The sequence below is a fragment of the Microcoleus sp. K1-B1 genome (assembly GCF_036704705.1).
GTDB lineage: Bacteria > Cyanobacteriota > Cyanobacteriia > Cyanobacteriales > Microcoleaceae > Microcoleus.
The window spans coordinates 1-40,840 of the sequence record NZ_JAUBSH010000048.1; the positions used below are offsets into that span (position 1 = coordinate 1).

At 46.1% G+C, this 40,840-nt stretch carries 35 protein-coding genes; 11 read left to right on the top strand and 24 right to left on the bottom strand.

The features are described 5' to 3' along the window. Nucleotides 1-156 precede the first annotated feature (156 nt). A complete protein-coding gene (locus QUA83_RS17880) occupies nucleotides 157-549 on the top strand; it encodes a hypothetical protein (protein WP_333294838.1) in 393 nt (130 codons plus the stop codon). A 4-nt stretch (nucleotides 550-553) separates the two neighbouring features. Here QUA83_RS17880 and QUA83_RS17885 read toward each other — a convergent pair whose 3' ends face one another. From QUA83_RS17885 to nfi, 12 genes are all read right to left on the bottom strand, one after another. Beyond that, nucleotides 554-1,426, bottom strand: a complete 873-nt coding sequence (locus QUA83_RS17885; RefSeq protein ID WP_333294839.1) for an MBL fold metallo-hydrolase — start codon at nucleotides 1,424-1,426, stop codon at nucleotides 554-556. Nucleotides 1,427-1,789: 363 nt separating this feature from the next. Continuing rightward, a complete protein-coding gene (locus tag QUA83_RS17890) occupies nucleotides 1,790-3,079 on the bottom strand; it encodes an HhoA/HhoB/HtrA family serine endopeptidase (protein WP_333294840.1) in 1,290 nt (429 codons plus the stop codon). A gap of 91 nt (nucleotides 3,080-3,170) precedes the next feature. Then, a complete protein-coding gene (locus QUA83_RS17895) occupies nucleotides 3,171-3,356 on the bottom strand; it encodes a hypothetical protein (protein WP_333294842.1) in 186 nt (61 codons plus the stop codon). A gap of 530 nt (nucleotides 3,357-3,886) precedes the next feature. Further along, nucleotides 3,887-4,969, bottom strand: a complete 1,083-nt coding sequence (locus tag QUA83_RS17900) for an AI-2E family transporter (RefSeq protein ID WP_333294844.1) — start codon at nucleotides 4,967-4,969, stop codon at nucleotides 3,887-3,889. 260 nt (nucleotides 4,970-5,229) lie between these two features. Beyond that, nucleotides 5,230-6,300 carry a D-alanine--D-alanine ligase family protein gene (locus tag QUA83_RS17905; protein WP_333294846.1) on the bottom strand — a complete coding sequence of 357 codons (1,071 nt, stop codon included), beginning with the start codon at nucleotides 6,298-6,300 and terminating at the stop codon, nucleotides 5,230-5,232. 197 nt (nucleotides 6,301-6,497) lie between these two features. Next, complete coding sequence (gene miaB / locus QUA83_RS17910) at nucleotides 6,498-7,838, bottom strand: tRNA (N6-isopentenyl adenosine(37)-C2)-methylthiotransferase MiaB (protein WP_333294848.1); 1,341 nt, start codon at nucleotides 7,836-7,838, stop codon at nucleotides 6,498-6,500. 196 nt (nucleotides 7,839-8,034) lie between these two features. Continuing rightward, the gene (locus tag QUA83_RS17915) at nucleotides 8,035-9,186 is read right to left on the bottom strand and encodes a DNA cytosine methyltransferase (RefSeq protein ID WP_333294849.1); all 1,152 of its coding nucleotides are present in this window, start codon (nucleotides 9,184-9,186) and stop codon (nucleotides 8,035-8,037) included. 101 nt (nucleotides 9,187-9,287) lie between these two features. Continuing rightward, nucleotides 9,288-9,716, bottom strand: a complete 429-nt coding sequence (locus QUA83_RS17920) for a hypothetical protein (protein WP_333294851.1) — start codon at nucleotides 9,714-9,716, stop codon at nucleotides 9,288-9,290. A gap of 306 nt (nucleotides 9,717-10,022) precedes the next feature. After that, entirely contained in the window at nucleotides 10,023-12,026 is a 2,004-nt protein-coding gene (locus tag QUA83_RS17925) for an FHA domain-containing protein (protein ID WP_333294853.1), read from the bottom strand. Between the two features lie 234 nt (nucleotides 12,027-12,260). Continuing rightward, nucleotides 12,261-12,791, bottom strand: coding sequence for an FHA domain-containing protein (locus QUA83_RS17930; protein ID WP_333294855.1), 531 nt, complete (start codon nucleotides 12,789-12,791; stop codon nucleotides 12,261-12,263). 713 nt (nucleotides 12,792-13,504) lie between these two features. After that, complete coding sequence (locus QUA83_RS17935) at nucleotides 13,505-13,735, bottom strand: KGG domain-containing protein (RefSeq protein ID WP_006631632.1); 231 nt, start codon at nucleotides 13,733-13,735, stop codon at nucleotides 13,505-13,507. A 459-nt stretch (nucleotides 13,736-14,194) separates the two neighbouring features. Continuing rightward, a complete protein-coding gene (gene nfi / locus QUA83_RS17940) occupies nucleotides 14,195-14,842 on the bottom strand; it encodes a deoxyribonuclease V (RefSeq protein WP_333294856.1) in 648 nt (215 codons plus the stop codon). Nucleotides 14,843-15,472: 630 nt separating this feature from the next. Between nfi and QUA83_RS17945 the strand changes: the two genes are divergently transcribed. The 3 genes from QUA83_RS17945 to QUA83_RS17955 all read left to right on the top strand — a co-directional run bounded on the left by QUA83_RS17945 (nucleotide 15,473) and on the right by QUA83_RS17955 (nucleotide 20,381). Next, nucleotides 15,473-16,306, top strand: coding sequence for a prohibitin family protein (locus tag QUA83_RS17945; protein ID WP_333294857.1), 834 nt, complete (start codon nucleotides 15,473-15,475; stop codon nucleotides 16,304-16,306). A 277-nt stretch (nucleotides 16,307-16,583) separates the two neighbouring features. After that, nucleotides 16,584-19,595, top strand: a complete 3,012-nt coding sequence (locus tag QUA83_RS17950) for an EAL domain-containing protein (RefSeq protein WP_333294858.1) — start codon at nucleotides 16,584-16,586, stop codon at nucleotides 19,593-19,595. Between the two features lie 48 nt (nucleotides 19,596-19,643). Continuing rightward, a complete protein-coding gene (locus QUA83_RS17955) occupies nucleotides 19,644-20,381 on the top strand; it encodes a Uma2 family endonuclease (protein ID WP_333294859.1) in 738 nt (245 codons plus the stop codon). A 60-nt stretch (nucleotides 20,382-20,441) separates the two neighbouring features. On the opposite strand, the gene QUA83_RS17960 is transcribed toward QUA83_RS17955, so the two are convergent. Genes QUA83_RS17960 through QUA83_RS17970 form a run of 3 tightly spaced genes read right to left on the bottom strand, consistent with a single transcriptional unit; the run spans nucleotide 20,442 to nucleotide 24,639 of the window. Continuing rightward, complete coding sequence (locus tag QUA83_RS17960; protein ID WP_333294860.1) at nucleotides 20,442-21,896, bottom strand: DUF1802 family protein; 1,455 nt, start codon at nucleotides 21,894-21,896, stop codon at nucleotides 20,442-20,444. Nucleotides 21,897-21,938: 42 nt separating this feature from the next. After that, on the bottom strand, nucleotides 21,939-23,870 hold the full coding sequence (locus QUA83_RS17965; RefSeq protein WP_333294862.1) for an ATP-binding protein: 1,932 nt from the start codon (nucleotides 23,868-23,870) through the stop codon (nucleotides 21,939-21,941). 40 nt (nucleotides 23,871-23,910) lie between these two features. Beyond that, the gene (locus tag QUA83_RS17970) at nucleotides 23,911-24,639 is read right to left on the bottom strand and encodes a hypothetical protein (RefSeq protein ID WP_333294863.1); all 729 of its coding nucleotides are present in this window, start codon (nucleotides 24,637-24,639) and stop codon (nucleotides 23,911-23,913) included. A 412-nt stretch (nucleotides 24,640-25,051) separates the two neighbouring features. Here QUA83_RS17970 and QUA83_RS17975 point away from each other — a divergent pair, with 412 nt between their 5' ends. Further along, nucleotides 25,052-25,531: a rhodanese-like domain-containing protein gene (locus tag QUA83_RS17975; protein WP_333294864.1), complete on the top strand. Its 480-nt coding sequence runs from the start codon at nucleotides 25,052-25,054 to the stop codon at nucleotides 25,529-25,531. A 260-nt stretch (nucleotides 25,532-25,791) separates the two neighbouring features. On the opposite strand, the gene QUA83_RS17980 is transcribed toward QUA83_RS17975, so the two are convergent. From QUA83_RS17980 to QUA83_RS18000, 5 genes are all read right to left on the bottom strand, one after another. Continuing rightward, a complete protein-coding gene (locus tag QUA83_RS17980; RefSeq protein WP_333294865.1) occupies nucleotides 25,792-26,259 on the bottom strand; it encodes an NUDIX domain-containing protein in 468 nt (155 codons plus the stop codon). 37 nt (nucleotides 26,260-26,296) lie between these two features. Beyond that, entirely contained in the window at nucleotides 26,297-27,148 is an 852-nt protein-coding gene (locus QUA83_RS17985) for a peptidase (RefSeq protein WP_445301787.1), read from the bottom strand. Nucleotides 27,149-27,354: 206 nt separating this feature from the next. Continuing rightward, complete coding sequence (secG, locus tag QUA83_RS17990; RefSeq protein ID WP_333156560.1) at nucleotides 27,355-27,594, bottom strand: preprotein translocase subunit SecG; 240 nt, start codon at nucleotides 27,592-27,594, stop codon at nucleotides 27,355-27,357. 475 nt (nucleotides 27,595-28,069) lie between these two features. Beyond that, a complete protein-coding gene (gpmI, locus tag QUA83_RS17995) occupies nucleotides 28,070-29,668 on the bottom strand; it encodes a 2,3-bisphosphoglycerate-independent phosphoglycerate mutase (RefSeq protein WP_333294868.1) in 1,599 nt (532 codons plus the stop codon). A gap of 426 nt (nucleotides 29,669-30,094) precedes the next feature. Continuing rightward, complete coding sequence (locus tag QUA83_RS18000; protein WP_333294869.1) at nucleotides 30,095-30,790, bottom strand: retropepsin-like aspartic protease; 696 nt, start codon at nucleotides 30,788-30,790, stop codon at nucleotides 30,095-30,097. A 200-nt stretch (nucleotides 30,791-30,990) separates the two neighbouring features. On the opposite strand from QUA83_RS18000, the gene QUA83_RS18005 reads away from it, so the two are divergent. The 4 genes from QUA83_RS18005 (at nucleotide 30,991) to QUA83_RS18020 (ending at nucleotide 34,986) form a co-directional block, all read left to right on the top strand. After that, the gene (locus QUA83_RS18005; RefSeq protein ID WP_333294871.1) at nucleotides 30,991-32,433 is read left to right on the top strand and encodes a hypothetical protein; all 1,443 of its coding nucleotides are present in this window, start codon (nucleotides 30,991-30,993) and stop codon (nucleotides 32,431-32,433) included. Nucleotides 32,434-32,616: 183 nt separating this feature from the next. Further along, nucleotides 32,617-33,369 (top strand): MORN motif-containing protein, encoded by a 753-nt coding sequence (locus tag QUA83_RS18010; RefSeq protein ID WP_333294873.1) that lies wholly within the window; start codon nucleotides 32,617-32,619, stop codon nucleotides 33,367-33,369. Between the two features lie 105 nt (nucleotides 33,370-33,474). After that, a complete protein-coding gene (locus QUA83_RS18015; protein ID WP_333294875.1) occupies nucleotides 33,475-34,188 on the top strand; it encodes an MORN motif-containing protein in 714 nt (237 codons plus the stop codon). A gap of 177 nt (nucleotides 34,189-34,365) precedes the next feature. Beyond that, nucleotides 34,366-34,986, top strand: a complete 621-nt coding sequence (locus QUA83_RS18020; RefSeq protein ID WP_333294876.1) for a DUF6391 domain-containing protein — start codon at nucleotides 34,366-34,368, stop codon at nucleotides 34,984-34,986. 224 nt (nucleotides 34,987-35,210) lie between these two features. Here QUA83_RS18020 and QUA83_RS18025 read toward each other — a convergent pair whose 3' ends face one another. Continuing rightward, nucleotides 35,211-35,981 carry a Uma2 family endonuclease gene (locus tag QUA83_RS18025; protein ID WP_333294878.1) on the bottom strand — a complete coding sequence of 257 codons (771 nt, stop codon included), beginning with the start codon at nucleotides 35,979-35,981 and terminating at the stop codon, nucleotides 35,211-35,213. A gap of 35 nt (nucleotides 35,982-36,016) precedes the next feature. After that, entirely contained in the window at nucleotides 36,017-36,187 is a 171-nt protein-coding gene (locus tag QUA83_RS18030; RefSeq protein ID WP_333294879.1) for a hypothetical protein, read from the bottom strand. Between QUA83_RS18030 and cax the strand changes: the two genes are divergently transcribed. Next, nucleotides 36,177-37,277, top strand: coding sequence for a calcium/proton exchanger (gene cax, locus QUA83_RS18035; RefSeq protein WP_333041818.1), 1,101 nt, complete (start codon nucleotides 36,177-36,179; stop codon nucleotides 37,275-37,277). The genes QUA83_RS18030 and cax overlap by 11 nt on opposite strands. 229 nt (nucleotides 37,278-37,506) lie before the next feature. Here cax and QUA83_RS18040 read toward each other — a convergent pair whose 3' ends face one another. Next, nucleotides 37,507-38,151, bottom strand: a complete 645-nt coding sequence (locus QUA83_RS18040) for a hypothetical protein (RefSeq protein WP_333294880.1) — start codon at nucleotides 38,149-38,151, stop codon at nucleotides 37,507-37,509. Nucleotides 38,152-38,477: 326 nt separating this feature from the next. Further along, nucleotides 38,478-40,142, bottom strand: a complete 1,665-nt coding sequence (locus QUA83_RS18045; RefSeq protein WP_333294881.1) for a DUF655 domain-containing protein — start codon at nucleotides 40,140-40,142, stop codon at nucleotides 38,478-38,480. Nucleotides 40,143-40,333: 191 nt separating this feature from the next. Between QUA83_RS18045 and QUA83_RS18050 the strand changes: the two genes are divergently transcribed. Then, nucleotides 40,334-40,735, top strand: coding sequence for a DUF7682 family zinc-binding protein (locus QUA83_RS18050; protein WP_333072821.1), 402 nt, complete (start codon nucleotides 40,334-40,336; stop codon nucleotides 40,733-40,735). The last annotated feature ends 105 nt before the right edge of the window (nucleotides 40,736-40,840 follow it).

The following is a 40,840-nucleotide window of genomic DNA, read 5'->3' on the forward strand; positions in this document are numbered from 1 at the left end:
GTCATATTCTACCATGCTGTGCCTAGATTGTTAACCTTCTTTTTTTACTGTTACCCCGATTTATTGAGCGGATACCTTTAATCGACAATCCTGAAATTTATTATAAAAGTGCAGTATATTTTAAACAAGCCTTACTAAACACTATATCATAAATTAATGAATCCACGATTTTTATTGCAGTCTCCCGAAAATAAACCTCGTTGGCTTATCCTATTCTTGTTAGGTTTAATCGCCGCTTTGGCAATTGGCGTAACAACAGTTTACTTCAAAATGGCGATCGCCCAAACAGCCAATCCCACCTTATCTGTAGACGTTAAAGCCGATCGACATCCGATAAGTCCCGACATCTACGGTATGAATGATTATGCACTAGAACCCGCCCTCGCCAAAAAGTTACGAATTCCGCTAGAACGCTGGGGGGCTAAGCACACCAGCCGCTACAACTGGTTAGTCGATTCTTCCAACAGTGGCGATGACTTCTTTTTCGTGGTTGGCGGCGAAAGTGTGTGTAGGATTAGTTTCAACCGCCTAGTAGAAAATGGGTTTTAAACTATTAAGCATCTACCATCCAAGCAATACACTTTTGCATTTGCACGCGCATTGTTTCTCGATCGGCATTATACCTCCGGCCGTGTCCCGGCAACACCCATTCAAACGAGTAATTAGCCAAATTCTTCATAGATTTGATTTGTTCTGGCCAAGAATACCAACAGACATCATGAAAGCCAACTAGCTGCTGCAAACTTTCCGACCAAGCAAGATGATCGCCGGTGAACAAAAACTTGTTATTGTAAAGCAAAACTGTATGACCTTTCGTGTGACCGGGTACAGAAATAATCAACAAATCATCTGCTAGTTGATACGGTTTGCTGGGCGACAATTGAATTTCTACACGGCAAGTATCAGCGTTAATTTCGTCATAATGAATGATGCGATCGCACCCAAAATAGTCGTGGTATAGTTGATGATCTGCCACATCATCGCCGTGAGTCAAGTACATATAGCGAATGCCACCCATTGCTTCTATATTTTTGACTAGCGGCGGCACAAAACGGGGAGAATCAACTAAAATATTGCCATCGGGACGGACAATTAAATAGCTAGCTGCGGCGTAGGATTCCTCTGAGTGGTAGCCGCAGTGATAGACATTTTCTGCTATGAGTGCGGGCAACAGTTGCTGAGCTTCTTTGATCCTTTTGGGTTTTTCTACAGTGCCGATCGAACTTGTGGGACAAGACAAAAGAGCCGCGAGCGATCGCATTTCTTCAGTTTCATTACTTGGCTGGTGGTAAACCGCAGACTGTTCTCCTGCTTGAGTAAATACTTCAGGTGCCATCCACCGACAAGTATCACAGTCAATGCAGGTATTGTCTACATAAAAGTTACCCTTAATATTCTCAGTACGCCTCCGATTAATATTAGCCATTTTTCTACCTCTTAATAACCCATATAAATTATGGTAACTTAATATAACGAGTACCCCCGACATCCCGACGGGTTTAAACCCCCGTCTCACAGCACAATTCGGTTAAAACTCACATCTTGCACCATTCTCAAGAACAGGCAAGATGCCCGTTCCACAAGAGATTAATTTTCTTGTGGAACAGGCATCTTGCCTGTTCCTAAAAGGATGATTGACAGCCGATTAAAACTCACCTCTTGTACCATTCTCAATAACGGGCAAGATGCCCGTTCCACAAGAGATTAATTTTCTTGTGGAACAGGCATCTTGCCTGTTCCTAAAAGGATTATTGACAATGGTGCAACATATGAGTTGCTATCAACAATTCTATCGCTGCTGATCCGCTGGAAAAGCACCCGCTTTCACCGCCACAGTAACAGGTTGTCCGCCACGGCTCAATTCAAGCTGCAGATCGCTGCCCACGGTACTTTTCTCGACAATTTGCTGTACGCTGCCAGCATCAGTTACTTCTGTACCGTTGATTTTCTTGATCACATCCGCAAGGCGAACTCCAGCTTGTGCCGCCGGAGAATTTCTAGCAACTCCCAAAACTAACACGCCTTTATCTTCAGTCAGCCTCAATTTGGTGTTGGGATTTTGATTAAATTCTCTCTTGATTTCGGGAGTAATGCTCAACATCCGAACGCCGAGATAAGGATGTTCGGCTTTTCCTGCTGTTACTAATTGGTCGGCAATTTGTTGTGCTCGATCGATCGGAATAGCAAAACCCAATCCTTGAGCGCCTTGAATAATCGCCGTATTCATGCCGATAACTTGACCGCGCTGGTTCAGCAGCGGGCCACCTGAATTGCCGGGATTGATTGCAGCGTCGGTTTGAATAAAGCTGACGCGCTTGTCGGGAACACCGACATCGGCGCTAGAACGGCCTGTAGCGCTAATAATGCCCACAGTCACAGTATTGTCCAAACCGAGGGGATTGCCGATCGCGATCGCCCATTCTCCCGGCTGTAATTCTTCAGATTTGCCCAAACTCACCACAGGCAAATTGTTAGCTTCTATTTTAACAACAGCCACATCAGTAACTGTATCTACGCCTAAAACTTTGCCGACAAATTCGCGGCCATCCTTCAGTTTTACCGTCACCGTATCCGCCCCGTTAACGACGTGAGCGTTAGTCAAAATGCGGCCATCAGAACCAAAAACAAAACCCGAACCGGAGCCCCGTTCTACTCGATTTCCCGGTTGAATGGGAGATTCTGAACCGAAGAAGCGGCGGAATTGCTCCGGTATCTCATCTGGAACTTGGTTCGTCACCGTGCGAGACGAATTGATCCGCACCACTGCCGGGCCGACTTCCTGCACAACTTTAGTAACAAAATTAGAGTCTTGAGAGGGCAGTATATTTGCAGGCAATGCTGAGATTGGCGCTGTAGTTGAAGGTTGAGCTTGAATGGCGTTAGAACTTCCAGGAACTTGAGAAGTTAGGGCGTTGCACCCAACAGTTGCGGTGGAGCCCAGCAAAATGAGGGATAAAAAAGCCAGTTTTTTCGGCAAATAAAAACGGCGAGAAAGCACAGTTGTAGCAGGCATATTTTTAGGTGACATAGTATTGAGTTGGTGGGAGTTAGAGCGAGAGTTATAATTAGGATTTTGCATTTTTAGCACCTACTGTAATTAAATTACAACTAAAGGTTCTTTAATTTTAATTCAAGCATTGATGAACTCTGCTTGACTGGTGGGGTTTACCCTACAAGCTGGGGTAGAAACCGGACAGTCGCAGGCAAATTGTGTGTGGATTCGAGCTTTTGAGTGCGATCGAACTGGGTAGGCACTGGCGAATTGCTGTCTGAGTGCGATAATACAAACTACGGTAGCCAGCTCGCATATTCCGCATTTCCCGCGAAATTTTCACAGGATTGATATCCGAAGTCATGCGATTTTAGATTTTAGATTTTAGATTTTGGATTGACTTGCGCGAGATAAATTCGGGGGCTTGAGGATTTGAGATTTGAGATTTTGGATTGATTCCACGGATCAATCACGTGGCGAGTACCATCAAGAATTTCTTGGTCAACAACTATCTTGCACTCAAAAAAACCAGGTTTCTACGCAAAATCTTCGTTGTGAGCGATCGACGTTAACGTAGAAACGGGATTTTTGACCCCGCCTGCATCCACGAAGGATAGAAGCTAAAGCATCCGAAAGCCTCACCCGAAAGCAGGAAGTAAAAAACCACTAAAGCCTCAAGCTAAAGTACCAACTATACCCCAGTCAAAATAGCCTGCCAAAACTCTCTTCATATCGTTTCCGGTTGCATCGGAATAATAAAATCGAGTCAACCGTTAACACTCAACCATTCAGTTTTTTGACCCGCCCGTCAACAGTCAACAGTCAACAGTCAACAATAATTCCGGTGCAACCGGAATTGATATCAAATCTAAAATTTGAACCTATGGAGTAATTTTATTCCTCCATAGGTTCAATGGAACTAACCGAATCGATTTCCCTCGACCTGTTCCTCGAACTTTCCAAAATATCAACAGTATTCTTAATAAAACCAGCCATCGGCACAGCCACTAACAAACCGGCTACTCCTGCCACCTTAACCCCCACCAGCAGCGCCACTAAAATCCACACAGGATTGAGACCGATAAAACCACCTAATAACCGAGGAGCAACCCCGCTTTCAATTATTTGCTCAATTACTGTAGCGACAGCTAAAACTGTGACGCCGAGCCAAAAGTTGTTTAATGTGATCAGCAAACTGACAATGCAAATACTGAAAGGTGCCCCGAAGGGAATCATAGTCATTACACCCACACCCAAACCGAACAGAAGTCCGAAGGGAACTCGCATAATTAAAAAAGCAACAGTGATAGACAGTCCCATCAAACCCGCCAAAGTTGCTTGCCCGACGAAGTAGTTGTGGAAGCTTCGCGCCAGCAACTCTCGCAATTGAAGGCTCTGCTTGGAAGGAAACCATTTAAACAATCCTTCCCAGACGCGATCGCCGTGCAAGAGCAAGTAGAATGTCACGACTATTGTGAGGAGGAAATTCAACAGACTGTCTGCAGCACCCAAACCAAATTTGAGAATTTCGCCAGTGAGAGACTGCAATTGAGATGAAAGTCGATCGCTCAATTGGGTAGTCAAACCGCTAACATCAATGCGGAGATTGCGATTCTCCGCCCAATTGTGGAATGCTTCAATTTGTTCTGTGCCAGAAACTATCCAAGTCGGGAGTCGGGTGGCAAGTTCAGTGATTTGGTTTAGCAGAATCGGGGCCAGAGTGACACCTAAAACCACCAATACCAGTAAAGTCAAAAACAATACCGACAAAACTGCTCGATCGCGCTTCAAGCCGTATCTGTGCAGAAAGCGCACTGGATAATCTAGCAAAAAAGACAGCACTGTAGCCACTACCAAAACTGTAATCAGGGCGCGAAAATATTCAAAGACTAGGAGGGCTAACCAGCAGTTGAGTACCGCTAGGGGAAATACCAGTCCGTAAGTCCACCACTGCGGCAGTTGAGTGAAACGTCTCATCTAAGTTAACCGAGTTAAAATTCGAGATGCAAGATCTGAGATTGGCGCTGCTATTCGCCCTTCTCTGTTAACCATTTTATAGTGTATTTATTTATACCCGACTGCTGAAAATTTCCAGTTGCTCGACCCGCAGCGGAAATTGGGTTGCTGGCAGGCAGAGCCTGCCACAACTATGTTATATCGTTTCCGCTAGTATGGATATATTACCTGCGAAAATAATTTATTTTCGGTTGACCGGGCAGCGGTTTGCAACTCGTGATTCAACCTTTTTCCCCGTGCCGTTCGAGAGCTAATTGAATTAAACGGTCTACTAATTCAGGGAAAGAAATGCCATCGGCTGCCCACATTTGCGGATACATACTGGTAGCTGTAAAGCCAGGAAAAGTGTTGATTTCATTAATCAAAACTTCTCCGGTTGATTCAATGTAGAAAAAGTCTACTCGCGCTAAACCTGCTGCGTCTATAGCCAAAAATGCTTGCACTGCCATTTCTTGGATTTGCGAGACGATCGCACCGCTGACTTTTGCCGGGATTGAGCAGTCGGCTTGTCCCTGGGTATATTTAGTTTCGTAATCGTAGAAATCGCTTTGAAAAGAAATTTCTCCCACCGTTGAAGCTTGGGGATGATCGTTACCCAAAACTGCACATTCTAATTCTCTAGCAACCACACCCGCTTCGACAATTATCCGCCTATCGTAGCTAGCGGCGCTGTCGAGTGCTGCTTCTAATTCAGCGCGCGTTCGAGCTTTAGAAATTCCCACAGACGAACCCAAATTGGCTGGTTTTACAAAGCAAGGATAGCCCAACTCTGCTTCAATTTTATCGCACAATTTGGGGAAAACGCAAGGATTAGACCAGATTTCGGAACGGTTGACAGCGATGTATTTTACCTGCGGCAAACCAGCCTGAGCAAAAGCCATTTTCATCGCAATTTTATCCATTCCCACCGCCGAACCTAAAACCCCCGAACCGACAAAAGGAACTTGCATTAATTTCAGCAACCCTTGCACCGTACCGTCTTCGCCATTTGGCCCGTGCAAAACAGGGAACCAAACATCTACAGCATTAAAATTAGGAAACTGTCCAGCGGGAGAATCATCTTCTGCTGTTTGTTCCTCTATTTCCAGAGGTTTTCCGGTGGCTAAGATTTGTTGAGGTAATGTTCCCGACAGCCAGCAGCCGTTTTTTTGGATATAAAAGGGCAGAACTTCGTATTTAGAGGCATTTTCGTCAGCAGCGAGGGCACGGGCGATCGCCCGCGCCGAACTAATAGAGACTTCGTGTTCACCCGATCGCCCCCCGAACAATAGCCCGATCCGCATCATTGTCATTTTTCAATACTCCCGCTACTTTTTGACAAATATACACGCAGAGAGCGCAACGAAGGCACATACGAACCGCTTTAAAACTACTTATCTCCTCCCTTCCACTCTTCCTCTGTGTCCTCTGCGCTCTCTGCGGTAAAAAAAATTACATCTTCTTAGAAAAGTTCACCAGTAAGCCGTCCCCTATCTCATTCCGGTGCTATTTAAAGCATTTCCCCTGTCAAACTAAAAGCGCGAATATCTGTAATTTTAACCCGCACAATTTTACCCGCCAATTCAGCAATATCGCCCTTAAAAAATGTGAGACGATTGCCGCGAGTGCGTCCCATCACCTGAGTTGGATCTTTGAGATTTTGAACTTCCACCAAAACCTCTTCAGTACGTCCGAAATAGCGCTGCGATCGTTCCATCGCCGTTGTTGTCACCACATGATTGATCCGTTGCAGGCGATCGGCTTTCGCCTCCTCACTCAACTGATTTTCCCACAAAGCGGCAGGCGTCCCAGGGCGAGGCGAATAAGCCGCAGTATTCACCAAATCGAAACCAACGTCTTCGATTAACTTCAAAGTCTTCTCAAACTGCGCTTCCGTCTCCCCTGGAAAACCGACAATCGCATCCGCCGTAATCGAAGCATCCGGCATATAACGGCGAATTGTATCAATAATCCGGCGGTATTTTTCCTGAGTATAACCCCGCGACATTGCCTTCAAAATATCATTATCTCCCGACTGAAAAGGAATGTGAAAATGTTCGCAAACCTGCGGTAATTCAGCACAAGCCTTAATCAATCTTTCCGTAAAATAGCGCGGGTGGCTAGTAGCAAATCTGAGGCGATCGACACCAGGCACATCCTGCAAAAAATAAAGCAAATCCGTCAAAGTATGCTGGTTGCTGCCGCCCGGTTTTGTCCCCGGCAAATCGCGTCCGTAAGCATCAATATTTTGCCCCAACAAAGTCACCTCCTTGTAACCTTGACGGCCCAAATCCTCCATTTCCGCGCGAATTGCCTCCGGCATTCGCGACTGTTCAACCCCGCGAACATTCGGGACAACACAATAAGTGCAGCGTTCATTGCAGCCATAAATTACATTCACCCAAGCAGTCACCTTACTATCGCGGCGCGGCTTAGTAATATCCTCCATAATCTCAACAGCTTCTGTCGCCACCACTTGATTGCCCTCAAAAACTTGTTCCAGCAAATCTTCAAGTCGGTTAGCGTGTTGCGGCCCCATTACTAAGTCTAATTCCGGTACTCTCCGCAGCAGCGCTTCACCTTCCTGCTGCGCCACGCATCCAGCTACAATTAAAGTTAAACCCGGTTCTTGGCGCTTGCGATGAGCTTGCCTTCCTAGGTTAGAATAAACCCTTTGTTCGGCATTATCGCGAATGGTGCAAGTATTGTAGAGAATCAAGCTAGCTTCGTTCGGGTCTTCCGAGAACTCAAAGCCCATATTTTCCAGAATGCCGGCCATCCGTTCCGAGTCGGCTTTATTCATCTGGCATCCGAAAGTAGTGATGTGATAGCGGCGGGGTTTAACGGTCATGGCGAATTGCAGGCAAATAAAAAATATAGGTTTTCAACCTTAACACTTTATTATAACACTTCTGTGTTAAACGAGATACGTCTGGTTATTGGGAATTTTAGTAATTGTAGGGTACGCAATGCGCCCCTTAGCACTACAAAAAGTTTTAGATACCCGAAAAATTCGGCGAAGTTGGGTATCGGGCTATTCGTTTTTTTTAGTTAGATAAAAACTGTAAAATTGTTTTGGCAATACCTTGTGCAGCCAAATAAGGAACTCCATTGCCAACAGTTTTAAACATATTAGTCAACGTCATCTTTTCCGGCAGTGCAAAATCTTTTGGCAGTGACTGAATAGCCAGTGTTTCTGCAACAGAAAGCCGACGAAGTTTGTAAGGGTGCAAGTGAACTTCGTTATTGCCGTAACAAGCTGTTGGCGAATAACGCCACCGATGCAAGCGCTTGAAAGATTTTTTTGAATCATCTCCTTCATCAACGGAAGCAAATCGCTTAATTCCAGCTTTTGGTTGAAAATAATGTTGGGCATTGGGATGGTTGAGAACGTCATTTTTTTGGAACCAAAATTCTACCGTTAAATTTTGGGGCAGGTCATCAGGACAAGGCAAGAAGTTATCGGCTGCAAAGGCATTTCTCTCAGGCCAAGGATGAGAAAAAACTTCTGATTTGGGATATAATATCTGACTTTCCCAAGGAAATAAATTTTCGGATAACATTTGGCTTTTTTCTTCTAGGGAAATGCCCAGATTTTTGACAAAGTTTTTTCTAATCCCAATCAAAATAATTCTATCCCTATCTTGCGGGACACCGTATTCTATCGCATTAATTAAACGTTCGGCAAAAACGTATCCCGAATCAGCCAACTGATTTTTGAGTGCGTCGTAAAAAGATTTATGTTTTTTTGTTCTCCACAAACCTTTGACATTTTCAAATAAAAATAAATCTGGCTGCTGCTGACAAATCAATTCAATGTATGAAGCTGAAAGTTGACCTTTATCTCCTTCCCCGCCCCGGTTTTTGCCACCAATAGAAAAGTCAGGACAAGGTGGCCCCGCGATAAATCCCACAATATCGTGATGCTTGCGGGCATCCTGCATCAATTCCCGCAAATGAAGTGCTGGTTTTCCCTCTACAAGTCTAGTGACATCTGCTTCCTCTCCTTCGCAATATCCGTATTCTGGTAGGGGCAAATTCAGGCACTGCCGAGAATAGCGGTATGCTTGCATGAAAGGTGGGAAAATTTCATTGACATACGCTACATTAAAGCCGATCGACTCAAAACCCAGATCGAGCAAGCCAGAACCTGAAAAAAATGAGAATATACAGGGGATGGGGAATTGGGAATTGGGCATGGGGAATTGGGAATTGGTAATTGGTAATTGACCGGGGCGGGTTTATGAGATTATTAATTTGAGACGATTATTGTTGGTAAAAACCGCCCCTACAGGTATTATTAAAACCATTGCCCGCCTCGGAAACGCCAGTATGGAAACAAAATCCGCATTAGTGTTTGCGATGCCAGATAAATAGCTAGCCACACTAAACTATAATGCAAAGCAAAAGATCCCAAGTCAAAATCTTGTGGAGGTATCCCCGGCAAACCGATAACTTTGATTAAAAATAACACAAAAAGTGCTTCCCAAATCCCAGCGAGTAATTGAAATGCGCCAGGCCAATCTCGATCCCAGCGAAACTGCTGGATGTAAATATATAACGCATCCCAGCCGATGCCAAAAATCGCTACATACCCTAAAATCCAGAAAAAAATTGCTCCTGAGTGGGAGGTAATTAAACCCATAAAAAAGGGCAGCGTTACTAAAACGCCTACGGTTGCAAATAACAGTAACCGAGTTTGCCAGCGGCCGAATAAGGTGGGAGTCATGCGATTTTAGATTTTAGATTTTAGATTTTAGATTGAATGGGAAGGTTGTTCGATTTTAGATTTTAGATTTTAGATTTTAGATTGAAGGCGAAGTTCGTTTAAATCAGTTAAATCTGACATCTTTTACCAGTTTCAAGAACAGGCAAGATGCCTGTTCCACAAAGAGTGAGTTTTATTGTGGGGTGGGCATCCTGCCCGCCCGTACAAAACCTGCCCGCCCGTAAAAAACCTATTGAAATACTGCAATATCTCCGTTAAATCCATTAAATCCTGTACATTGCTTGTTGCCGAACTTCCTCCTTCAATTTAGTCTGGAGATTTATTTAAAATCCATTTCAACCACTGCACGAACGATCGCCAAACGCTCAATTTCCGCACACCCGGAACTCGGTTGGCGGCCAGACTTTCAACCGAACGCAAGGCGGCGTATTGCAAGCCCAAAAAACTGTCTACGGGCGCGTAAGGCCCTCCCAAAGTAATCGCGCCGGCTGCGTATACCCGGCCTTCTCCGTTGCTAGCAGAAAAATTCCGCAATTCGGGTACTTCAAAATCGTTGTTAACACTCAGCCGGCCCAAACCGTTGAGGGGAAGATTATATTGAGCTACCAAATCGTTTAACAAGGGACTGGTTTTTACCTTAGCGTCCAAACCCGTAGCATCAATAATAAAATCAGCTTCTAACTTAATTTGCCCCTTGAGTTCCTTCTCCTGAATGTACGTCACCGTGCGGTTTTGACTGTCGCGCTCGACTCGCTCGACTTCCCCGAAGGTAATTTGATACCATCCTTGACTTAAACCTTCTTTGACAATCCGTCGCCAGTCGCTGCGCTGGGCTGTGGTAGTGCCGCCCCAGTCGGTGAGCAACTGTGGCCGCAATTCAGGCGCGGCTTGTTCCAAAAGTACGCGGAGTTCCCCGCCCCAGCAAGCTTTTGGCCAGTTGAAAGGTTGAAATTCGTAGTGATTTTCGACGCTGCGCTGAGCGAGTTTAAATTTGTTACCTTGAGGTTTGGGCGATCGCATCAAATGCAATACTTGAATGTTGCGGTTCCGCTGCCGCGCTTCGTAAATCCGCTGCACCACGCGCGAAGCGACTATTCCCCGGCCTCTAATTAACACGCTGCCGCCGCTGGCCTCCAATTTTTCGTAAACGCCGTCGTGCTTTTCGTAAGCGTTGACAACCGACTCAAAATCCTGGGTTTTTTCGCGGTAAGCTTGCAAGTCGGGCAGAAATTGAATGGCGGGATAGCCGGTGGCTAAGTGTACGTATTTGGCGATTAAAAAAGCGTGATCGCGGTGATCCGCATTCGATCGAGAATAAGCGATCGCGTACCTGCCGTCATCTGTTTTGCGAATTCCCCGCACTCTACCGTAGCGAAACATCTGATTCCACCCAATTCGATCGACTTCCCTGTCAATAGAATCAAACACATTCCCCGCGCGAGGCGTATAAGTTTCGGCAAAAGTCGGTTCAGCAAACACCTGCCACATCAACTTCAACGACATCCCCAAATGCCCTTTAAGCAATTCCTGCCAAGCTTCCCGCAAAGCATAGGGAGGCCACCCCCAAATGTTGTCTGGACAAGAGTCAGAATTCGATCTTAGGCGTTCCCGCAGCGGAATTTGGGAATTCAGGCACAAACGCAGATAGCGGGCGTAAGGCTGGCTTTCCATGCCCAAAACCGCAATTCGATCGATTTTCACACCGCAAATTCTGAGCAAATCCACCCAAATAAAGCTGCCTAAACCGCCACCAACGGCAGCCCAATCAACTTCTGTTACAGGGAGTCCCCTAGATTCGAGCGATCGCATTGACACTTGAGAAGCGTGCAAAAATTCGATCGGCGGAAATTCTTCCCTACTAGCTGTTTGAGGAAGGTGCAACATTATATGCTGGCCCAATGCCGGGTCTGGCCCATTGGTCTGCGGGCTAAAGAAAATGTGAGAATTGACAGACGGCGTTTCTGGGGAATTAACAGCAAAAGAAATGCCGATCGCGTAGGGCCCCACTTGCAGCATATCGCCGTTTGCCAGCACGCAGCGGGTTTGACGAATGCCGTTAACAAAACTACCGTTGCGGCTACCCGTGTCAGTAAGTAAAATACTGTTACCTTCGGTGCCAATCACTGCGTGAAAGCGAGAAACTTGACTGCTGCTGAGGGCAATTCGAGAAACTCGTTTCCCGTTGATAGTTGCCGGCATAGCTTCAAAAATTCGTCCCAAAGCGATGGGTAAGTCGAGTATGGGGGATCGACAATCCCCCGTAGCTGTATCTGTCCAAGTCAGTCGCAGGCGCAAGGGTTGAGAATTCATGATTATTTTTTAAACATCAGCCGTCGGCTTTGAGCTTTCTGCAAAAAAAGATTTTTGAAGTTGAGAGTGTTTAGCGGATAGCCAGATTTTCCCTTTTTCTCCTATCTTGCACCATTGTCAATTAGCCTTTTATGAACAGGCAAGATGCCTGTTCCACAAGAAAATTCACTCTTTGTGGAACGGGCCGGAGAGCCCGTTCTTGAGAATGGTGCAACATCTCAGTTTTTCAAACTTTTACGGAGAGATCACCACACTCGCCGCCGCCGCCAAAGAAGTACCGCACCACGGACACCCCGCATTCAACTGCGCGTAAGGCGAAATTCGGCTGCACTTGGGACACTGCAAACCATATTTTGAAGGCCCCGTCGGCTGAAAGTTACCAGGTGCGGGAGGCCCAGACAGCAAAACTGTCTGGGGCGCGGCTACCTGCACCTCCGTCACATTCACCACCTCGATTTGCACTTGGCCTAAATGGATGTGACTTCCCGATTTCAATTTTGCTTCGCCTTGGGCGAGAATTTTTCCGTCTACCAGCGGCGGATTGCTTTCGCGCAAATTCCGCACTGCATACTCCTGCAATTCCTGATTAAAAAATATTTCAACGTGCAGACCCGATACGCTGGGATGCGAAAATACTATATCGCACTTCGCCGGATCGCGCCCTAGCCTCACGGTTCCCGGATTTTTGCTCGGCTGTCCGTTTTGAATGGTTCGAGTTTGACGCACCCCAGCTTCTGTCCATGCTAAAGTGAGCTGGTTTGTCATGATTGTATAGTTTGCTCAAAAAGATAAAAAAATATTAACTGATTTATTTTGAGGACGGAGTTCCTCACCAAAAAACTTAATTATAATTATTGACCAAGAATTTCTTGATGGTACCCGCCACGTGATTTATCCATGGAGTCAATCCAAAATCTAAAATCTAAAATCCTCAAGCCCCCGAATTAATCCGTGGGGTCAATCCAAAATCTAAAATCTAAAATCTAAAATCGAATGACGCCGACTCGATCGCACTTCTAAAAATATTATGTGCAGTTATATAGCGGTTCTCAAAAAAGTGAGGTATGCCCTATGCCCTATGCCCTATGCCCTATGCCCTATGCCCATGAGTACCTCATCTTTCGCTCGAAAGGCTATACAAAAAAGCCCTGACTTCGGGGCTTTTAGTGCTCGTATTGGCTTTTTTTGAGAGACTTAATCGCGCTTGTCAGCTTTTCTTTCCCGCAAAAATATTGACCGCAGTGCAGTTTCGTTAAAAAATTGCTGTTCAATATTTGCCAGGGATTGCTAAAAACTAATTCCTGGGGGGTTTTCACCTGTGCGAGGCTGTGGTGCGCTAGTCACGAATTTTGGAGGTTGGGCGATCGAACTACCTTGGTAACTTCGATCGCCCCCCCTCCTCAAACGTTTACTGTCCTAGTGCTATCTCTCACGCTGCAACTGTGCAATCTTTCATTACAGGGCAAGCCTTGAAAGACTTAAGCTTCGCTTTTGCGGCTTTTCCGACCGCCTTCGCGACCAATTTGAGCCATGTGTTCGCGATTTCTGCTGACAGCTTCGCCGCCTTTTTGGCCAGCTTGTCTGGCTTCTTCAGGGGTGAATTCGTGTGCAGTTCCTTTCTCGTGTGCAGCTTTTCCGCCTTTGCTAGCAATTGCGCGCTGTTTTTCTGCATCCATAGAAGCGAATCCGCGTTTGCTTTTCTCAGCCATGACTGTCTCCTTGTTTTTTTCTGATTTTTTAGCTCGATCGCGCCTTCGCCTCCCACTGTCATGGTTACTCCCAGTCAGTGGTGAGATATCCGACGGTAAATTATGAAACCTCATCAGACGAATCTAAGCTTTTGGTTTAACTCGCAGGATGAATATTTCATACTTTACAAATGTGAACTAAAAATAGTTCACGTCCGGGCACTATAGTTAGAGCCGCCAATGTTTTAAGCTGGTTACTGTCTTTCAACCATTCTATAAACCCCCCCAACTTTTATACCTCTTTCTCAGGTATAGTCATTCTTTAGTTCGCTGGAAGGATGGAACCGAAAGCTGATTGGCAGTAGACTCAGAGGATTTTTCGACTTAACCGCGCCACTTCAAAAATTAAAAGTCCAAAGACGGATGCTTTTTTGGTCTTTTTACTTTTTTTTTGATGCCTTCCGCGCTTGCCAGTTATCCCTATGTTAGTTGGTCTGCCGATCGAGTTGTTTCTGGTAAGCGATATTTTGGGGCGCAGCGCAGGACGTACTCGATCGCACTTATCAAGTTTACCTTATGACCTATCGAAACATACATCGGCTTTACCCCTGTTTGCGTCCTTAGCGCTGCGCCTACCGTTGATCCCTCTAGCAGCAAGGGTTGCCAACTGCCCCGGTCGAGTCCGACTTCGGAATGTTCTCCCATAAATCGATTTTTGGCAACTCCGATCGTGGGAATCCCGGTCAAAACCCCCAAATGGCAGGCCAGACCGAATCGGCGGGGGTGGGCTAGTCCTTGACCGTCGCACAATATCAAGTCTGGCCTCAAACTGATATTTTCCAAAGCTTCGAGAACTGCCGGCACTTCTCGAAAAGACAGGAAACCCGGAATATAAGGAAAAGTTGTAGGACTGCGAACTACAGCTTGCTGCTGCAACTGCAAGTCGGGAAAACTCAGAACTGTTACAGCGGCCCGCGATACATCGTTTACACTGTCGTAGCCCACATCTACCCCTGCGACGTACCGAACTGTGTCCAGTTGATTTTCGGTAACTACCTCTGACCGAAGCTGTTCTTGAATGGCGATCGCCTCTTCAACTGTCTGCGGCCAAGGGTGTCGCTGCAACATTTTGATTTTTCTTCAACCGTTCTCATCTAAGCTTAACTTATTTTTGGGCATTTTTAAACTCGGAGTTTTATCGTTTGTAGCTATAAATTCCTAACTTGCCCAAGGATCTTTTTTTCTACTCAGGAGGGTTGAGCAAGGTGGGCCGATGCCAATTCTACAAATAGAGTCTGTATGTCGGAGAGTGAAATTCTATCTTTCGCTTGTGCTTGAACCAACCCCCAAAGGTTTTACCGCCACGCTTCTCCAATTTTCTACTCAAAATTTACAAAAAATACCTATTTGATGCTGATTTTTTAGGTTTCTAGAAAGCTTTCTCTTTGCGATCGCCCTTTTATCGCTTGTCGCAGAGCGCTCGAGCTATCTATTTACTTCTGCTATATCTAACAAAATCCTCTTTGTCAAGATAATTGCAACATTTATTCATCAATAATAATCTCACCCAGCTACAAGTGCCATTGTACCTCCCCACTCATCGAGCTAAGAGGTTCCCAGACCCTCACAACTATATGACTTTTATGAAAAAAAATAAAATAATTTATGAGTTGTTGCACCATTAACCTGAAGTTATAATCTTAGATAATACCGAAGAGAAAACTAACATCAATTAACACAACATAGGTGAATCAACATATGAAAACCATGCAAAGTGTTCAGTACAACCTAGCTCTCTACTTAGTCGGTGGCATCGTCTTCATCATCGCCGCCTTAATTTTAAGACCTTTTGCCCTCGTCGGCCCAGGGGAACGCGGCGTTATGATGCGCTTCGGGAAAGTTCAAGACGCGATTTTAGATGAAGGCATCCACCCGATTTTACCGATCGTCACCTCTGTAAAAACTCTCAGCGTGCGGGTACAAAAAACAGATTTAAAAGCAGATGCAGCATCCAAAGATTTGCAAAGCATTACGACAGATTTGGCAGTTAACTGGAATGTTGACCCCGCAAAAGTAAATCAAATTTACCAACAAATAGGAGACGAAGAACAAATTGTTGCCAGCATTTTGAGTCCGGCTATTTCGGAAGTTCTTAAAGCAGCAACTTCTAAAAAAACCGCCGAAGAAATTATCACTAAGCGCAACGAACTCAAAACAGAAATCGACAACAGCCTCAAAAAGCGTTTGGAACCTTACGGCGTCATCGTCAGAGATGTTTCGTTAATAAATTTTGGCTTTTCTCCAGAATTTAGCAAAGCCATCGAATCCAAACAAATAGCCGAACAAGAAGCTAAACAAGCAGAATTTACAGTTCAAAAAGCCACCCAAGATGCTCAAGCTGAAATTAATCGTGCTAAAGGTAAAGCTGAAGCTCAACGCTTGCAGCGGCAAACATTAACAGCCGAAATTTTGCAGCAGCAAGCAATTGAAAAATGGAACGGCCAGTTTCCGACAGTAATGGGAGGAGGCGGAACCTTGCCATTAATTAATATTGCGCCGCCGACTTCTCAAGCCGCAACTCCTTCTAAATAAGCTGCTGCGGATCGTGATTGCCACGACGCGGGGAGAAGGGGAGAAGGGGAGAGGGGGAGAGAGTCTGAGGGGGGGAAGAATTGAGGGTTTGTCACTGCGGAAGTGAAGATGTGCTTTTTTAAATGCCCAACAGCAAGGGTACAAAATACAACTAACAACTAACGTGAAATCCCGCTTACTTAAATGCGAAGATACAATTTACGTTGCGCGAGTCCTGAAAAACGTTAGAGTAAGAAACAACTCGGAAATTGTAAAGGTTTGCTTGAAAGTTCGGCTGATGGGAGATCGGGAGAACCAGTCAATTTCTAATTTAGGTGAAGTGGGGGGGATCGGCGATCGCCATACTGCGTCAGAAGCCCTGTGGCTGCGCGATCGAGCCTTGGCAGCTACTAGCAGCGGCATTGTCATTGCTGACGCCAATGCACCCGATTGTCCCATAATTTATTGCAATCCGGCCTTTGAACGGATGACAGGTTACTGCGCCAGTGAAATCTTGGGGCGCAATTGCCGATTTTTGCAAGGCCCCGATACCGATCGAAATACTGTAGCTAAAATCCGCGAGGCCTTGCGCCAAGGTCGAGAAATCCAGACACCAATCAAAAATTACCGCAAAGACGGCACTCCTTTTTGGACAAAATTATCGCTATCTCCCGTGCGAGACGACAACGCTAATTTGACTCACTTTGTAGGAGTTCAGTCTGACTTGGCGGAACCAATATGTGAAGTGCAGCAAGCATTGCAGCAAGCGAACGACCAACTGCAAACGATTTTGGAAGCAGTTCCGGGAACAGTATCTTGGATTAGCTCGGATTTGCGCTATTTGGGGGTTAACCAGCACTTAGCCAAACTGCATGGTTTGCCGCCTTCGGCTTTTGTTGGTCAAGATATTGGTTTTCTGGGCGCTAGCTCGGATTTTAACTCTTTTGTGGTGGAGTTTTTTGCCGGTGACGCTACCGAAGCGGTTAAAGAACTCAGCGTTAAGGTACAAACCGACGAGGGACAGTCCGAGGGATACTATTTGATTGTGGCTCAAAAGTACGATGAGGGCAAAGCAGCTTGTCTGGTAGGGATTGACATTACCGAGCGCAAGCGGGCAGAAGAAGCTCTGGTGCTGACTCGCAAGGCGGTGGAAAGTTCGAGTGACGCGATCGGCATCAGCGATGCGAACGGCACTCACATCTATCAAAATCAAGCGTTTTCTCAGCTATTTGAATGGGACACGGCAGAGGAATTTAAACTAGCCGGAGGTATATCGGCAGTTTTTGCTGACCCCGCAGTCGCCCAGGAGGTACTCGACACGATCGCCCAAGGTTATTCTTGGTTTGGTGAAATTACCAACTGCACTAAAAGCGGTCAAACTTTGCAAGTTTTGCTGCGGGCAGATGCTATTAAAGACCGCACAGGGAAAATTGTCGGTCTGATTTACATGAATACCGATATTACCGACCAGAAGCGCACGGAACAAGAGCTGCGACAAAGCGAGAAGCGCTTTCGATCGTTGATTGAAAATGCTAGAGACATTATTGTGATTCTCGACGAGAAAGGCTTTTGCCGCTATGTATCTCCTTCCCTAGAGCGGATTTTGGGCTACCCGACGGCGGAAGTGCTCGGCCGGTCTATCTTTGACTTGATTCACCCTGACGAATTGCTGATAGTGGATCAAGTGTTCAAAGGTATCATGCAAAGGCCCAGAGTTAGCCTGGGAATGGCGGAATACCGAGTGCAGCACAAGGACGGTTCGTGGTGCGTGTTGGAAGCGGTGGCGACGAATTTGCTCAACGAACCTTCGGTGCGGGGAATTGTGGTCAACTGTCACGACGTGACTGAGCGCAAAATGGCTGAAGAACAATTGTTGCACGATGCTTTGCACGATGCGCTGACGGAGTTGCCTAACCGTGCTTTGTTGACTGACAGGTTGGGGCAAGCTTTTGCCCGCGCCCAACGGCATCCGAGCGAGCAGTTTGCGGTGCTGTTTCTGGATTTGGACAGGTTTAAGGTGATTAATGACAGTCAGGGACACCGCACGGGCGATCGACTGTTGGTGGCTGTGGCTCGCCGTCTCTTGACTTGTTTGCGGCCAGGGGATACGGTGGCTCGTCTAGGGGGAGATGAGTTTGTGATTTTGCTTGAGGAAATTAAAGGTGTTGATGAGGCGATCGCCCAAGCAAAGGCAATTCTCAAAACGATCGAACGACCGCTTTATTTGGAAGGTAATAAAGTTTTAATTACTGCTAGCATCGGCATTGCTTTGAGTACCGACAAATATCAGTGGCCGGGAGATATTTTGCGCGATGCTGATATTGCGATGTACCGCGCGAAAGCTCTCGGTAAAGCTCGCTACGAAGTTTTTACCCGTGCGATGCACACTCAAGCTGTGGCTTTGATGCACTTGGAACATGATTTGCGGGAGTCGGTTGAAGAACTAAATTTGAAATATTCGATAGTGGATTTCGCCTGTGGGACGGCGGCAGAAAACTCGCCGATTAGTGAAATTGATCGGAGATTGGAGCGTCCGAAGTCGCAAGTGACTGCTTTAAAATTGGAATGTCCTTTTACTGTTTATTATCAGCCGATCGTTAGTTTGAAAACTGGTTCAGTTATCGGATTTGAGGCGCTGGTGCGCTGGCTGCACCCGGAACGGGGTTTAGTTTCCCCGATGGAATTTATTGCGATGGCGGAGGAAACTGGGTTAATTATGCCTTTGGGTTTGTGGGTTTTGAACGAAAGCTGTCGCCAAATTATTCAGTGGCAGAGTTTGAATTTACCTGTGGGAAATTCGCGGCTGACTGTAGCAGTAAATCTTTCCGGGAGGCAGTTTGCGGAACCGGAATCTATCGAGCAAATTAAGCAAGTTTTGCAGGAAACGGGTGTTGATGCTCGCTGTTTGAAGTTGGAGATTACTGAGACTGTGGTGATGGAAGATGGGGAAGCGGCGGCGGCGATGCTTTCGCAGTTGAGAGACTTGGGGATTGATTTGTGCATTGATGATTTTGGCACTGGTTATTCGTCTCTGAGTTATTTGCACAGGTTCCCGATTAATATTTTGAAGGTCGATCGCTCTTTTGTCAGTCGCATTGGGGAAACGGGTGAAAATTTGGAAATTGTGCGGGCGATCGTCATGCTGGCCCGCAGTTTGGGGATGGAGGTAGTGGCAGAAGGTGTCGAAACCGCCGTCCAATTGGCTCAACTGCGGTCGATCGGCTGCGAGTACGGTCAGGGATACTTTTTCTCTAAACCTCTCGACAGTGAGGCAGCTACAGCCTTGTTGAGGCGATCGCCGAAATGGTAATCCGATCTACAATAGGAATTGCATCAAAGTAAACTCATACCAAAACCTATGTCTCAATCGATCGCCCCAGTTTTACCAGACAAGCAAATTGATACTTCTCCGACTTTAACCTTTGAAGAATACCGAGTTTATCAAGGAGAATCTGATGTAAAATATGAACTGTACAAAGGCAAATTAATCCCGATGCCAACAGCCACAATTTTACATATCAAAATTTGCGAATATTTAGTTTACCAATTGCAGCGTTACCTAGCTGAACACAATCTCGACTTAGTAGTAAAAACAGGTCTGGGAGTGAGAACAGATGAAGATAAATCTCGGATTCCCGATGTAGTTGTCTGCACTCAAAGTCTTTTGGAACAAGCTGCTGCTAGACCCGGTGCAGGTATCCTCGAATTTGATGAAAAGCCGCTGTTAGTGGTAGAAGTAGTCAGCGAAAATCGTCGCGAAGATTACGTGATTAAACGCGGAGAGTACGAATTAGCGAATGTGCCAGAATATTGCCTTGTTGACCCTAAAAGGGGCAAGCAAAAAATCCGGCTTTTTGCATTGATTGAAGGTGAAGAGGGTTACACGTATACAGATTTCTTACCTGGTGAGGAAATTGTGTCTGTAGTATTTCCCGATCTGGTTTTATCGGTGGATGAAATACTAAACCCGCCATTGGTAGAAGGGTTAATTAAGGCAGAACAAACTCAATTGCAGCAACTACAAACAGTCGAACAGCGTGCTGAAAGGTTGGCGGCGAGGTTACGGGAGTTGGGCGTAGATCCTGATGCTGTTTAGGAAATTGGATGAAGTACGCGCGAGCGAAGCTATCTCGCAGGGAATCGCCCTTGACGTATCTCAATCATCTAGCGGCAAGTCGCGCAGGAAATAAAAGCGATCGCTTTGCCCATTGTCTCCTTTAATTCGCCCTAAGTAACCAGTCAGCGGTGAAGAAAGTTCTATAGTCAAATCCTTTACTGATTCGTTTGTCAGCTTAGAATCAGTGGCGGCAAATCTAGCATTGTATTGAACTTTAATCTCCACAACCGTGGTAAAGTCGCTATCTGAGCAAAGTTGTTTCACTGCTTGTATAATTTGCGATCGCAGCCTAATTTCTCTTTCAACTTTCTGAATATAATCATTAATTCTGTCGTCAATTTGCCGCCCCATTTCTAGATAGGGCTTGAGTTCAACTAAGTTGACAGCACCTGGATATTTAGCTTTTAACTCAACTAGCTTCTGTAAAGTCATGGCATTGATAATACTAACTTTCCATTGTTGTGCTGATTTCAACATATCCGCCGAAGGATTGCCAGGGCCAATCACTAACTTGGTATATCCTAAAATTTTATCCGCACCTAAGTGCATTCCTCCTAGTTTAATCAATTCCTCAGCAGTTCGACTAGGGATAAGCCTACCCGCTTTACACTCACCAACTAAGGGATATGGTTTGGAACAAAATAAATCTAAACCACCAGCACCGCCTTTGTAGGCATTTTCAATCTTGAATCCTAAAAATTCAAGGCTTTGACGTGTGATATTCTCAAAATCTGTGCCTGCTTGATAGTTGCTTTTTTTTTCTTCTAGTTCTATGCTGCGATTTCCTAAAGCTGCTATAGTCTTTATCCAAGATAAATCCGGTTTGATGGGTTTTACAGGCTTATCGCTACTCCAGCCGAGAAACATTTTGATTTCTGCGTCTAGTTGTTTGGCTTTTGGGTTGGTGGTGGATAAATGCACTAATGCACTTTGCAACTCTTCCAATTCTGGATGTTCTGGCGGCTCTAGTTTTTCCAGCTTTTGACGGCGTTTGGCAAAGATAGACTCGCTCAACACAGGCGTTGAATCAGTAACAGTTAGAGATTTTGGCAAAGAAACAAAATTGCCGCTGGGATGCACTGGCATTTCCAGCGGCTGAGGTAGCAAATAAACCCGCAGGTAAGCTACAAAAATAAAAGGACGCTGCTGGAGAATTTGCTGTAATGCCTCTGTTTTCCAGACTGTTAACAGCGACAAAGCCTCTAATGATTCAGGCTCATTCACCATTTGGCACAATTCGCACTTAGCCCAAGCTTTGATCGAAACTTTATCTGAATTTAACTGAGCAAGTGCCTTTTGAGCAATCGGCAAAAAATGCGATCGATAAAAGTGATCGCAAGGCAGATTACCTGAAATTATACCAGGATAAAGTGCATATTGTTCTCCCGGATTAAACATTCGCCAAACTAGGGCTGCGATAGTTCGCCCTTGGATTAAACCAGTTACATCTGGGGCCGGCAAACGGATAGCCCTGTCAAGGTTGACTAGCGACATGAGAGTATTTGTGCCAATATGAAGTAAATAGTTTTTGCAGTGTTAATTAAACTCAGTGAGCAAATTGTCAATCGCCTCATCTGTTTCTTCTTCTTCTGATAAATCAGAAAACATAAATTCTTCTGCAGTTACAGGTTCATCTTCAATCATATCGACCGGAACCTCATAAGAGGGATCGCTAAGAATCTCTTTAATTAACGGGTTGCTAACTCCCAGCATTTTATCGGCACCTTTCTGGGCAATAAATTGGAAAATTTCCGCTTCACTCACCCTATAGTCTACTTCCCGCTTCTTATGAACAGCCCGAATAGCTATCAGCGGTCTGATTTCCTCTTCTTTCAGTGGCACAAATTCACCGCCTTTTTGTCTAATTAGCGGTTCAAGATAAGTTGTCTCTAAGTATGTACTAATTTTTTTGGTGGTGGAACGAACCAAGCAACCGCGAGTCATACCAAAGGTTTCATAGTCATTTAATCTTTTTAATCCAGCGCCCAAGGCTTTGCCACCAGCATACTGAAGCACTGCCACTCCGATACTGATATCTTTGCCGTTTTCCTTCCCAATAACCTTAAAATTGATGTAATCATTTTTGCCTCCTTTTCGCGTGACTTTCTCTGTAACTTGTTGAACGCTTACCCTTTCCACTATTTGGCCAATCAAGGTCTGGAAGCCGAATAAAAGAGCATCAGCAAGCAGGTAGGTCTGTTCTAAATAATCTCCAAGATCTTCATCTAACTCTTTGGTAAAAGCAATTTCAACTGGATCTAAAAGTTCTTTTTCCTTTGACTCTTCCCTATCAGTCAGAATAGGAGGATGACAGTTATCTTGACACCATTTCAAAACCTGTCGGATAGTTTCTCTTCCCTCACCAATCTCGCTGAGTTGGCTTTCTGTAAATGGATACACAGGAGTAGGAGGAACTAAATTTCGCAGTTCGTAATACTTTTTTAACCAACAAACAACTAAATCAATAATAGATTCCCGATTCATGTACTTTAAGTCAATTGGATTTCCATGAGTCGAAACCTTATTGTACACCCCACCGGGTAGCTGCTTAATTTTATTGCTCCATGAATCGGGCATCATGACGCTCAGAATCACACCGCGACTGAGATTTTGCAATAAATCTTTTATGAGTCCAGCAACGATTTGGCTGATATGCAAACCGCTAATATCATCGTATGCCTCACTCGCGTCTAACTCATCAAAACAAATGACAAGCTGGTTATACTCGCTAATCAAATCTAACATTTGCAAAACTGCATCAAAAGATTGTCGCTGGCTGGGTAATTCCAGTTCATTGGATTTGTAGTTAGCTAATTCTTGACCTTCTAACCATTTTATTGCATAAAGTGATTCCTCATCTGATAGGGTCCAAAATATTGCTTTGACAATATCAGGGTCGCTAACTTTTTTAGCTTTTATAAATGCTCTTGTCAGATCTTTCACCCATTTATTGACTTGTTTTGAACTGCCTTTTTCAAACTTTTTTACTAACTCTTGAGACGAAAAAACTTTAGCCTCTGCTTTAGCAGCTTTTAAGCCATGATTAACCATTGCTGTGGCTAGTTCTTGCCACTGTGTCACGCCTTGCCAGCCCATTTTCCCCAAACTTTCAGCTAAAATTCGCTGAAATTCTTGCTTGATTAGTCGCAGATCGCCATATTTGTTGGCGTACACAAACAATCCTCCGCCTTGAGATTGCAATCGATGGCGAATGCGACTAATAATGTGGGTTTTACCTGTTCCATCTTGAGCTGTTATAGCAATAGAAGTTGTTGAGTATTGACGTTTATGAATGCACTCTAATGCTTGAAATACTGCATCAGAAGCATGGAAATTTATAGATTCAACATCAAAGAATTCTTTGCCCCAAACATCACCAGCATTAAGATAAGGATGTTTAGCAAATGGGTTTAGATCGAGCAGAGCAGCATGAATTTCTTCAAGTGAGGAAACAGGAGAGTTAGTCATGGTAATGTGTGTGAGGTAAAGAACTAAAAAAGTATTGAAGTCAATTGGCGGAACTTGTGCGTTTGGCGTAGTAGCGCATTCCGCCAAGTTTAGTCTTGATAGAATCTTCTGTCTTATCGAGCGTGATGTCTGTCATCTCACCACCTATAAGCTGGAAAATGTCATTAGCCTGCATTTCCAACAGCCACTCATTGAACTGAGATCGCCCTACCCTTTCCCCGATCGCCCGACGCATCCGATAAATCGGCACTAAATCGTCTAAGTTATAATCGCGGTTCAAGCTGTCATACACATCGATCGCCACAACCTTAAAATCGTCATAGGATGCGATCGTCCCTACATCCCCCTTCCCTTTCTCAACCGCAACACTTGCCGCACCATCCTGATGCCGAATCCACTTCAACAAAGAATTTCCCAGCCGAGTACCAATTTGAGAACCATCAAACTCAAACAAAGAATCCCGACTTTTGAGCCCCTGCGCTAAAACTTCTTTCCCCTTCGCCGTCAATTCCACCAGCGTCACCCGATTTACCAGCGAATACTCGATCGCCCCTGTCGCCTGCAACTCACCGAGCACTCCCAGATATCTCTGACTCGTCTCATTAGTGCGAACAATCCGCTTAGTCAAATCCCCCTTTTTCACCATCATCTTCCCACCGCCCAAATCCCACAAATTCAGCAGTACCCGAACTTTCGCCTTCGCATCCCACACCGCTTGCTCTTCCGGTGTCAAAGTTATAGGCACCGCAATTTCACTTTTCTCAGACATATCCATACCTTTAAATACTTGTTTTTACTTTTAAATTTTACCAGAAACCTTGCTGGCAAACATTTAAACTTTTCCGCAAAAATCCGCGCGAGGCTACGCACAACTTATGCAAAGTTAATTTAAAAATAATAGGCATTGACTAAAATGTGATTGTTTGATAAAATAGCGAATCAAACGAGCGATCGCAGTTCAAAATCTCTGCACCAAATGCGATCGAAACAATTTTAAGCACAGCTCGCTACGCTCTAGCAACCTCAACAAATGTAGCGATCCCAACCGCAGCTAATAACCAGCAAACCAGCGTAACTGCGACTTTAGTTCAATGCTCGATTCTGCCTTTAGAAAGACGAATTCAACTTAAGCATCTTGTTACATTGCAGTGGCAATCAAAACATTCAACAACTGTTTACCCATGAAAACTATTCCCGACCAAATTTCCAACATCAAAGAAAAACTTCCCGACTTTACTCCCACCCCTCCCGGTTTAAAAGCTCAAGCATCTAGCCACGACCTCAAAGCCCGTTTAGATTGGGGCGAACCCGGACTCACAATCATCGACGCCCGTGACTTTGAAACCTTCGCCAAAAGCCACATTACCGGCGCCGTACCGATGCCAATAGACGAATTAGTCGATCGCGCGCAATCCAGTTTAGAACCCATCCGCGACATCTACATCTACGGCGAAAACGACCAACAAACCGCCGAAGCTGCCAATCTTCTCCGCGCAGCAGGCTTTAGAAAAGTAGCCGAACTACAAGGCGGAATTCCTGCTTGGAAAGCCATCGACGGCCCCATCGACGGCGCAGTCGAACATGACAATCCCGGCCCCGATGCCTACAACGTTTTCTCTCGCTTGCAACACCACGCAGAAGCGCAGAAAATCAACAAATAATCACACCGAATACCTAGATACCCGACTTATTGAAGAAGTTGGGTATCTAACCAAATAATTTGTTTGTAGTAAGGAATGGAGCTCTCTCTTAAAGCTTGCAGTCACTAAGCACTAAAGTCCTTACTACAAACTTAATTGCGATCGTATAACCGGACTAGATATTAACACTCGCGAACCCAAAAAGTGCTTTAACAGGCTACTTATAGCGTAAAGTGAACAATGCACATCCTACATAAACAAGTGTGTGTATCCAACACTCGTTAACACTCTTTCCTCGCGTCCAAAAAGGCTTTTACTTCCCTTAAAACTTGCCGATTCCCATCAAAAGTAATCAGCTTAACTGCATCCTCAAATGAACTCCAAGCCGAATTTTGAACTTCCTCTACTTGCAACTGAACTTCCATTGAATTTACAAAAGCTAAAAAGTAAGTAACAGTCTTTTCGATTGATTCTCCTTCCTTCGCAGAGGAATAATGTTGCACAGAACTAGGCTTCCCTTCCTTAACAAAGGAATAACGTTCCACAAAACTAGGCTCCTCAAGCACTTCACAATCGCGGATGCCAGTTTCTTCCTCAAACTCCCGCTTCGCCGTTTCTAGGGCCGATTCTCCCTGATTCGCGTGACCTTTAGGAAACGCCCAATGTCCCGCTTGATGTTGAATCAATAAAAACAAAATATCAGTTTCAGTCGCAAAAACTGGCACAATGCCAAAAGCTTCATCTTTCATCTTTTTACTGACACGATTTTACATATCAAAACTAATATTACCACCCCAACCGAGTCGGCTGTTCATAAACGCGCTTCAAAGTATTGACATCCCTAGCCGAAATAGGCGGAGGATTTCTCACATGAGAAAAATAAAGCACATCAGTTTCCATCAAACTGTGGCCCCAAATTCCCAAAGCGTGACCCAACTCGTGCCGCGCCGTCGCCGGAATATACTTACCGACTTGAGTCGGATTCAAATAAACCGAAAACCGATGAGATAACACAGTTTTATCCCCATCGCGACGGGCATACAATTCATAGGTAGCCTCTCCAGAACGCGATCGTAAAACCCCTTGACGCAAAGGCGGAGCCCGACGTAAAATCCTAATATCAGCCACCTCCGAACTATCCACCACTGCCAAAGGCAAATAAACCCCCCATTCCCGCACCACATCCAACACAGCCGCCACCCATTCTTCAGACTTATTAGCATCAACTGGACGCTCAACATAAACCTGAATCGGAAACTTAGACCACAACAAATGACCGAAATTCGGTGGCTTAACCTGGTCAAAATAATCACCGCTATCCGTGGAATCTTGCCAATTTGCTAGCGTTGGTGGCAAAGGATGAACCTGTGATATCACTTCCGGTTGCACCGGAATGATTGTTGACTGTTGACTGTTGACTGTTGACTGTTGGCTCTGGGTGGAAAAACTCAATGGTTGAGTGTTAACTGTTGACTCGATTTTGTTATTCCGATGCAGTCGGAAAGGATATGAAGGCGGAAAACTATTCGGGAGAGAAGAAACAGTCGCCGCCGGAGTATTAACCTGAGTAAAAATTATTAGGCTAAAACAACATAAAGCCAATCCCAAGACAGCCAGCAATCGAGGTTTTAATGTCACTTTCCCCAACCGCATTTTTGCAACCGCACTTAAATTTCATCTTTAGGGCGGGCTAGAAGCCCAACCCCTACTCCCCACAATATTTATTTAGGTGGCACGGGCGTCTCGCCCGTGAGCTAATGTTAATGTGGCACGGGCGTCTCGCCCGTGAACTCATGTGGCACGGGCGTCTCGCCCGTGAACTCATGTGGTTAAAAATCCGAATCTTATAACTTAGGCGTCAACCAACCAGCACTCAAAATCACAGTCAAACCCATAAAAACAATAGACAGACCCCAAGTAATCCGGTTCAGACTTGTTTCTGCACTCTTGGCGCTGGTAAACAATTGAGCTTGTCCGCCAATCCCTCCAATACCATCGCCTTTAGGACTGTGCAGCAACACAAAAATCACAAGTCCTAAAGCAGACAAAGACCAGATAACTTGTAACACAGCAACAATATTCATAATCGGGGGGAATTGGTAATTAGTAATCGGTAATTTATTATCATATCAAATTTGGTCGATCGCCCGCAAACTCGGTTAGGCGCACAGCATCGTACCCATTGTTGTCGAATTAAGCTGTTAGTCCGCCAGTCCGCCAGGGAATGAATTCCCTGCCTCAAAGCGAAAGTCCTCTTAAGAGGACTGAAAAGAAGAATTTTTGATGCTGCTGAATCCAAGTATGATTTTGCCTGATGGGGTAATTCTAAGCTTACGCTGTCAGCGGTGGGGCAACCACGGGGGGATTGCCCCTACAAATTTCATACCCCAATTCAGAAACGCCGAATTGTTAAACTCATTAGTCCTCTTGAGAGGACTTTCGCTATTAGACAGGGAATTCATTCCCTGGCGGACTACCGGATGGGCGGGAGGGCTGGGCGGATGACAGCTTAAGTTGACACCAGTGCAAAACGCCTTTGTCCCTACTGCTGCGTCCCTCCTACAATCGGACTCGCACCGGAGTGCGATTGGCACGAACTTCAAACTCAGCCGATCGAATCATAGAACGTCCCGTCATCTCCGGGGGCTGAGGCAACCTCAACAGCTCCAGAATCGTCGGCGCAATATCCGCCAAACAACCATCCGCCCTCAGAGGAACATCCGTTCCGTGACCCGGAATCTTCCGACCTTCGCCTTCTACCAGAATAAACGGCACCGGGTTAGTAGTGTGAGCCGTCCAGGGATTCCCGTCCTCGTCAAACATCTGCTCAGCATTGCCGTGGTCAGCAATAATAATTGCCGTTCCCCCAGCTTTACTAATGGCGCTCAACAGCCGCCCCAAACATTTATCCACAGTTTCGATCGCAATTATCGTCGCATCCATCATCCCCGTATGACCAACCATATCCGGGTTAGCGTAGTTAATCACCACAAACGAATAGATGCCTTTTTCCAAAGCCGTCACCACCCCATCCGTCACCAACTCCGCCGACATCTGGGGTGCCTCATCGTAAGTCCCCACCATCGGGCTCTGCACCAACTCCCGGTGTTCCCCGATAAAAGGCTCTTCCAGACCCCCATTAAAAAAATAAGTCACATGAGCGTACTTTTCAGTTTCCGCCGTCCGCAACTGCTGCAAACCGTGCTTAGAAATCACCTCGCCCAGAATATTGTTCAAATTCTGCGGTTCAAAAGCCACCATTACCGAGAGTTTCGGGTCGTACTGAGTAAAAGTCGCAAACGCCAGGGGATCAATTAACTGCCGTTCAAACCCCTTAAAATCTGGAGATACAAAAGCCTGAGTCAATTCTCTAGCCCTGTCCGGGCGAAAATTGAAGAAAATTAGCCCATCGCCGGATGCCACCGCCCCCGGAGCAATCCGAGTCGGAACAGCAAACTCGTCGGTCACTCCTTCAGCATAAGAGGCCTGCAACACATCCACAGCCGATCGACCGTCAGGCGCACCCTCAGTCGTCATCACCTCGTAAGCGCGCTGCACCCGATCCCAGCGCTTGTCCCTGTCCATCGCGTAGTAGCGGCCGCTAATGGTCGCAATCCGACCAACCCCTACCTCTGCGATATAACTTTCAATCTTGCCTAAAGCTTCGACACCTTCTTTCGGAGTAGTATCACGGCCGTCTGTAATCGCGTGAATGCAAACATCAGAAATTCCCTGTGCCTTTGCTAATTGCAGCAAACCCTTAATATGACTGAGATGGGAATGAACCCCACCTTCAGAACAAAGACCAGTTAGGTGCAACTTGCCGCCCGTGGCGCGGACTTTCTCGCAAAGCCTAACCAGCGCTTGATTGTTAAGCAAAGAACCATCTTCCACTGCATCCGAGATCCGCACCAACTCTTGAGGAACCACGCGCCCCGCGCCCAGATTCAAGTGACCAACCTCTGAATTGCCCATTTGCCCGTCTGGCAGCCCTACCGCCCGACCCGATGTTTTAATCAGAGTTCTGGGATAAGCGGCCCAGAGACTGTCCATCACGGGTGTTTTCGCAGCGGCGATCGCATTTCCGTCTTTTTCTTCACGATAACCCCAGCCGTCTAGAATAATCAGCACTACAGGAGATACAGACGCTTGTGCCATGTGAATACCTTATTTACAATAATTAATTTCTCGATCGTCATGATTTCCGATTTTGCGGAACATCTGCCGCTAATCAGTTTACATATTTTCTAAGCTCCGGCTGAACAATGCCAACCAAAACTCCCTCAGCCACAGCATTTTGGGAACTAATTTCGACCTGCTTTGGGAATTGTTTAATTGATTGCCTTGCCCTGTACTGTAAATGCACAGTCGGAGGCTGTTACCTATCTCACCAACAGCGACCCTGCTTTTGCCGCCGCATTTTCACGAATTGTTCAACGGTAGGTTGCTATTGAAACACTAAGAAGATTACCACAGATGGCAAACTTTGACTACTACCTTAAGGAATAGATTAAACAGCTTTGACTGGGCTGGGAATAACTTTAAACCTGCTGAGCAAAAATCGGTTTCCGAATCCGCTCACTCTCAACGGACATAAAATTCTACAACATCTTTTTTAATTTTGACATCATAATTGCCAAAGAAATCGTGACCGAGCAGACCTATAGGCATTTGTTTCGCGATCGCCACTTCGACATTTTGGATCACAGCACCCCCAACTCGAATCGATCGCACCAGACCGATCGGGAACTCGACAACGCTACCGTCAGCGATCCCCGCTCTGATGGTACGCACCGGCCTCACTCCCAGTGCAGTAGCCATCCGCTGAGAAATCAAAGTGCCACTTGCCCCGGTATCGAGAATCATTTCAAAAGTCTTATTGCCGTTAAATACCACATCAATCACCGGCGTCCCGCCTGCGCGACGCTTGATTTTAGCTTGAAATACCTGTGGATTCCCCCGTGGCTTAGCCGGTTGATTGGCTGGGGGTTTGGCACCAGGGTTGGATGGGTTCCAAAACTGAGAGTACAATTTGTCAGTTGTGAATCCCGATCCCGTTATAGTGCGATTCCCTACCCTTCGGGAACCCCTACGGGGAACGGGATAGCTCCGCTTCACGACCTGCTGGAAACTCACATCGGGCACCAATGTCATCACCTGGGTTTCTGGCTGATGTGAATCAGAATGCACCTCGCCGCCTCCCACCGCTCCCACACCCACCAAAACGGTTGCAAAAACAAAGCCCGATCGCCAAATCCGCTTGAGAATCACTTTTGCCATTATCTAAATACCTTAATTAATTCAATATTTCCCACAACGACCGCCACTGATATCCTAACCCGCTCCAGAAAACCCAGCGCCCGAAGCTCCTGATCAGATCATGAGGAAAACTTGGCAATTTTCAAGCGATCGCATAACATCGAACACAGATAAACTTATAAACGGCAACAGGCTGTAATTGCACAGCCTTGTTGGAGATCTTGAAATTAAGCATTTGGGGGCGATCGGCAATGCACAAACTTTTATATTTTGCGACTATAGGACTACTAGCTTTCTCGATCGGAGGATGCGGTGGCGACGAGGCCAGCAACACAGCTAGCCCCAGCCCCAGCCCCAGTGCAGCCTCTCCATCCCCGACCGCCTCTGCCAGCCCTACCCCAGCAGCTCAGGCTTTCCCGTCCCCAGTAGTAGCGGCTCAGCCTCCTGGGTTAATTCGATCGACCAACCCAGACGAACGAGCAAGACAGGCTCAAACAAATATCGGCGACAAAAAGGACAGGAATCCAACGCTTCCGCTTCAGCCAGTGCCCCAAGGCCCTGTGACAGCCAATCCTTCTCAGGTAGACCCCTTTGGGCCGCTGCCGCCGATCGTATTACAAATCCCTCCAGGAGCCAACGGAGCGGGTGGGACTACCTCCGAACTCCCCAAACTGCCACAGCGACAAGTTGCCGTGCTACCCGAACTTCCAGAGTTATTGGCTCCCCCCCCACTTAACAGGCCTAATCAGACAGTTATCCCCAGGCCACGCACGGACCGTGGAGGACGCACTCAGCAAATACGAGATGGATCGGGAAATTTACTTCCCGATGGTTCAGGGGCGCAAATTGACTCGCGTCCCATAGTTCCACCAGGGGGAACTCCTCCTCAGTTAAATGGCGGTGGCGGTGGCAGAAATCGTTCCTTACCCGGAGGCACCGGGGGACAAATTGGCTTGCCGCCCATAGTTCCGGGGCTAGATGCTCCTCAGTTAGGTCCTACTCGTAGACCCCCGCCTGGACTCGAACCCATTGCAGCCAGACCCATAGGAGTGCCGGATCTGCCGGAACTGCCAGTAGACAAGCGCCCGCCCCAATGGAGAGACCCGAATGCCAGGGTAGTAAGAGGTCCTGGCACCAGTCCCCCTGGAACTACTGGGCCAACAGGAGGTAGACCGCAAGATACGCGGAATCGGCAGCCTCGCCCTCCAGCACCCCCGCGCCCGCCCCAACCAATAGCAGCGAGACCCATAGGAGTGCCGGATCTCCCAGAACTGCCAGTAGACAAGCGCCCGCCCCAGTGGGTAGACCCAAATCCGCCGCCTCCTCCCGTCATCCCAGTAGTTCCGCCACCGCCTTCTACTGACCTCGCTACAGGCACTGAAGTCAGCGGGGTGGTAAAAGTCGGGAACGAGACGCAAGTGATTGTCAAAGTACCGAATGAACCAACAAGTCGATATGTCAAAGTCGGGCAGCGGCTGTCTAACGGGCAAGTGTTGGTGAAGCGAGTCGATATCAAGCAAGGAGCAGATCCGATCGTGATTCTGGAGGAAAACGGCGTTGAGGTAGCCAAAGGTGTTGGCGAAAAACCCGCAAGTCCCCAACCACAACCCGCCAATGCAGTTATTAGCCGTCTCCCAAATCCGAATAGCTCAGCGCGACGCTGAAAATTGACAGTAAAGCAGGAAAAATGCTAAAGGCAAAACTTAGAGTTTTTGCCTTTTTGCATTTAGGGCAGATCTCGAACCTGAAGGTAAAATTAGTAAAGGGATTAAAAAATAGAGGACTTTTCAGCGAGTATTAGCTTCTAGAAAATCCCTATTAGTAATTGAAGTTAAAGGAGATTTATCATGCTCGGTTCAATTCAAAAATTAGGGATGGTGATATTAGTTGCTTCTTCTATCGGCAGCGCCACTAATCTCTTGAATCCCCAGCCATCAATGGCTCAAGCAACACCTGATCCAAAACCAGAAGAAGGAAAACGCTCTCCCTTCTGCCAAGGAAACCCTCCAACGGGGAGAGTGAAATGCAATTACGAGGGAGGCGATAACTACGAGGGAAACTTCGTCAACGGCCTGCCCGATGGCAGTGGAGTCTACGTGTACGCTAATGGCGATCGCTACGAAGGAAATTTTCGGAATGGAGTGCCAAATGGTAGAGGGACATTCATTTTTAAAGATGATGCCCGCTACACAGGCGTGTTCCAAGACGGCACAATGAGATCTGGGACGGTCATTTTCGCCAACGGCGAGCGCTATGTCGGAAACTTCGCAGTCGTCAGGAACGTTCAGACTGATGTCATTAGCAGTCAACCATCAGGGCGGGGTCAATTTTTTTATACCAATGGCGATCGCTATGAAGGACAATTCTTTGCAGGTTCCCCCTTTGGCCCAGGGGTATTAGTACGCAAAGACGGCACTCGCTGTTCTGGCAGGTTTTTTAATCAAGAACTAGACGCTAGTGTCACCTGCACTTTTCCCAACGGTACGCGCTATGAAGGAGAATTGAGAAAGGGAGTGCCTCACGGTGTCGGGACGATGATCGATGCTAGCGGTAGGCGCTTTCCGGGGGTATTTCGCAACGGCAAGCCCGGAGTTTCGTAAAGGATAAATGATTGAGGTTTTCAGCCAACTTTTGACAACAAATGGGACAAAAGACAAAGGACAGAAGAAGATAATATCTAACAGCGCATAGGAGAAAGTTGATTGATGATTTCCCGTTCTTGGACCAGTGGAATCGCTTTATTAGTTGCATCAGTGTTGGGAATTGGTAGTTACGCAACTTATCCCTTGCCCTTAATGGCGCAAGGAACAGAAGCTAAAACCGGCCGCTGCGTGCCAGCTATCGCTACAGGTAGAGTTAGGTGCGATTATGACAGCGGTGATAGCTACATCGGACAGTTCGTTAACGGTTTGCCCAGTGGCACTGGGGTATACATATATTCCAACGGCGATCGCTATGAGGGGCAGTTCCGTCTGGGCAAACCAAATGGTCGAGGACAATTTATATTTAAGGACGACGCCCGCGTGGAGGGCATATTCCGAGATGGCAAAGTTAGTTCCGGGACCGCTATTTTTACTAATGGCGATCGCTATATAGGGTCGTTTTCTCTCGATCAAAAAGTAGGCGTACCCACGGGACAAGGCCAATTCATTTTTGCTAATGGCGATCGCTTTGTGGGTCAATTTTTAGGGGGCAAGCCTTTAGGTACGGGATCGTTCACCCGCGCTGACGGCAGTCGGTGTTCGGGACAGTTCTATACTCAAGAACTTGATGGCCGGGGTAACTGTTCGTTCTCCAACGGTATCCGCTATCAGGGAGAGTTACGCAAGGGATTGCCTCACGGCAAAGGCACAATTATCGATACCAGAGGCCGGCGAATTCCGGGAGTATTCCGCGACGGCCAGCGGCAAGAGCAATAAACTGGGAATAAGTGCGATCTATTAGTAAGGGCAGGTTGAGGGCTAATATTTTTTGCACAAAACCTGCCATTGCTAGGTTTTAAAGTCAAAACTATTGATAATTTATGACCGGCTTTTTCTCAACCGAATTGCTAATGTTAAATATCCACTTAATGGAGTTAATGGAGGCGTTTTGATATGACAACTACTGCTTCTGCTTCCGGCTGCACTGGCCAGTTTCCCTTCGACTTTGCCCCGCAGCGGACTCAAGATGCTGATTTGTTGCGACAACTCAATTTTGTGCCCGGTTTGAAGGAAGTCTTGACTTTGCGCCAAGTTCATGCTTTGGAACACGCTACGGTTTGGGTACTAAGTCAATCGTTTGGTGCGACGACAGCAAGAGCCGATAATGAGTTATTGGGCGGGATGTCCACAGACCAAGGGTTTTATCTTTATGGCCACGTTAACATTGCACAGTTGCGTCAGGCAGTGCGCGAGGCTTTGCAGCGGATTGCAAGCGGAGAGTGGGATTTAGCTGTACATCCCCGCTGTGGCACGAATTTGTCGGTGGCAATGCTGCTAACGGCAGGACTTGCTGTTGGCGTCAATTTAGCCCTGCCTCGCGGGCCGATTCTACAACTTTTAGGTTTGGGTGCAGCGGCTGCGGCTGCGGCTCAGTTAGCCCCTGATGTGGGAGCTCTGGCTCAGCGGTACGTCACCACTGCCATTCCGTTTAATTTGAGTGTGGTTGATATTACTGTAAGTCACGACTTCTGGGGACGCGAAGCTCATTTTGTGCGGGTGCGTTGGGTTGAATAGCTGCACAGTATCAAGCGCGATCGATATATCTAACTCATCTGCGTTAATCTATGTTGATCTGCCTGTATCTGCGGTTAAAAAAAGATAATTTTGCAACCGCAGATGACAATGGATGAACGCGGATTCACGCAGATGAAGAGCATAGATATCTGAATAATTCCGCTCCTAACAGATTGGATATAACTAATAACAATTAACTCCTGACTTGTGGGTAATCCCAGCTCCTAAATGCGATCGGGATCTACTCCTAATTCTCGCAACCTCGCCGCCAATCTTTCCGCCCGTTGGCCCTGCTCATCAGCCCGTTGGCGCTCCACCGCAGCTTGCTGCTCAAGTTCCTGGAACCGAGCTTGTTCTGCTTTAATCAACCCTTCAACTAATGGCGGAGACAGTATTTCATTCACTGATAATGTCAGATTAGGAAATACTACAGACACCATTTGTTGGCCCGGCACAAAATCTGTTTGTGTATAGATGTCTTCACCTTCAGGAAAGGCTAAAACTCGCACCAGTTCTTTGTTAGGTGTAGGGTCAACAATTACATATTCAGGTACGTTAGCTAGTTCGTACTCAGCTCGTTTAACCACATAATCGGCGCGCCGATTTTGACTCACTACCTCTATGACTAACAGGGGCTTTTCCTCAAAATCGAGGATACCAGAACCTGGTCTAGCAGCAGCTTGTTCCAAAAGACTTTGAGTGCAAACAACTACATCAGGAATCCGAGAGATATCTTCTTCTGTTCTTACTCCCAGGCCTGTTTTTGCTACTAAGTCAAGATTGTGTTCAGCTAGGTAACGCTGCAATTGGTAAACTAAATATTCGCAAATTTTGATATGTAAAACTGTTGCGGTTGGCATCGGAATTAATTTGCCTTTGTACAGTTCATATTGTAGATCGGAATCAGTTTGATAAAATCGGTATTCTTCAAAGGTCAAGGTGGGTGAAGTATCAATTTGCTTTGATTCAACAACTGGCACTACAGATTGAGACATATCTTTTCACCGATGTCGATATAATTCTATTATATTCAATCTGCCTCGATCTGGGTGCATTTGCGGTTAAAAATTCCCAATTTATCGATCGCACTCGCCACCCGAACAGTCAGAGAATAGTTGAATAGTGTAAAATCAAATTTGCGATCGCCCCGACAACTCGACCTCACCCTTCCGTACACCATCCGAGTTCCTATGTCAATCAAAAAAATTCTTTCCATAGCGCTGTTAATTTTTATCCCCATTTCCATCGCCGCTGAGTATTTGCACTGGGGTTCCCTTGCAGTTTTCATCACATCCGCTTTAGGCATTATACCTCTGGCGATTTGGTTGAGCACAGCAACAGAAGAAGTGGCGATCGTTACAGGCCCCTCCATAGGTGGCTTATTAAATGCAGTCTTCGGCAATGCTACGGAATTAATTATTGCCATAGTTGCCCTGAAAGCTGGCTTAATTGACATTGTGAAAGCCAGCATAACCGGTACAATTATCAGCAACTTGCTCTTAGTCATGGGATTTTCCATGCTGTTAGGAGGAATCCGCTACAAAGAACAGGAATTTAAGCCAATAATCGCGCGGGTGAACGGTTCCACAATGACTCTAGCAGTGATTGCCATCCTGCTGCCGACAATGGTAATTTACACATCCAATGGAGTCGAACCCGCAGCCATTCAAAATCTTTCCTTAATAACTGCGATCGTCCTAATTGCAGTTTACGCTCTAACTCTCCTATTTTCATTAAAAACGCACAGCTATCTTTACGATGTTGGGCTACTAGAACTAGAGTCAGAAAACCCTCAAAATACCAAAGAGGAATCTACTACGCACAAACCGAATTTGTGGCTGTGGATAGGAGTGCTAGTTGCCTCAACTGTTGCTGTTGCGTTTGAATCAGAAATTTTTGTGGGTGTTGTCGAAGAAACTACCAAAGGATTGGGATTGACGCCGCTGTTTACAGGGGTAATTCTATTGCCGATTGTTGGCGGCGCGGCCGAATATGTAACTGCGGTGGGAGTTGCGATGAAAAACAATATGGATTTGTCAGTTTCTGTCGCAATGGGTTCGAGTTTGCTAGTTGCTTTGCTGGTAGCGCCGGTGTTGGTGATTATCGGATTAGTGATTCATCAGCCGATGGATTTAAACTTCAATCCGTTTGAAGTAGTTGCAGTTGCCATCGCAGTGACAATTGCCAATCTAATTAGTCTTGACGGCCGCTCTAATTGGCTCGAAGGAGTGCTGCTTTTAGCAACATACATCGTGTTAGGAGCAGCATTTTACTTTCACCCAATTACTTGAACCAACAATTTTATTGGAGGGGCAATTAACTGGTTCCTAGGCTGTGCCTGGGAACCGATGTCTAGAGGCTCTGCCTCGTTTGCTCCCATGAAAATTGGAGGCAGAGCCTCCGGATATGCGTTACCAGGCACAGCCTGGTAACGAGTAATAACTTATCTTGTTTCTGGTTTGTTATTCCTCTTTGTCTTCTGGCCTTAATTAAATAAAATAATTTTTGGACAGAAAGTAGTTAGGGACAGCGACATTGTTGAACAGGAAAACACTCTTGTCTGCAACTTCTTTTTCTGCCTTTACGATCGCGACAATCAGAAGTATCCCGACATTCTACCTGATCTTGACAAATTTGTTGACGGGGAAAAGTACCTAAGTTTTGTATAGAAACTTCAGCCGTAAGCGCACCCTGTTCTATAACTTGGTCATTTTCTTTAATTTCATAAAGAAACTTATTTTCTCCCTCTAAAACCGAAAAAGTTCTTGTTTTGTGACTGTTACCCAACTTAAATCCAAAATCCTCGGAAAACTCACCTTTGTTGTAACCTCGGTCTGTGTAAGGATAGGGGTTAGTTTCCATGCCATCAGTCACATTTCTAATCACCACCCTCCTGTTAGGGCCGGGAGGAGTTTTGCTGGAGACAAATCGAGCGCTTTGCGAATCAGGGGAGAAGACAGTACCGGCACAGGGGCCTACATATTCAGTGCGCTTAAATTGAATTAAATTAATATTAAAAGCGTTTTCGTTTTTGACCCTAAATTGTGCTTCGCTCGTCTGCTGGGCGCTAACTGTGAAAGCTGCTAGCACCAAAAAAAAAGCCCCCACCAAAATAGCTAGGAATTTGATTTGTGGCCTCCCCGTAATAAATCTGGCGTGTTTCATGTCTCTCTACCTCTAATGTGAATAGATAGCATTTTGTTTAGGAGTTATTTTAACTTGAGAGCAGATATGTTGTCAAAGTAGCTCCAATAGGTTTCTAGTGAGGACTTGAGTCTTGGATACTGAGTTGCGAAAGGAATGACGAAAGTTCTGACTGTGAACTTTGTCGAGTCAGGAATGAAGTCCTGATTACTGAGATGTTGCACTATTGTCAAGAACAGGCAAGATGCCTGTTCCACAAGAAAATTTACTCTTTGTGGAACAGGCATCTTGCCTGTTCCTAAACAAGTAATTGAGAATGGTGCAACATCTCAGGAGTACGAACTTAACTACCAAGTTACTCGATCGCGCCATCTCTCTAAAAGCTTGTCCCCAATGCCCTGAACCCGCGCCACGTCGTCCAAAGAGGTAAAAGGTTGCTGTTGCCGCGCTGCAATAATTCTCTCGGCTAACTTGGGGCCAACCCCAGGCAAAGTTTCTAATTCTTCCTGACTCGCTGCATTCAAATTAACTAACTTTTTTCCCGCAGCAATTTGAGGTTTAGCACTCCCAGATTTTGATGCTGCTTGTAGTGAATCGCACTCTTTTTTCTTAGCGTCAATTCTCTGTTTGATTCGGGCGGGAATTCCCAAGGTTGCACCTTTGTAAAGCCGATCGAACTCCCGCTCAAAATGGGCTGCAACTATGGGACTCTCGATCGCCAGCAGCGTCTCGTCATTTCCGTGATTTGCAGCCTCACTCCAGTTGTGAGAACCTGTAAGCACCGTTTTGCCGTCCACAACGCCGAATTTGTGGTGCAGGCGATCGCCCATTGGTAACAGCGGCACTCCCACCGTAGTCAGCGGCTTTCTCCAAGGGCGATTGTCAGTTTCTAACCCGCAATCTTGCATCAAAGTCGCCCCCATCATATCCAACCCTTCACTGTAAGAGCGATAAATAAAATTAGAGTCAATTAAAGCTCGCACCGCAACTCCCCGGCTAGCTTCAATTTCCAAAGTATTTGACAACCGCTGAGCCGAAAATACAAACAGTGCCAAATCAACCGACTTTTTCGCACTACCCAAAGTTCGATTTATCAAACTGTTAACGCTTTTTTCCCAAGGCAAAGTCTGGGAAGTCGGCGAAAATTGCACCGCAACTGTCGCATTCCCTAATCTTACTTTTTGCACTTGACGAAACGGCTTTTTGATGCCAAACTTGCTGTCCGGTTTGCCTTTGGGCCCGTCGCCCCACATGATGTTAAATTCTTGAGTAAATAGTTGCGCTAATTGAGCATTTTCAATTTTTAGCAAATTGTTCGCATTGCCGCGACTTGCTGGTATCTTGAAATCGCCATGTATATCGCTTGTGGTAAAATTAGCAGAAGTGACGATTACGGTTTTGCCGTCAATTACCACAAATTTGTGGTGCATCAAATCGCTGCCTTTACTGCCGTCAGCAGTATCGTCAATTACAGGAATACCCGCATCCTTGACAATTACCAAAGCATCATTTTGCTTGATTTCATCGGCGCTTAATTTACCGTCTTTATTGCGATCGGCAAGTTGCACAAATTCGTTATAACGATCGCGCTCTCTTTCCGGTAATTTCGCTAACTCCTGAGCTGTAAAATCGCTCCAAGGGCGACTATAGATATGTTCGACAATTAATCTCACTTTAATTCCCGATCGCTGTCGATCGGCCAAAACCCTCGCAATACCGGGCAAGCGAAACTCCTGAACCGCTACATCTACCGTCGATCCCGCACTGGCTACGGCCACAGCGATCAAGTTTTCTAAATCATCCCCAGGTCTAGTTTGCTGGCGGTAAGGCTCTGTATAACTCGAAGCGATCGACTGATTGAAGTATACTTGCAACAAGGGGTCTTGAGGCAATGGAGCCAGACTGAGAGGTAAATTCTGCACGTCTTGCTTTGTTTGTCCGCACCCCGCCAGATTGAGCGCCATCAGCCCCGCACAACAGAAACCGAGTAAATGATAATACAATACAGCCACAAAATTTTAAAAAATATAGAGGTTATTAGCCGAACCACAGTTCAAAGGTATTGGATCAAGTAAAGTTACAACCTATTAAATTTATGCAAGGGAATAGATTTTGCGTCTTGTAGAACTGCCTCGATGCCGGAAGCATCACTGGTAGGGTAGCAGCATTCAGGGGCGTGGGTCAAACCCTATACCGCTGCTTTATGGCTAAAAGAAAAAGAATTTTTCCGTGCGGTCACAAAGGATATGGTAAAGCGTGCCATCGCTGCACGCAAGAGTTGGTGGCGCAGCAGCATTACGTTGAAGTGTTGACACAAAAACAAACCAAAAAACAAGAGAGGGAAGCATCATTTGCTAGAGATATCATCGATCTCAGAGGTCTGCCCGACCACGTAGTTACTAAAGCCCGCGCAATTATAGCAGCTTTGGGCGAAAATAAGAATTACAGAGATTTCGGCGGCAAACGCCTGCGTCACAACCGTTTGATAATCAGTATTCCTGTAACTCGCAACTACAGAATGCTTTGTGAAGATTGCGGCACTTTCTTAATTCCCCAAAAAGTTTTGTCGCACGAAGACTACAACGTCTGCAAACCAGGAAGTTAGTAATCAGTTATTAATTATTGGTTAGTTGTTATTGGTTAGTTGTTATTGGTTAGTTGTTATTGGTTAGTTGTTATTGGTTAGTTGTTATTGGTTAGTTGTTATTGG

Excerpts from the sequence above, each read along its gene's own strand:
- QUA83_RS17880 (WP_333294838.1), top strand. The coding sequence starts at position 157 with ATGAATCCACGATTTTTATTGCAGTCTCCCGAAAATAAACCTCGTTGG.
- QUA83_RS17885 (WP_333294839.1), bottom strand. The coding sequence starts at position 1,426 with ATGGCTAATATTAATCGGAGGCGTACTGAGAATATTAAGGGTAACTTT.
- QUA83_RS17890 (WP_333294840.1), bottom strand. The coding sequence starts at position 3,079 with ATGCAAAATCCTAATTATAACTCTCGCTCTAACTCCCACCAACTCAAT.
- QUA83_RS17895 (WP_333294842.1), bottom strand. The coding sequence starts at position 3,356 with ATGACTTCGGATATCAATCCTGTGAAAATTTCGCGGGAAATGCGGAAT.
- QUA83_RS17900 (WP_333294844.1), bottom strand. The coding sequence starts at position 4,969 with ATGAGACGTTTCACTCAACTGCCGCAGTGGTGGACTTACGGACTGGTA.
- QUA83_RS17905 (WP_333294846.1), bottom strand. The coding sequence starts at position 6,300 with ATGACAATGATGCGGATCGGGCTATTGTTCGGGGGGCGATCGGGTGAA.
- miaB (WP_333294848.1), bottom strand. The coding sequence starts at position 7,838 with ATGACCGTTAAACCCCGCCGCTATCACATCACTACTTTCGGATGCCAG.
- QUA83_RS17915 (WP_333294849.1), bottom strand. The coding sequence starts at position 9,186 with ATGCCCAATTCCCAATTCCCCATCCCCTGTATATTCTCATTTTTTTCA.
- QUA83_RS17920 (WP_333294851.1), bottom strand. The coding sequence starts at position 9,716 with ATGACTCCCACCTTATTCGGCCGCTGGCAAACTCGGTTACTGTTATTT.
- QUA83_RS17925 (WP_333294853.1), bottom strand. The coding sequence starts at position 12,026 with ATGAATTCTCAACCCTTGCGCCTGCGACTGACTTGGACAGATACAGCT.
- QUA83_RS17930 (WP_333294855.1), bottom strand. The coding sequence starts at position 12,791 with ATGACAAACCAGCTCACTTTAGCATGGACAGAAGCTGGGGTGCGTCAA.
- QUA83_RS17935 (WP_006631632.1), bottom strand. The coding sequence starts at position 13,735 with ATGGCTGAGAAAAGCAAACGCGGATTCGCTTCTATGGATGCAGAAAAA.
- nfi (WP_333294856.1), bottom strand. The coding sequence starts at position 14,842 with ATGTTGCAGCGACACCCTTGGCCGCAGACAGTTGAAGAGGCGATCGCC.
- QUA83_RS17945 (WP_333294857.1), top strand. The coding sequence starts at position 15,473 with ATGAAAACCATGCAAAGTGTTCAGTACAACCTAGCTCTCTACTTAGTC.
- QUA83_RS17950 (WP_333294858.1), top strand. The coding sequence starts at position 16,584 with ATGGGAGATCGGGAGAACCAGTCAATTTCTAATTTAGGTGAAGTGGGG.
- QUA83_RS17955 (WP_333294859.1), top strand. The coding sequence starts at position 19,644 with ATGTCTCAATCGATCGCCCCAGTTTTACCAGACAAGCAAATTGATACT.
- QUA83_RS17960 (WP_333294860.1), bottom strand. The coding sequence starts at position 21,896 with ATGTCGCTAGTCAACCTTGACAGGGCTATCCGTTTGCCGGCCCCAGAT.
- QUA83_RS17965 (WP_333294862.1), bottom strand. The coding sequence starts at position 23,870 with ATGACTAACTCTCCTGTTTCCTCACTTGAAGAAATTCATGCTGCTCTG.
- QUA83_RS17970 (WP_333294863.1), bottom strand. The coding sequence starts at position 24,639 with ATGTCTGAGAAAAGTGAAATTGCGGTGCCTATAACTTTGACACCGGAA.
- QUA83_RS17975 (WP_333294864.1), top strand. The coding sequence starts at position 25,052 with ATGAAAACTATTCCCGACCAAATTTCCAACATCAAAGAAAAACTTCCC.
- QUA83_RS17980 (WP_333294865.1), bottom strand. The coding sequence starts at position 26,259 with ATGAAAGATGAAGCTTTTGGCATTGTGCCAGTTTTTGCGACTGAAACT.
- secG (WP_333156560.1), bottom strand. The coding sequence starts at position 27,594 with ATGAATATTGTTGCTGTGTTACAAGTTATCTGGTCTTTGTCTGCTTTA.
- gpmI (WP_333294868.1), bottom strand. The coding sequence starts at position 29,668 with ATGGCACAAGCGTCTGTATCTCCTGTAGTGCTGATTATTCTAGACGGC.
- QUA83_RS18000 (WP_333294869.1), bottom strand. The coding sequence starts at position 30,790 with ATGGCAAAAGTGATTCTCAAGCGGATTTGGCGATCGGGCTTTGTTTTT.
- QUA83_RS18010 (WP_333294873.1), top strand. The coding sequence starts at position 32,617 with ATGCTCGGTTCAATTCAAAAATTAGGGATGGTGATATTAGTTGCTTCT.
- QUA83_RS18015 (WP_333294875.1), top strand. The coding sequence starts at position 33,475 with ATGATTTCCCGTTCTTGGACCAGTGGAATCGCTTTATTAGTTGCATCA.
- QUA83_RS18020 (WP_333294876.1), top strand. The coding sequence starts at position 34,366 with ATGACAACTACTGCTTCTGCTTCCGGCTGCACTGGCCAGTTTCCCTTC.
- QUA83_RS18025 (WP_333294878.1), bottom strand. The coding sequence starts at position 35,981 with ATGTCTCAATCTGTAGTGCCAGTTGTTGAATCAAAGCAAATTGATACT.
- cax (WP_333041818.1), top strand. The coding sequence starts at position 36,177 with ATGTCAATCAAAAAAATTCTTTCCATAGCGCTGTTAATTTTTATCCCC.
- QUA83_RS18040 (WP_333294880.1), bottom strand. The coding sequence starts at position 38,151 with ATGAAACACGCCAGATTTATTACGGGGAGGCCACAAATCAAATTCCTA.
- QUA83_RS18050 (WP_333072821.1), top strand. The coding sequence starts at position 40,334 with ATGGCTAAAAGAAAAAGAATTTTTCCGTGCGGTCACAAAGGATATGGT.